We start from the raw sequence: 48,880 nt of genomic DNA on the forward strand, positions 1-48,880 counted from the left end.
AAGGATTCGGTGAACGAGCCGCGACCCAGGATGACCTCGGCGCGTCCGCTCGAAAGTGCATCGAGCGTCGCAAAGCGCTGGAACACGCGGATGGGATCGTCCGAGCTCAGCACCGTCACCGCCGAGCCGAGATGAATGCGCCTGGTGCGCGAGGCGATCGCGGCCAGCACGGTCTCGGGCGATGAGATCGCAAAGTCAGACCGGTGGTGCTCGCCGAGCCCGATGAAGTCGAGGCCGAGCTCGTCGGCCAGCACCGCCTCGTCGACGACATTGCGGATCACCTGCGCGTGGGGAAGCATTGCGCCGGAGGCATCCTTGGTGACGTCGCCAAAGGTATCCAGTCCGAATTTGAGCGGTGTGGTCATCGATCAGGTCTCTGGGGGAATGCCGCACACTTAAGCGTTGGGCGTCGTACCACAAGCGCGCTTTCGGAAATGCTCGGTTTCCGTTTGGTCGGCCTACCGCCACATGCCCCGCATCCGTGCGCCGATGTCGATCTTCGGTCCTTGCGGTGCAGCGCGCGGGCCGGCCGCGGCGGCCTTCGGCCAGGCGGCGCGCTCGAACAGATAGACCAGCTGCTCCGGGATGAAGCGGGTGCGCGAGGCATAGACGTGGCGGTCGCCCTTGGCGGCCTGGCCGTGCACGAAGAAGCGCTGCGGCACCACGAGATGCAGATCGTCCTTGGCGCGCGTCATCGCGACATAGAGCAGGCGGCGCTCCTCCTCCAGCTCGGCCGAGGTGCCGGCGCCGAGATCGGAGGGCATGCAGCCGTCGACGACGTTGAGCACGAACACGGACTTCCACTCCTGGCCCTTCGCCGAGTGGATCGTGGAGAGGATCAGATAATCCTCATCGCGCAGGGGCGGCCCGGATTTGTCGCTGGTCGCATCCGGCGGATCGAGCGTGAGCTCGGTCAGAAACTTCTCGCGCGAGGAATAGCCGCTCGCGATCTGCTCGAGCTGCATCAGATCGGCGCGGCGCGTCTCGGAATCCTCATGGATGCGATCGAGATGCGGCTCGTACCAGAGACGCACGCGCTCGAGATCCACAGGCCATTCCGAGTAGCGCAAATTCTCGACCGTGCGGACGAAGCTGGTCCAGTCATCGCCGGTGCGCGCCGGCACCGGGAGATGGGCGAGCGCGTGCAGCGGGTCCATACTCTCTGCCATCTGGTCGAGCACGCGCTGCGCGGTAGCGGGGCCGATTCCAGGCAATAGATGCAGGATGCGGAAACCCGCGACGCGATCGCGCGGGTTCTCGGCAAAGCGCAGCAAGGCCAGCACGTCCTTGACATGCGCGGCGTCGAGGAATTTCAGCCCGCCGAACTTCACAAACGGAATGTTGCGGCGGGTCAGCTCGATCTCCAGCGGACCCGAATGGGAGGAGGTGCGGAACAGCACCGCCTGGTGCTTGAGCAGCGCGCCTTGCTCGCGGTTCGCCAGCACCTGCTCGACGATGTAGCGCGCCTGGTCGGCCTCGTCATGCACGGTGACGAGCTGCGGCTTCCGTGTGGAGGTGCGATCGGTCCAGAGGTTCTTGGTGAAGCGCTCGCGGGCGAGGCCAATGACGCCGTTGGCCGCCGCCAGCACCGCTTGCGTCGAGCGGTAATTGCGGTCGAGCGTGATCGTCTCGGCGCGCGGCGAGAAGCTCTGCGGAAAATCCAGGATATTGCGCACGGTGGCGGCGCGGAATGAATAGATCGACTGCGCATCGTCGCCGACGACGGTGAGCCCGCGTCCATCAGGCTTCAGGGCCAAAAGGATCGAGGACTGCAGGCGATTGGTGTCCTGATATTCGTCGACCAGCACATGATCGAAGCGGCCGCCGATCTCTTCCGCAATGAGCGCATCGCTCATCATCTGCGACCAGTAGAGCAGGAGGTCGTCGTAATCGAGCACGTGCTGGGCCTGCTTGGCCTCGACGTAAGCCGCAAACAGCCCCTTCAGCTCGGCGGCCCAGCCCGTGCACCAGGGATAGTGCTGACCGAGCACCTTCTCGATCTCCATCTCGGCATTGACGCAGCGCGAGTAGATCGACAGGCAGGTGCCCTTGGCCGGAAAGCGGCTCTCGGTCTTCGACAGCCCCCGCTCGTGCCGGACCAGGTTCATCAGGTCGGCGGAATCCTCGCGGTCGTGGATGGTGAAGGCGGGATCGACGCCGATGCGCTCGGCATATTCGCGCAGGAGACGCGCGCCGATGCCGTGGAAGGTGCCGGCCCAGGTCAGCGCATCGCGCATGATCGCGGCATTGTTCTCACCCAGAACCTTGCGCGCGATGCGCTCGACGCGGCCGGCCATCTCGGCGGCGGCGCGGCGGGAGAACGTCATCAGCAGGATGCGGCGCGGATCGGCGCCGGCGACGATCAGATGCGCGACGCGGTGGGCGAGCGTATTGGTCTTGCCGGAACCGGCGCCGGCAATGACGAGCAGCGGCGCGCCCACGGTCGTGCCGTCGGCCACGCCATGCTCCACGGCGCGGCGCTGCTCCGCATTGAGCGTGTCCAGATATGACGTCACGAATCGCCCCGATGAAGCGGTCAGAATCAACGATCCCCGCGCGAATCGCAATGCGGCTGGACGTGAGTGTCGTGAGGATTTAGGGGAGAGGGCAGCTCAAGTTCCAATCCGAGGGATTGCAGACATGGCCGAATCCCGGCCCCGCATGGATACGCCGACGGCCGGCAAGTCGTGACGGCGCTCCTGTCCATCATCCCCCAGTTGCTGTCGCGCCGAACCCATCGGCCGGCACGTAAAGCTTGACAGGCCGGATCTCGTAAACCGCACTCGGATTGACCTCACGCAGCTTCCGTGCAGCCGCGATCGCCTCTTCATCCGTGTCGTAGTTGACGAGGTGGAAGCCCAGAAGCTGCTCCTTGGTCTCGGCAAACGGGCCGTCCAGCACGATGCCGGCACCGGGGCCGCGCAAGGTGCGGGCCTTTTTGGTGTCATCGAGACGAGCGGCCGGCCCGAGATGTCCGCTGGCCCGCAAGGGCGCCTGAACCTCGATGACCTTGGCCACGACGGCGGCGTCCTGCTGCGGCGTCCAGGACAACATCTCATCTTCCACGTGATAGGCCAGGATCGCGTAAAGCATTGTTACCTCGCTCGTTCTTGGGGGCGCCGCCGGAAGGATGTAGCACCGCCGCCGATGCCGGCAATAGCGGTGCGCCAATATTGCGTCGCGGCGATGCTGACGAAACCATTCTGAAACCCGATTGCCGGCCGGTGGCGTGAACGCCGGCCAAAGGCGGGGCGACTGATGGCCACCAAGAGCAATCGAAGGGCTATCGGAGGCGGCAATGTCGGGTCAGACCATCAAGATCATCTGCGACGCGCGGCGGGCGGGGAAGTCGGAGCCGGCTGATCTGCACGACCAGGCAGGCCATCACCGCTATTACGGAAGCTCGGTCGAGAATGGCGGCGAGCGCATCGTCGAGAGCCGCCGCGGCAAACGCCCGTCCGTGCTCGCCATCTTCGGCTTCTGAATCGCGCTTTCAGCCGGCATTGTCAGGGAGCGCTCAGCACCTGCTTGACGAGGGCTTCGCGCAGCGCCGCCAACTCGCCGCTCGCCTCCATCTGCGCAATCACCTGTCCAACCTTCGGCACGAGGTCGCGGTGGCGTTCGTGCAGGTAATGGAAGATGCGGACACGCTCGAGCGGCGGCGAGAGCGGATAGATTCTTGCTTGCAGGTTGAGCTTGCGGACCGCGGCCAGCCCGCTGAAGAGGTCGGTGACCACCACGTCGAAACGATCGGCATCGAGCATCGTGATCATGTTCTCGAGGCCAGCTGTTGCCGTGACACGGTCCATGCCGCGCGTGCCGGCTTCCGACGAGCCGACGCCGCGGACGATGCCGATGCGGTAGTCCCGGATCGAATTCCAACCGTCCACGACGAAATGGAGTTTGGTCGTGAACACGGACGGCTCGATGTAGTTGATCGCGGGCGTCACCTGCAGCAGCGTCGGATAGTCGCGCGACAGCGTTCCGATGCGCTGGATTTCGCCGTCGACCTCGCCGGCGCTCGACAGCGCGAGCGCCCGCTTGCCGGGGACGTCGACGAATTCGAGCTTGATGTTCAGCTTGGCGTAGACGGAGCGAAGCATTTCGCCGCCGACATATTGATCCGGGATGTCGGCGATCCGGGCCAGCCGGATCACCGACTGCGCCTGGGCCGAGCCGGCTGCAAACAGCGACAGGCAGACGAAGATGATCCGCCACATGAGTGCCTCTCGGCCGTTTCTTGCTACCCTTGAGTTCTGATACGAGCGTGATCTACCGGAGATGGCGGTTGCGCGAAGGCATAACGCTCACCGCTCGCCCGCCATGGGCGCGAATCCGGGATATCACCGATGACATTCTAGCACGCGAAGTGGTAGTTTGCGCTGGCATCCTGCTGCTGGGCGCAAGATATGACCCCGCCGACCTCAGATCGCCCAAGGGCCGACAGGATTGCTGCGCGCACCGCGTGCTGAGGCACCGCGTGCTGAGGGAGATCAAAATCGTAAAATCGCGTGCGGCTGCGATCGGCAGGCCGAAGAGGAGTGTCGCCATTTTCCGGGACGGGGTGCATGGGCAACGCAGGTAAAGAGAGTCCGGATCGCAGCCGCGCTGTCGCGCCGGCGGCGGCGAAGCAGGATTTGAGCGGCATCGGAGCTGCGTTCGCGTCCCCAATGCTCGCGACCTTGTCGTCGCGGGCATTCAACTGGTCGCGCAGCGGTATCGGGCCACGCCTGCTTGCGGCCGTGCTGCTGTTCTCATCGCTCGTGACGCTGACCCTGACTGCGCTCCAGCTCTATCTGGACTACGATCGCGAAGTCGGCATGATCGAGACAAGGCTCGGGGAGATCGGTCGCAGCACCACCGGCAGCCTCGGTGAGAGTCTGTGGAGTCTCGACCAGAACCAGCTCAAGCTTCAGCTCGAAGGAATCCTGCGGCTGCCTGGTCTGCGCGCCGCCGAGGTCCGCGAGATCGCCGATCGGCCCAATCCTATCAGTGTCGCCGTCGGCGAACGAGGTCGCCGTTCGGTCGTCACGCGCGACTATCCTCTGACTTACATGGTTCAAGGGACCGCGCGCCCGATCGGCGTGCTCCATGTCGAGGCGACGCTCAGTGACGTCTATCAGCAATTGCTGAACCGGGCCCTCGTCATCCTGGCAAGTCAGGCGGCAAAGACGTTCCTCGTCTCGCTGTTCATCATCTATATGTTCCACATTCTGGTGACGCGGCACCTGGTCGCCATCGCCGAGTTCGTCAGCAAATACAATCTGGCGCGGCCGCCTCCGCCGTTGCATCTGGAGCGCCGGCCGCCTTCCGACCCCGACGAGCTGGACAAGGTGGTCGACGCATTCAATGCCATGTGCAGCAACCTCGGGCATGCCTATGACGAGCTGCGCGAGGCCAATGCGAATCTCGATCGTGACCTGAAGATCCGCCAGCGCGCCGAAGAGGATGCGCGCGCGAGCGAGCAGCGCTTTCGCGACTATGCCGAGACCGCCTCCGACTGGTTCTGGGAAACCGGACCGGATCACGTCTTCACCTACATCTCGGACCGGGCCGGTGCTTTCGGAATGGATCGCCAGGCCGTGATCGGCAAGCGACGTCCGGATGCCGCCTTCGAGCAGAGCGCCGACGTGCAGAAATGGCGCGACCACATGGCGACGCTGGATCGTCACGAGCCGTTCCGGAAATTCGAATATCGCGGCCGCGATGCGGCCGGGCGTCCGCACTATTTCAGCGTCAACGGCCAGCCTGTGTTTGGCGACGACGGACGTTTCATGGGCTATCGCGGCTCGGCCACCGATCTCACCGCACAGCGCGAGGCCGAGGAGCGGCTTCGCCAGTCCCAGAAGATGGATGCGATCGGTCAGCTGACGGGCGGCGTCGCGCACGACTTCAACAACGTGCTGACGGTCATCACCGGGACCATCGAGATCATCCAGGAAGGGCTGGCGGACAAGCCCGAGCTCGCTGCGGTCGCCCAGCTCATCGACGACGCGGCCGCGCGCGGTGCCGAGATCACCTCGCAGCTCCTGACCTTCGCGCGGCGCCAGCCGCTGGAGCCGCGAGAGATCGATATCAACGCTCTCGTCGCCGAGACGGCGAAGCTGCTGCGGCCGACCCTCGGCGAGCATGTCGAGATCGTGATGCGTCTCGACGACGATGCGTGGCCGGCCATGGCCGATCCGTCGCAGCTTTCGTCGGCGATCGTCAATCTCGCCGTCAACGCGCGCGATGCGATGCCGGATGGCGGCAGGCTCACGCTCGAGACCGCAAACCGGGAATTCAACGGCACCGACAATGATGACGGTGAAGCCGGCGCTTACGTCATGATCGCGGTGGCCGACACCGGGCACGGCATTCCTGCCGAGATTCGCGAGCGCGTGTTCGAGCCGTTCTTCACCACCAAGGGCGTCGGTCGCGGCACCGGACTTGGGCTGAGCATGGTCTACGGCTTCGCCAAGCAGACCGGTGGCACCGTCACGATCGAGAGCGAGGAGGGGCGCGGCACGGTGATCAGGCTGTTCCTGCCGCGATCGGCGGGCGATGCAACGGCGAGGACGGGGCCGGCGCCGATGCCGGCGCCGACGCGTGGACACGAGACCATTCTCGTGGTCGAGGATGATCCGCTGGTGCAAGGCTACGTCATCGCCCAGCTCGGCAGCCTCGGCTATCGCACGCTGACGGCCAACGATGGCGCAACCGCGCTGGCGTTGATCGACCGCGGCGCGAGCTTCGATCTTCTGTTTACGGACATCATCATGCCCGGCGGCATGAACGGGCGGGAATTGGCAGATGCCATCCAGCTCCGCCGCCCGAACGTGCGGGTGCTCTACACCTCCGGCTATACCGACAACGCGATCGTCCACGGGGGGCAGCTCGATGCCGGCGTGGCGCTGCTGCGCAAGCCGTATCGAAAGGCCGACCTGTCGCGGAAGATCCGGGAGGTGCTCGGGGGCGAGCGCTCTGAGAAGGGCGCGGCATCCGCGAAAATGGCCTGAGCCAAGACCTGACCCAAGAAAAGGCGCGGCGGGGAGATCCCCGTCGCGCCCGATTCTTGCTCGCTGGTCCAGGGCTGAGAGCGCCCCGATGCCAAGCCCAACCTAGAACTTAGCGGGCGATCCCAGCGAGGTGACAGCGCTCGGTAAAAGACACTGGATCACCTCCTTTCGTTGATTGCGGGAGCCCTCAATATAGGCTGGACGACCGTACCTGTTAAGGGGCGGCCGCGGTTGCGGAACCGGCCCCCGTGCGCAAGGGCGGAAAGCCGCCGAAAGCGATCCCGGGGCAGTTGAGACCGCCGCCCGGCCGTGTTAGGGAGCGACTTACGCGGGTGTAGCTCAATGGTAGAGCAGCAGCCTTCCAAGCTGAATACGAGGGTTCGATTCCCTTCACCCGCTCCAACGCTTAGCCGGATTATGGCCTAGAGTTTTACAGCCGGTTTTACAGTTTTTGTTCCGGCCTCGTTCATTTGCTCAATCAGCGCCTTGGTCAAGGCCGTGCGGTTGACGTACCGCCGAATGATTTTTTCAACGCTCTCTTCGTCCCAAGCCATGATCTCGGCGATCGATCGAATTGGGATGCCGGCGACATCAAGCAGGCCACGCATGATTCGGATGACCATCCCCTGAAGATCGGAGACATCGAAAGCCGAGCGGAGGCGAGCTATTCTACTTTTCTGATTTTCTTTTCGAGGTGCCCGTTTTTTTGGTCGTGAACCAGCTGGCTTAGCGATGTCTCATTGAGATGATGGAGCACTTCAGCCAACTTTGCTGTCTCCGGGTGGCCGGCGGCAAAGGTGTTGCCGTAAATCTTGCGCAGTGTGCGAATGAGGGTGTTGCCGTGCTTCTTGCTGATCTCACCGTTCTTGTCACGGTGGCGGTCGTCGATGGACATCGCGCCCTCCCTTATATTTTGTGCTTGCTCGGGCAGCCTAACGTCATTAGGTCGGCGGCATCAACCCTAATGGTCCCGCAGACGAGTCGCAGAGTTACGGCAAAGAAATTGCCGTAGTCTCGCTCCTCTCAACCAAGGGTCGAGCGTTAGGGCGTTCAGTTCCTCGGTGCGGCGTGCCAGCCGTATTCCTGATGCGGAATCGTGGAGGTAATGTCAGCGTCTCTGCTAGCCGACAGGCGCCAGGCTGCCACCCCGAAGCACAAAGTCAGGGTCAGGGCGACGGCAAGCAGAAGCATCGAGACGAACTGGCTCACGCGCGTGAGGCCCGCAAATTTGAGCTACTGGGAGCGAGCACGGCGGATCGATTCGAACAACACAGACAAGCTGACCTAATCGCGGGATTTCCCCAGCGCAATGAGGCGGCGCGTCCGTTAGGTCTAGGATAAGGAGGCCCGGCCCGCGGCAGTAATGCTGTACTCGACTTCACCTGAAGCTAGCGGGTTGGCCTCGACGAGACCAAGCTCCACCAGTCGAGCGACGATCTCATGATCGAACAGCGGAGTGCTGATCCACGGCTCAGCGGACAATTGCTTCAGGAAAGCGCGCTCGACCTCAGTCAGATCCATAGTTGCCTTTCTGGAGACAACTCGCGGCATCTCGCTGTCATTCCGCTCCCGAAGTAGCCCGAGCCCTGTCAGGAAGGACCGAAAGCGCTTATCAGCCCAATCGCGATGGGGACCAGGCCAACGACAGTCCACAGGGCAGGCGAACTGGAGCCGACGCCAACAACTAAAATCCAGACGCCGAAGCCTACGATGACTGCCGAAATGACGTAGGCGAGAGCTTTTTCCATTGTTCGATCCACAAGCAACAACGGACCGATTGCACTTCTAGGACTCGGCGCGAGCCGAAACGTTCCAACGCGCGCCGAGGGACAAGTCTGAGGGTTGGCGCCAAAACTACTTCACCCGCCGGCTTCGCTTGGCGAGCCTCACCCCGGCACCCCCACCGTTCTCTGGGCTGAACTAACCGGCTGCACAAGGAACGGTAGAGGCTGAACTGAGCGGCCGTTGATGGGGCGCGGCCCGCCGGTTCACGCTCGCGGATATGTGCACTCATTTGTGAACTGCTTCACAGCATCCCAGCGTTGGAGGGATTGCAGTGCTCCTTTCGGTCTGCGGAGCCGAGGTCTCGATCTACACGGGAGGAGTTATGAAGCTCATTCTTTCAATCTTCATCATCCTTCCGACGAGCGCTTTCGCCAACGATTGTCCCGGATTTTTGAACTACCTGAAGGCCAATTCGCAGCTGAAGCAAGTCAGTAACAGCCAGATTCAGTGCTTTGTGACCAAGCCGCCCAAGCAGCACATTAAGGTATTCACTTTTACATCCGGCAACGTGACCGTCGCTTGCACAAGGTCGGGATCTTATCCTTACCGACAATTGTCCTGCTCCGACGGCGGCCGAACCTTCGGAAGGTTCCTCAACAACTGAGAATGGCAATCGGTCAACCGCGCCGACGTGTCCGAATTATCGAACCCTAAGGCGCCAGGAACGCGCGCGAGGTACTGCGCGTCGTGGGATGTAATTCGGCGTCAGACAGCTCGCCGCTCCCTTTAGTCCAACTGGCGCTTCAGGATTGCGATCGTCGCCAGAAGGTTGTCCCGCCGATTCCGCAGGTTTCGGGCAAGGATAGAGTATGTCGGCTCAGCGACGTCATGGACCCGGGTCCGCGCTTCTTCATGGGCGATGTCGGTTTCCAGCAGTTCGATCCGCCTTTGAAGGTCGGCAACCAACACTTTCATTTTGAGAGCGGTCTTGTCGGTGTGAGTCTCGAAACGGGATGACATCTCCATCTGTCTGCTCCGGTTTGGCACGGACTGACGATCGCCGCGCGGCCCTGAGCCGTAACTGGCAACATGCGGGCCAACGGCTTCCCATCAAGACGCGAAGATCGTCCTAACTAACCCTTGACGAGCGCGCGGCGGCGGGAGTCCTGGGCGGCATCAGCACGACGTCGAAAGGTCGCGCGCAAAGTAGCGCATCTAGGACGGATCGAAGGAGCTCACTGCGGCCCTTCGCAGCCACTCAGTGCAGCGTAGTTTGAACTGGTGCGTTAGGAAGCCGCAACCGCGCCTTGCAGGAGGAAGCGCAGCGACGTTATCCAGCGCCTCGATCAATTCCGGCAACCAAGCAGCGCTCGTGACGGCGGTGCTCGAAGGTGCGCTGCTGGTCGGTCCCTGGGCCTTCATGCCGGTAACCGAGGCTGAAATGACCTCGCCGTAGATCGCGTCCAAAAGCATGCTCAACATTGAACACCGTACCCGTTATTGATTGGCAATCCGCCGAATCCTTGCGAAACCTGCCATCTTCGCGAAGCGCCACCAGAAGGTGAGCGCCTGTGGTATTCATTATCGCTGGGTGCAGCGCTGCCCGCTGAGAAAAACGGCAAAGTTGAGGCCGTCAAGGATACATCGGATTAGAAAGCCGATTATCCCCGTTATACACTGAATCCCGTTTGGGGTTCTGGGTGCTTATTTGGAGGGTCAATCATGGCGAGTGTTCAACCATTGCACAGACGGGAAGGTGTCAATCTAGTTCAACTTGAGGCGGACATTAGTTCGATACGCTCGGGAAGCTCTGTCGCTTCCATCGCTCTGCCTGATTATGTCGAGCACACCGCGGGGGTGACGCGCGTTGGCGCGCTCAGCGCGGAGGCGGTCATTCGCGACTATGAGTCCGCCGCAAAGGAGATCGAGGCTATGGGCACCGAGTTGATCGACGCCGCACAAAAATGCGAGGCGCTGACGGCGCAGGTCCATGATGCGATAGCCTTCATGCGCGAAACGGCGGCCGGGTATCGTGAAGAAGGACGGAAGATCTTCAAGCGCATCGAAGAATGCGCGTTGTTCACCGAAGACGTTCGCAAGACATGCGAACAGGTCAAGCGCAGAATGGCAGAAGTCTCCGTCGGCGAGTCTCCGAGGCCGGAGCTTGCGGAGCTGGAGCCCGAGACGGAAGGCGCATAGCGCGCAGAGGCGTAGGGCGGGTTACGCCGCGCGGATTCCTCTTCGCGCAATCCGCAGGGCTAACCCGCCCAGGCTCGCGACGACGGCTCGCCGCGGACCGGCGGATTACGGACAGCGAGCATTAGGTTTCCAAGGTTACGTGGCGAAGGTCTTTTCTTCCTCAGTCGGCTAGAACTGATCCTCGTTGCGTCCCGTCCGAGTGATAGATGTGCGTCCCCCGCGCAACGAGGTGCCCATAGGCAGCGCGAGCCGCTCGCGCCATGCGCGACCGGCGCGGGCCCCGAAGTCCTCAAGCACCAGATAGATGTCGCGGTCCAGTCTATCGAGCGGCACGATCGAGGGCGAGGCACGCATACGCGTACTCCAACTGACTGCGGAGAGACGGCCCCGGCTGGCAGGGGCAGGGGGTAAGGCCGGGGCCGCCTTGCCAGCCCGGCGGCGGGCTGGCAAGGCTCAGAAGCGCACACCGCGGCCGTCGTTTTTTCGTGCCGCCGTTGGGGTCATGTTTGCCCCAGCAGGGTTCCCAAGTTCAATATTGAACCAAGCGGTCTGTGGTAGTTTACGACCATCACTTGGCCGAGGCTCTGCCCGTAGGCGTCGGTGGCTGAGAGACCGAGAGCGCTCCCGCCTGCATAACAGGGAGCGCCGCCATGCCGGTCTTTCGACCCATTCCCATTGACGCCGATCAGGCAGAGCATATGCGCCAGGTCGCGCAGAAGTCGCGCGAACTTCTGAGCGAGCCCGCTCCGGACACATTCTTGGGCCGCAAGGCGCAGGAGCCGTTTCCGGATGAAGATCCAATGGAACGCGCCGATGTTCAGAACCTGATCCACAGCGAATTACAGCCGCCGCAAGAGTAAGGCCGCCTCAGTTGACGGCCAAAGCCAACAAATGTTGGGTCTCGTAGGTTCGCCTGCATCATCGCCCGGATCGTGGCTTTTATCGGTGACTGAGAGACCAATAGCGCTCCCGCTCTACTCTAACAGGGAGCGCGGTCATGCCCTTAGACCGTTTCCTTTCAGATATTGACGTCACGCCAGAGCAGCGCCACGTTATCGAACTGGCGTTCAAAAGCACGCTACGCAACCTCAACCTGATTGATCGTAGCGATCCCGTTTGCGAGATCGTGGCGCGCAAGGTGATTGAGATCGGCACGAACGGCGTCAGCAACGCAGTCGCGATTAGCGAGATCGCCTACAAGCAACTTAATCCGCGCGAGTAAGGCCGCCTCGGTTGGCGGCCTCTTCGGCCCACCGGTTCACGTTGGGGGCCTATCTCTTCGATCACGTCGTATTCGAAAGCGACGCCTTCCGGATCGTTCTGCTCGAACCACATTTCCGCGGCATTCACAGTAGCGAAAACCTTGATGTGATCCTTGTCGCCGACCTGCTTGGCGGTGTTGACGTATATGAAGACGGTCATTGGTCCCTCTGCAGATTGGTCGCCAGAGATCTCGGTCGCACAGTCTGGCATCACAGCGTTATCCCACTGAATTGAACGATGGTGAAACCACCAGCACTTGGGGATGATTGACGTCCGAACCACATGTCTGGCTCGGAACGCTCGATTGGAAACAGCGATGATGCGGTCGGTTTTGGTCCTGGGCCTATTGCTTAATTTGAGTGTTGCGGGGAATGCTGCCACGGTGCATCGCTCAACACCACCATTGCGCGCGCGCCCGCGAGTGTTCGTTCCCCACAGTCAACTCGTCCCTCCCGGTCAAGGCGTGGCGACCCCCGGCTTCGCCGTCCCCGGTTGGACCGACGAGGCCACCCGGCGATGGCTGGACAGCCCCACGGCCTGCTTAGGCTGTGGCGGATAGCCCGCCACGCTGTGGCCTCTTGTCTGCCGAGTAGTCGGCGGCGAAGGATAGAACGAGGCGGAGGCCGCTCGCGCTGGGACGGCATATCCAAACGCAACTACCCTGCTGTGGCGCTAGTTTTAAAACGCACGAGCGCAGTTCTTTCTTAACCGCCTCAGCCGGGGTAGTTTATTCTGCCTTGAAGGGGTCTGTTGGCGACGCTGATTGCCGCCAGCATCGAGCCGAGATCTATTGTCGTTCCTCGAATTTGCTGCAGCGAGGATCGCCTCGCTTCACCCGGCGAAGCTCCTGGAACGACAGCCCGTCACACTGGAGCAGTGTGTATTCTTTGTATGATGGGGGCGGCACGCGCCAGCAAAGCGCCTCACCAGCGGGCACTGTGTACGTATCCCCCACGCCGGTAATATAGTTGCAGGCCGACACAGGCCTTTTGACCTTCTCTTGATCTTGTGCGTGAGCCTGAGCTAGCGAAGCCACTGCGAAGAACGCTACCGACAAAACGCGCATTATTCTCTCCTCTCGCGACAGCAAACATTCAGGGGTCCGAAGCATCGATTGGCTTGGGCGCAGGGAAGAGATCAGTCGGGGACGTAAGAAATTCCCGGATTCGGCGGCGGTCTCAAAGCGGAGCGAGAATCTGCCAGATGACCAGAAGCACCACGATCATCAGCATGGCATAAACCCGATCCGCGCGAACATCGTCGGGCCGCGCTCCAGCGGGGGCCGCATCGCCTAACGGTTATCAACGGCATGTGGGCGGACTGGATTCCTGTCTAGCTTGGTTGGGTTTTGAGAGGCTATCGGCGTTGCATGCACGCATGCACGTAATCCTTCATGCCGGAATCCAGCGCGCTCCGGCTGAGGCCCATGGACATGGCCTCCTCTTTGCACCTTTCTCTCTTTGCTTCGAGCTGCGGATGGATTGCTTCGGCGCACTGAAGGCGGAAGGGGCCGGGGGGATATTGTCGGCAGTTTTGCGCCTGAGCGCTGGTGCTGCTTAGAACCATTGAGAAGGCAATCAGCGTGCGGACCACGTCAAAAAGGACGTCTTTCGCCATTTCACTTCTCCTTTCCCCCGATCGAAGCCGTGGTCGATTTCTTGTTGCGAGCGCCCGAGACCATGAAGCACCGGCGCTGAGTCTCACCGCACGCGCGACCGGCAGCGGCTCATGACCCATCGCCGGCGGTTGAGGCGGTAAGCTACGACGCGACCCGCCGGCTGCCACGTCGGCGGGTCTCTAACCGATTATCCAAAAAACGTCATGGCCGTGAGAGCCAAATCGGCGCCGAAATCTGATGCAAACGTCAGAAGAAGCCCGAGGGCGATACAGGCAGCGAAAATTGCAACAGCAACCTTAGACATAGTCATTTTTGCAATCCCTCTAAAAACGTTGGGAAGTGCAATTCCGAACATTGACTTAGCAAGGGCTATGCCGGCGATGTGTGAGGCAGTTCACACTAGACTGTCGAACAAGCGAAAGTGACCCGCGCAGGGTGGCGCTGGGCAGCACCAATTTCTCGGAAAGCTTCCTGTCTCAGAGCTAGGGCCGAAAGAGCGGCAAGTTTTACACCACGCCGCTAACCCATTGATGCGACTTGATGCGGATAACAGCGGTTTTACAGCTAAGTCTCTCGCGCCAATGAATAAGCCACAGCCTTCCAAGCTGAATCGAGGGTTCGATTCCCTTCACCCGCTCCAGCTTTTTCAGAGACTCGGCAACAGACTTGGCGAGAGACTTGGCGAGCGGTCAGATTTCACCCTGACCGCTGGGCCGCTTGACGCGTTCCGACGCGTCTTTCCGATCGCTTTCCGCGGGCGATCAGCGTCCGGCCCAGTGGACGAAGCGGCGCTCGATGACGAGGAAGATCAGGTTGAGCGAATAGCCCAGCGCGCCTGCGGCGAAGATGGCGGCATACATCGCGGGCATGTCGAACAGCTGCTGGGCTTCGAACACCCGCTGGCCGAGGCCGTCGGTCGAGCCGATGAACATCTCGGCGACGACGATGATGACCAGCGCCAGCGACACGCCGTTGCGCAATCCGACGAAGGTCTGTGGCAGCGATTCCCTGAGCATGACGTCGAACAGGACGCGCGCACGCGACGCGCCCATCACCTTGGCCGCCAGAAGCCGCGTCTTGCGCGCATTCATGACGCCATAGGCGACGTTGAACAGGATCACCAGGGCCGCGCCGAACGCCGCCACCGAGATCTTGGTGCGGTCGCCGACGCCGAACAGCACCAGGAACAGCGGGAACATCGCCGAGGCCGGCGTCGAACGGAAGAAGTCGATCAGGAATTCGACCGAGCGGTAGACCTTTTCGGATGAGCCGAGCACGATGCCGAGCGGGATGGCGATGACGGCGGCAATCGCCGTCGAGGTGATGGTCCGCACCACCGTCCGGACGAAGTCGACTCCGAGCTTGCCGGACTGCATGCCCTCCCAGAGCGTGCGGAAAGTCGCAAGCGGCGAGGGCAACAGCACCGGATCGACCAGCTTGAGGAAGCTGACCAGCGACCAGATCGCCAGCAGGATGGCGATGCCGACGAGCGGCAGCAGGGCATTGGCGCGTTTCATCCGCGATGCACCTCGCGCTGGAATAGTTTCAGGCAATGCGCCTTGGTGGCGACAAAGCCGGGGTCGGACATGGTGCGATCGGTTCGCGGTCGGGGGGCGTCGAACGGAACGAATTCGACAACACGGGCCGGATGCCGCGACAGCAGCAGAACATGGTCGGACAGATAGACGGCCTCCTCGAGGTCGTGCGACACCAGCACCATGGTCGTCGCCGTCTCCATGAACACGCGCTGCAGCTGCTCGCGCATGAACAGCGTCATTTCATAGTCGAGCGCGGAGAACGGCTCGTCCAGGAACAGGATTTCCGGCTCGACGATCAGCGCGCGCATGATCGAGACCAGCTGCTGCTGGCCGCCGGACAAATGATAGGGATAGAGCGACAGATCGACCTTGACGCCGAGATGCGCGACCAGGCGCTCGACGCGCCGGTCGCGCTCGCGCTTGGCAATGCCCATCAGCTTGAGCGGGTAGGCGATGTTGTCGAAGGCGCGCAGCCAGGGGAACAGCGCTTCGCGATAGTTCTGGAAGACATAGCCGAACTTGACCTTGCTGACCGGCCGGCCGTCGAACAGCACTTCGCCCGCGTCCATCGGCACCAGGCCGGCGATCATGTTGATCAGCGTGCTCTTGCCGCATCCGTTCGGCCCGAACACTGAAATCAGCTTGCCGCGAGGAATGTCGAAATCGAAATTGTCGTAGATGACGGCATCGGTGTAACCCTTGCAAAGTCCGCGGATGGTGACGTGAGGCGCGGTCCTGTGCGACTCGTCGTGGGTGCCGGTCGGCCGGCTCGGGACGGCGCTGCTCACGCGGGGCTCAAAACTTCTGCAGGAACTTGGTGGCGTCGACCTTTTCGGGGATGACGCCGATCGACGCGCCGAAATCCGCCAGCGTTTGCAGGTCGGCGATCTGCTCCTTGCTCATGTCCGATGCCATCACGTAACCGAGCATCGGCACCATGTCGACGACGTTATCGGGCGTGAAGGTGTTCTTGGCGAGATGCTTGCGGGCCTCGTCCGGATTGGCGTTGATGAACGCGATCGCCTTGGCCCAGGCCGCGGCGAAGCGCTTGGCGACATCCGGCCGCTTCTGGACGAAGTCGCTGGTCACCGCGCAGCCGGCCGCGTAGGCATTGGCGCTTTCGCTGCCCAGGATGTATTTCGAGATCACGCCGGCCTCGAGCGAGCGGGCGACGCCGGCCTTGATCATCATGGATGCATTCGGCTCGAGCGTGTATCCGCCGTCGAAGCTGCCCGAGGTCATCGCATTGACGTGCTGGCCCATGTCGAGCTGATCGATGGTGTAGTCACCGTCCTTCAGTCCGTTCTTGGCAAGGATGGCCTTGGCGGTGTTCAGGTTGGCAGGTCCCGGCGCCGACATCAGCTTGGCGCCCTTGAGGTCGGCGATCGAGTTCGCGGGAAAGCCGTTGCGGACGACGAATTGCTCCATCTTCCAGGTCTTGGTCTGGCTGTTGAGCGCGATGTACATCGCAACGCCCGGCTTCTTGACGTTGGCGTTCAGCCCCTCGATCGTGACGAGGACGGCGGACACCTCGATCTGATTGGTCATGAGCGCCGCGACATTGGCCGGCCCGCCCATCAGCTTGGTCATCTCCGGCTCGATGTTTTGCTCCCTGAAGAACCCGCGCTCGAGCGCGACGAAATAGGGCAGGGACGAGCTGAGCGGGAAGACGCCGACCGAAACCTTGTCCTGCGCTCGCGCGGGATCTGCGAGCCCGGCCATGCTCGCAAGCAGGAGCAGTGCCGCGAGCGTCTTCGTCGTCCAGTTCATGGGGATGTCCGTCCGGAGGGTTCGATTGAATGAGCGGTCGCGAAATGAAGGGAGGACGGGACGCGGTGCGGCCGTCCTCCCCTTGGGTCACTTCTTCATCGCTTCGATGACGGCGAAGCTGTAGGCGCCTTCGGGCTTCTTGGTGATGACGGGATCGGAACCGCCCGACATCAGCGTCGCCACCGTGCGGTCATAGTCCTTGACCTCGAGCTTGCCGTCGGCATCGCCAAGCAGCTTGGCGATCTCGCCCATCATCCGCTTCTGATCCTTCTCGGTCTTGGCGCCGGTCGTGTCGGCGGCGAGGATGATCTTCACGGCCTCATCGGGATGCGCCTTGGCATATTCCCAGCCCTTCATCGAGGCCTTCACGAACTTCGCCATCTTGGCGACGAAGGCGGGGTCCTTCAGGTTCTTCTCCAGCACGTAGAGGCCGTCCTCCAGCGTTGCGACGCCTTCGTCCTCGTATTTGAAGACGACGAGCTGGCTCGGCTTGTAGCCGCCGTCGATCACCTGCCAATACTCGTTGTAGGTCATGGTCGAGACGCAGTCGGCCTGCTTCTGCAGGATCGGGTCGACGTTGAAGCCCTGCTTGATCACCTTGACGCCGCCCGGCGAGCCGTCGGTCTTGAAGCCGAGCTTCGACATCCAGGACAGGAACGGATATTCGTTGCCGCCGTACCAGACGCCGAGCGTCTTGCCCTTGAGGTCGGCCGGCTTCTTGATGCCGGTGTCGGCGCGGCAGGTCAGCTCCAGGCCGCTCTTCTTGAAAGTCTGCGAGATGTTGACGAGCGGGACGCCCTTCTCGCGCGAGGCGAGCGCGGACGGCATCCAGTCGACGGTCACGTCGGCGCCGCCGCCGGCAATCACCTGCGGGGGCGCCACATCAGGGCCGCCCGGCTTGATGGTGACGTCGAGGCCGGCTTCCTTGTAGAAGCCCTTGTCCCTGGCGACGAAGTAGCCGGCAAACTGCGCCTGGGCGACCCATTTGAGCTGGATGGTGACGGGTTCGGCTGCTTGTGCGTTCGAAAGCGTCAGGCCGAGCGAAAGACCTGCGGCCAGTGCCAATGCGTGCTTCATGCAAGACTCCAAATTCAACGTGGACCTCGCCGACCTAGGTCCGATAGGACGGATGCCAGAACGTTGTCGCGCGTTCGGCCAGCGTGACAAAGCCGTAGAAAGCCATTCCGGCGAGGGCGGCCAACGCGATCTCCGCCCAGACCATGTCGATGGCCATGCGGCCGGCCTCGGTGGAGATGCGAAATCCGATACCCTGTGTCGGAGTTCCGAAAAACTCTGCAACGATCGCGCCAATCAGGGCAAGCGTGGCGTTGATCTTGAGCGCGTTGAAGATGAAAGGCAGCGCGGCCGGCAGATGCAGCTTGGCCAGCGCCTGGGCATGGGTGGCGCCGTAGGAGCGCATCAGGTCGCGCTCGATATGGCCGGCCGCATTCAGCCCGGCGATGGCGTTGACCAGCATCGGGAAGAAAGTCACGAGCACGACCACGGCGGCTTTCGACGGCCAGTCGAAGCCGAACCACATCACCATGATCGGCGCGACGCCGACGAGCGGAAGCGCCGAAAAGAAGTTGCCGAGCGGCAGCAGCCCGCGGCCGAGGAAGGCGTAGCGGTGCGCCAGGATCGCAACCAGAAGGCCGGCGCCGCAGCCGATGATGTAGCCTGCCAGCACGCCGCGTATGAAGGTCTGGACGAAGTCGGCGCCGAGGATCGGCAGCGAATGGGCGAATTTCGTCGCCGCGGCGCTCGGTGACGGCAGCAGCACGGCCGGCACGCCGAAGCCGCGCACCGCGACCTCCCAGAGATAGAACACGGTGAGGCCGAACAGCAGCGGCACCAGCAGATCGAGCACGCGCCGCCGTCTGCCCCGGGGTTGATGCGTCCCGGCGAGATTGACCACACCGAGTGCCGCCGACAGCCAGCACGCCATCACGATCATCCAGAAGCCGGCACGAGCGGTCCCGGCCACGGCCGCATCGTCCAGCAGGACCAGCGACGCGGTGGCGGCGAGCGTCGCGCCGGCAAGACCGGGAATGGTCGCCCGCTGATCCGACAGCCAGGCGGCCAGCAGGAACAAGATGGCGGCTGCGCCGACAATGGACCGGACGACGGCATAAGCCGACAAAGGCGGTGATTGCGGCGCGAGCGGAAGCACGAAGGCGAGCGCCAGCGCGGCGGTCGCGGCGATGAATCCCAGCCTCAGCTTGCGCGGATCCATCAATGCACTCCCATGCGCCGGCCGACGGCGCGTTCGATCATTCCGATCAGCGCGATCAAGGCGGAGGAGAGGACGGCGGCGGCGACCAGCGCCGACCACAATTGCACAGTCTGGCCGTAATAGGAGCCGGAAAGCAGCCGTGCGCCGATGCCGGCTTCCGCGCCGGTCGGCAATTCCGCGACGATGGCGCCGATCAGCGAAATCGTCACGGCGACCTTGAGGCTCGCAAACAGATAAGGCACCGATGCCGGCCAGCGCAGCTTCCACAGCACCTGCCGCGGTGTCGCCGACCACGTTCGCATCAGTTCGAGCTGGAGCGGATCGGGTGAGGCAAAGCCTTTCACCATCCCGATGGTGACGGGAAAGAAGCAGAGATAGGCCGAGATGATCGACTTCGGCAGCAGCCCGTGCAGTCCGAGCGCCCCCAGCACCACGATGAAGATCGGCGCCAACGCCAGCACCGGCACCATCTGCGAGCAGATGATCCAGGGCAGCAGGCTGCGCTCCAGCACGCGGCTGTGCAGGATCAGCAGCGCCAGCACGATCCCGAACAGCGCGCCGAGCAGGAAGCCGAGCAGGGTCGCCGATATCGTCACCAGCGAATGGTAGACCAGGCTGCGCGGCGCCAGCGGCGGATAGCCGAAGACGGAATCGAGGAAGGCGGCCGCGATCTGGTGCGGGGCCGGCAACAAGGGCCGCTCGGCATCCATGGTGCCGGCGAGCACGTCGCTCATAGTATAGGGTGTCTCTTCGCGCTCGAAGCCGTCGCGGACCAGCGACCAGTTCATGGCGACGGCCGCGACATACCAGATCGCGACAAGCGCCAGCACCATGGCAAGCACAGGCGCGTAACGCGTGACCAGGGGATGATCCCGAAGCGTGCGCGCGGGACGCAAGGGCAGGGCGAGCGCGCTATTCGTCATAGGAGTGCCCCGCGCGCAGGCCATTGCGCACGCGCTGCGCCACCTTCAAAAATTCCGGCGTCTCGCGGATTTCCAGGGAACGGTCGGTCGGGAAATCGCAGTCGATGACGTCGATGATGCGGCCCGGGCGCGGCGACATCACGACAATCCTGGTCGACAGGAATACGGCTTCCGGAATCGAATGGGTCACGAACAGCACGGTCTTGCCGGTCGACTTCCAGAGCTGGAGGAGCTGCTCGTTGAGGTGATCGCGCACGATCTCGTCGAGCGCGCCGAACGGCTCGTCCATCAGCAGCAGCGCCGGATCGAACGACAAGGCGCGTGCGATCGAGACCCGCTGCTGCATGCCGCCGGAAAGCTGCCAGGGAAATTTGCGCTCGAAGCCGGTGAGGTTGACCATCGACAAATAGCGCTCGACGCGCTGCTGCTGCTCGATCTCGGAATAGCCCATGATCTCCAGCGGCAGCTTCAGGTTCTTCTCGATGGTTCGCCATGGGAACAGCGCCGGTGCCTGGAATACATAGCCATAGCTGCGGGCAAGCCGCGCCGCTTCCGCGCTCATGTCGTTCACCGTGAGCGTGCCGGACGAAGGCTGCTGCAGATCGGCGATCACCCGCAGCATCGTGGTCTTGCCGCAGCCGGACGGCCCGATGAAGGAGACGAACTCGCCCTCGGCGACTTGCAGATTGACGTTGGAGAGCGCCTCGACCCGGCCGTCGGCGGTGTCGAAGGTCAGCGAGATGTTTTGGGCGTCGACGACGAGCCGCCCCGGTCGGGGGTCCGCGATCGGTTCGTCTGATAGGGAGAGACTTGGCTTTGGCATGGCGATGCGAAATATTGTCGCAAAAGCGGTTTGTCGTGGCGCGCCCAATCTTTACGCAGGCGAAGTGCATAATAAGCAGGTTTTTGTCTGATTTCGAAGCAATTGACGCGCGGGTGACTTTTGACTTGCCTTGTTCACAGCAGATAGTTTCGTGTTCGCTTTCGCAACAAGCGCGCGAGCCCTCGATATGCGAGCCCTATGAAGCCTGCCCCATTCAAATATGTCCTGGCATCGTCGCTCGACCACGCGCTCGCGCTGAAGGCCGAACATGGCGACGAAGCACGCTTTCTCGCAGGCGGCCAAAGCCTTATCCCGGCGATGAATTTTCGCCTGGCGCGGCCTTCGGTGCTGATCGATATCAACGCGCTCACGAGCCTCTCCGGCATCGATCGTCCGGAGGCGGGGCAGGTCAGGGTCGGTGCCTTGACGCGCTACAGGGGGCTCGAGCGGGATGGCGAGTTCCTCAGGAGCTGTCCGCTGTTCGCTGACGCACTGCCGCATATCGCGCATCCGCAAGTTCGTAACCGCGGCACCATCGGCGGCAATCTCTCCCACGCCGATCCGGCATCGGAGCTGCCGGCGCTCGCAATCGCCATGCAGGCCAGGATGCGGATCAGGTCGGCAGCGGGCGAGCGAACGGTGGCGGCGTCCGACTTCTTTGCCGGCCTGCTCACCACCGACCTCGCCAGCGACGAGATGCTGGTCGATGTCACTTATCCGGTCCTGGCCCCGCGCAGCGGCGCCTGCTTCATGGAAATCGCGCGCCGCCGCGGCGATTTTGCCATTGCAGGCGTAGCGGCCGTCGTGTCCTTGGACGAGGAGCGCCGCTGCGCCAGCGTGCGGCTCGCGCTCTGCGGCGTCGGCGAGACGCCGGTGGATGCTGGTGCCGCAGCATTGCCGATGATCGGCAGCCGTGTGACGGGCGATGCGGTCGAAGGGGTCGCCGCAGGCGTGCGGGACCTCATCGCGCCGTCGGGCAACGTTCACGCCAGCCCGGACTACCAGCGGCATGTGGCCGGCGTGCTGGTCCAGCGCGCCATCCGCACTGCTCATCAACGGATCAGCCATGCAGCCTGACTACCACGAGATCGAGCTCACGGTGAACGGCACCTATTATCGGCGCACGGTGGAATCGCGCTTGCTGCTGTCCGATTTCCTGCGTCACGAGCTGGGGCTCGCCGGCACCCATGTCGGCTGCGAGCACGGCGTGTGCGGGGCCTGCACCATCCTTCTCGACGGTGATCCGGTTCGGTCCTGTCTGATGCTGGCGGTGCAGGCCAACGGCCACGCGCTTGCGACGGTCGAGGGGCTGGCGTCTGCGAGCGGCGAGCTGCATCCGGTGCAGCAGGCGATGCACGCCCATCACGGCCTGCAATGCGGCTATTGCACGCCCGGGATCCTGATGACCATGACGGCCTATCTGGACGAGCATCCATCGCCGTCGGAGGACGAGGTGCGAGAGGCGCTGTCAGGCAATCTCTGCCGCTGCACCGGCTATCAGAACATCGTCGATGCGATGATGGATGCGGCCGCGCGGATGCGGGAGGAGGCGCCATGAGCACCCGCTTCTTCGGCGCGCCGGTCAAGCGCAACGAGGACAGGAAGCTCCTGACCGGCCAGGCGCTGTTCATCGACGATGTCGAGCTGCCTGAAATGCTGCATGTCGCCTTCCTGCGCAGCCAGGTTGCGCATGCCCGCCTGAAGCACATCGACGTATCGCGCGCGAGAAAGCGGCCGGGCGTCGTCGCGGTCTATGTTGCGGAGGACTATGGCGACTATTGGCAGCCCGGTCCGCTTCTGGTGCAGCCCCCGCCGATTCCGGGAAGCACCTTCAATCCGCGCACTCAGGTGCCGCTCGCCAGGGACAAGGTGCGCTATGTCGGCGAGCCGCTCGCTGTTGTCGTCGCAGAGAGCCGCTACCTCGCCGAGGACGCGCTCGACGATATCGATGTAGAGCTGGAGACGCTGCCTGCGGTCGTCGACATCGAGCAGGCGTTGACGGCCTCGTCGACGCCGGTCCATGACGACCTCGGCTCGAATGTCGCGGCCCATGTCCACCAGGTCAAGGGCGACTATCGCAAGGCCGCCGCGAACGCGCAGATCATCCTCAAGCGCCGCTTTCGCTACGAGCACGGCATCTCCTCGCCGATCGAGACCCGCGGTGTGGTCGCGCATTGGAATGCGCGCGGCCAGCAGATGACGATCTGGGATACGACCCAGGCGCCGGTGTTCATCCGCAACGGCCTTGCCGCCATGCTCGGCCTCGGCGAGCGGCAGGTGCGCGTCATCGCGCCCTTCGTCGGCGGCGGCTTCGGGCCGAAGATCATGATGTTCTACCCGGAAGAGGTGGCGCTGCCGTGGATCTCCATGCGGCTCAACCGTCCGGTCAAATGGATCGAGGACCGGCTCGAGCATTTCGTCGCAACCACGCACGAGCGCGGCCAGATTCACGACGCCGAAATCGCGCTCGCGGCCGACGGCCGCATCCTCGGCGTCAAGGACGTCTTCCTGCACGACACCGGCGCCTACAATACGTACGGCCTGACGGTACCGATCAATAGCCAGTGCACGCTGCTCGGCCCCTACGTGATCCCGGCCTATGACAGCACGTTCACGGCCGTCTTCACCAATCTGCCGATCGTCACGCCCTATCGCGGCGCCGGCAGGCAGCACGGGGTTTTCGTGATCGAGCGGCTGCTCGATCTGGCCGCGCGGGAGCTCGGCATCGATCGCGCCGAGATCCGGCGGCGCAACCTGATTCCACCAGACGCCTTTCCATACAACAACGAGATCATCTTCCAGGACTTTGCGCCGCTCAGCTACGACAGCGGCAATTACGAGCCTGTTCTCGCCAAGGCGCTCGACGCGATCGGATATCAGCGCTTCCTGAAGGAGGAGCAGCCGAAGTTTCGCGAGGAGGGACGCTGCGTCGGCATCGGCGTCGCCTGCTACGTCGAGGGCACCGGCATCGGCCCCTATGAGGGCGCCAAGGTGCAGGTGCAAGCCAACGGCAAGGTGAACGTTGCGACCGGCATCGGCACCCAGGGGCAGGGGCATTTCACCAGCTTCGCACAGATCGTCGCCGACCAGCTCGGCGTCGATCCTTCCGATGTCGATATCGTCACCGGTGATACCGACCAGTTCTACTGGGGCGCCGGGACCTTTGCGAGCCGGGGTGCCGTGGTGGCCGGCAACGCCGTCAGCGAGGCGTCGGCCGCCGTCCGGCGGAAGGCCCTGAAGCTCGCGGCCGACGCCTTCGAATGCGCCGAGGAGGACCTCGTCCTTGCCGACGGAAAAGTGTCGATCGCGGGGATTCCAGGAAAGTTCATCCGCCTCGGCGAACTCGCGCAGCGCGCCAATCCGATGCGCGGTGCGGTGAGGCCGGGCACCGAACCGGGGCTCGAATCCACGCAATATTTCGGTCCGCCCTCCGGCGCGACCGCCAACGGCGTTCATGCCGCGATCGTCGAGATCGACCCGCTGACCTTCGAGCTGAAGGTGCTCAAGTATGTCGTGGTCCATGACTGCGGCACGGTGATCAATCCGATGATCCTCGAAGGCCAGATCCACGGCGGCGTAGCGCAGGGCATCGGCAATGCCTTCTTCGAGAAGCTTGCCTTCGACGATCAGGGCCAGCTCCTCAACGCTTCGCTCGCCGATTATCTGCTACCGACCGCGCTCGACGTGCCGCGCATGGAGCTCGACCATACGGTGACGCCGTCGCCGCTCAATCCGCTCGGCATCAAGGGCGCGGGCGAGGCGGGAGCCATCCCGGTGGGTGCGGTGTTCGCGCAGGCGATCGAGGATGCGCTGCAGCTCACCTCGCGCAAGGTCGAGCTGCTCGAAATTCCGCTGAGCCCGAGCCGGCTGTTCGAGCTGACACGACAGGAGGACGCATGAGAACAGCACGCGTGTTTCGCCTGTCGATGGCCCATCCCGGCGACCTCTCAGAACTCGATGATCTGATCGTGCGCGGCACGATCAAGGCGGCCGACGTCGCGGCCATCATCGGCAAGACCGAAGGCAATGGCGGCGTCAACGATTTTACCCGCGGCTACTTCACCCAGACGCTGATGGCGCTGCTGTCGAAGCATCTCGGCCGGCCGGCCGCCGAGCTGATCCGCGAGATCCCCTGCGTGCTCTCCGGTGGCACCGAGGGGGTGATGAGCCCGCATTACAGCGTCTTCTGTGTCAGCGAGAGCGAAGCCGCTAAGCACCATCCGTCCGCGCTGGCAATCGGGACTGCCTTCAGCGCTCCGGTGGCGGCCGAAGAGGTCGGCCGGCGCGCCCATGTCGAGAGCGTGGCGGCGACCGTGCGTGCCGCAATGAGTGACGCCGGAATCGAACGGATTGAGGACGTGCATTTCGTCCAGGTGAAATGCCCCTGCGTGACGGTGGCGCGGGCGACGGCGGCCATCGCCGCCGGCAAGACACCGCTCACCAGCGATCCCAACAAGTCGATGGCCTTTGCGCGCGCCGCCGGCGCCTTTGGCGTCGCGCTCGCCCTGTCCGAGATCGGGGCGGATGACTTCACCGATGCGTCGCTGCTCGCCGATTTCTCGATCCAGTCGCCGCGTGCCAGCATTTCCTCGGGCGTCGAGGTCGAAAGCAACGAGGTCGTGGTGCTCGGCAACAGCCCGAACTGGGCGGGCAATTTGCGCATCGCGCACCGGCCCATGAGCGATGCGCTCGATATCGGAGCGGTGGTCGACGTGCTCGCCGATCTCGGCATCGCGGCCAGCCCGCAGGTGTCCGCCGCGGACTGGGCGCGCATTGCCTCGGTGCTGGTCAAATGCGAGCCGGACCGGCGCGGCCGGATCCGCGGCCATCGCCACACCATGCTCGACGACACCGATATCAACGCGCAGCGGCACATAAGAGGTGCGGTTGCCGGCCTCGTGGCCGGCGTGATCGGCGATGGACGCATTTTCGTGTCTGGAGGCGCCGAGCATCAGGGGCCGGATGGCGGCGGCCTGATCGCCGTGATCGCATCGCAGGAAGGGGCTGGCTAGATGCGGATTGTCATCATCGGCGCTGGCGTCGCGGGATGCGTGATGGCGCGGCGGCTTGCAGCGCTCGACGGCGTCGAAGTCGTCTGCCTCGAGCGGGTCAGCCGCGACGACCACTCTGAAGCAGGCACCGGGCTCAATGTCGGGCCGAACGCGGTGAAGGCGCTGCGTGCGGTCGATCCGGAGCTTGCCGCGCGCATCACCGCGGCGAGCTTCGTCTGGGCCAATTGGCGGATATCGCTCACCGACGGCACCGTGCTGTTCGATCTGCCGCTCAAGGACGTTGCCGATGGGCCGGGCTGGCGTATCCGCTGGTCGGAGCTCTACCGCGTGTTGCGCGAGGCAGCCGGCGCGAGCGTCGCCTATGGCTGCGAGATCACGCATATCGCCCGCGATGCCGCCGATCCGCGCAAGACGAGACTTGCCTGGCGCCAGGATGGAAGCGAGCATCGGCTTGACGGCATCGATCTCCTGATTGCGGCGGACGGCCGTTACTCCGATGTGCGGCGGACCATCTCCGGCGAAGTGCCGGTGCGCCTCACGGGCGTTGCGATCTCGCGCCTCCTGGTGCCTGACACCTCGCGCGGCCTGATCGACGATTATGAGCAATGGTTCAATGGACCGAACCGGTTGCTGGCGTTCCGCGTGCCGCCGGATCACGTCTATCTGGCCGGCACGTTCCCGATCCAGGGGGAGATCCCCGAGGCCCGCAAGGCGCCTGATGCACTGCGCGCCGCCTATACCCCGGCCGAGGCGCCGCCGAGCGACCAGGCGCGCTGGCTGATCGATCAGCTCTGCAATGGCGTCGCCGACACCCATTGGGCGCGGATGCAGGAGCATGTTTTGCTCTACCGCGCCGCCGACTGCAACGTGCTCTATCTTGGCGACGCCGCCCATGGCATGGTGCCGACGCTCGGCCAGGGCGCGACCCAGGCGATCGAGGATGCCGCCTGTGCGGCCGCGCTGATCACGCAACGCCATCAGGGCGGTGTGCGTGACGTCGCGGCGTGGCTTGCGGAGATCGAGGCGCTGCGGTCTGATCGCATGCGCTTCGTGATGGAGCTGTCGCTGGCCGCGAGCGACACGATTCTCGCCGGCGGAGATCCGGTCGCGGGCACGCGCAAGAAGAGCGGCGAGCCGTTTCGCAACAATCTGAAGGCGCTGTATCGTCAAATCGGCCCGCCGATCGACGGCGGGCAAGCGTGAGGAGATATTGAGATGACCGATCTGCCGCTCGCGACTGTCCATGGTCTCTATCACATTGCGATCAAGACCGATGATCTCGCCGCGACCAAGACGTTCTGGACCGCAATCATCGGGCTGCGCGAATTTCCCCGGCCCGATTTCGGCTATCCCGGTGCCTGGCTCGGCTGCCCCCAGCCGGGCGGGCTCGGCATCATCCACGTCTATGCCGGCGGCCCCGCGCTCGGCCCCGAAGGCAAGGCGCCATCAGGCACGGCGGCGATCGATCACGTCTCGCTGTCCTGCTCGGGCTATCGCTCCTATGTGGCGCGCTTCAAGGCCGCGGGCCTCGACTGGCGCGAATTCATCGTGCCCGGCACCTCGCTGTGGCAGCTTTTCGTCTACGATCCCTCCGGCGTGCAGCTCGAGCTGACCTTCGAATCATCGGGCGAAGGCGAGGAGAAGCCGGACGTGTCGCCGGGCCGCAAATATGTCGCGGGCGCGAGCTTCTTCGACAAGGCGACCTACCCGAAACTCGGCTGATCCATGAACGATCGCGCTCCGCTCTGGGCCATGTCGGCGTGTGAGTTCGCGCGCGCCTTTGCGGATGGCCTTTCGCCACGCGCGGTGGTCGAGGCGACGCTCTCGCACATCGCCGCGACCAATCCGCGCCTCAATGCGGTCGTGACGCTGGATGCTTCAGGCGCGCTCGCCGCCGCAGATGCAAGCGCGCGGCGTTGGCGCGACGGCAAGCCCGCAAGCGCACTCGACGGCGTGCCTGTTACGGTCAAGGACAACATCCTCGTCGCGGGGCTGCGCGCAACCTGGGGGTCGAAGCTCTATTCCGACTTCGTGCCCGATGAGGACGAATTGCCGGTGCGCCGGCTGCGCGAGGCCGGCGCCATCATCCTCGGCAAGACCAACGTGCCCGAATTCACCGTGCACGGTTACACCGACAATGCGCTGTTCGGCACCACCGGCAATCCCTGGGATCCGGCCCTGACACCGGGTGGTTCGAGCGGCGGTGCGGTGGCGGCGGTTGCCACCGGCATGTGCGCGTTCGCGCTCTGCACCGACGGCGGCGGCTCGATCCGGCGCCCGGCCGCTCATACCGGCCTCGTCGGCTTCAAGCCCTCGCGCGACACCGTGGTGCGCGGCAAAGGTTTTCCGGCCATCCTGGGTGAGTTCGAGGTGATCGGCCCGATCGCACGCGGCGTCGAGGATGTTCTCGCAGCCATGGAGGTGATCGCTGCGCCGGCGTGGCCGCGCCTCCTGGCTGCGCCGTTGCCGCCACGGCCGCGCATCGCCTATGCGCCGACATTTGGCGGAGCGCCCGTCGACCCCTTCATTCGCGACGTGATCGAACGCACGATCGCGCAGGCTCGCTCGCTCGGCCTCGACGTTGAGACCCTCTCACCGTTCACGCTGGCCGATCCGCTTGATGCGGTGTGGCCCGTGATCAGCCAGACCGGGGTCGCCTGGCTCCTGGAACAGCATCCGGGTTGGCAGGGCCAGGTTAGTCCCGCCATCGCCGAGATGGAGGCGGCCGGGCGCCGCCTGTCGGCGCGCGACTATCTCAATGCACTTGACCAGGTCGCAGCCTTGCGCCGGTCTTTCGATGCGTTGTTCGCGCAGTACGATTTCCTGATCACGCCGTGCGCCGCCGCGATGCCGTGGCCGGCCGCCGAATCCCATCCCCCCGTCATCGACGGCCAGCCGGTCGGACCGCGCGGCCATGCCGTGTTCACGGCGATCGTGAACGCGCTCGGCCTGCCTGCCATGTCGCTTCCCTGTGTCATCCCCGACGGCGCGCTTCCTGTCGGACTTCAAGTGATCGCGGGCCGCGATCATGATGGCCCGCTGGTGAAATTTGCTCGAGAAACTGAAGGCCGGCTGTTCGTGCACCGATGGCCGAATTCGCTCTGACGGGCTGGTGCGTAACCACTCGGCAAACGGCGGACATCAGCAGTCACTGTGCCACGGCGACCGGCTTCGGAACTTCTTCCTCGTCATGCTCGTGCAGCAGGTCGAGCAGGCGCTTGCGCATCAACATCCCGGGACGGTCGGATGGCATGTGCTTCTCGATCTTGCGCCCCATGTCGACGATCGCGTCCGGGTCGGTCGATTCCAGGATGTCGCGATCTTCTGCGATGATCGCGGCATCCCAATCGATCAGCTCCTGCGTCGAGCAGTCCGCTTCGGTGTCGTTGCGGAACAGGAGCTGCACCACCTGGATCTTGCCGTCGGCGATCGGCGTTGCGCAGTTGAAGATGATATGGCGGATGCCGGAGGGATATTCCATGTCGAGCCGGCGGCAGAACGGCATGAACCATTTGTTGCGCATGTGCCGCTTGGTATAGGGTTCCGTTGTGCCGGAGATCTTCGCCGCGACCGGCGGGTTCTTGACGGTGACAAGAGTTTCCGCCTCGAAGCCGTAATCGGTCTCGACGATCTCGTATTTCTCCGGCCGCGGTTGGTCGATGTCACCGAACGTGTTCTTGTGCACGAAGGCGAAATGCGCGTTGTCGAACGAATTCTCCATCAGCCGTAATGCTGCGGTGTTCCACGTATCGTAGAACTGGAAGATGCGGCGATAGGCGGGATCGCCGTCCTCCGGAATGTCGGGAATATCGCGGAGCGGCTCGTCCAGCGCCACCCAGACGTAACCGTAGCGAGTCTTCGTGCGGAACGCGCGCGCCTTGGCGTCGGGGATCGGTTGCTCGAATGGAAATTGCGGGATCATGACCAGCCTGCCATCGCGATCGTATTCCCAGCCGTGATAGCCGCAGACGATGTTGCCGTTGCGGCACCAACCCTTGGAGAGCTTCGCGGTGCGATGGCAGCAGCGATCCTCCAGCGCCGCGGGTTCACCCTTGGCATCGAGAAAAAGCACGATCGGCTCACCGAGCAGCGTGAAGGGCTGCGGCCCGCCCTCGAGCTGTTCGATCCGCATGATCGCGTACCAGAAGCGGCGAAGCACCGGTTGTTTGGTGACCAGCATGAGGTGTCTCCCGAAAATTCAGGCGGCGATGCGCGTCACGACGCGCGCAGCGTCCGATCGAAGTCGAGCAAGGTCGACGCCGGGGATGGCACCGTCGTCAACGACGGTCCGCCCGCCAATCAGCAGATGACGCACGCGGGCGCCGCCGCACGTCACCGGTGCGACCAGGAGATCATGCATGCCGAAATGGCGCGGCTGGTCGAGATCAAACACGGCGATGTCCGCCTGCTGGCCGGGCGCAAGCGTGCCGATATGCGGCAGGCCCAGCACCCGGGCGCCGCCGGCGGTGGCCCAATGCACGACCTTTTCGGCGGTGACGGCATTCGCCCCCTTCACCGCGCGATGGGTGTGCCAGGCGCTGTGCATCTCGCAGACCATGTCGGCGGCCTCGTTTGAGGCGGCACCGTCGACGCCCAGCGACACCGCGCCGCCGAGCGCGGCGAGGGCGTCGGCCGGCGCGACACCGGACCCGAGCCGGCAGTTCGACTGCGGGCAATGCGCCATGCCGGTGCCGGTGTCGGCGAGAATCTTCACCTCGTCATGGTCGAGATGCACCATATGCGCGTACCAGATATCGGGGCCGAGCCAGTCGTGGTCGGCGAGCCAGTGCACCGGGCGTTTGCCGTGCACCGACATGCAGAAGTCGACATAGTCCGACGTCTCCGACAGGTGGCTGTGCAGCCGCAGCTTCATGCGCCGCGAGGCGGCGACCACTTCGCGAAGCTCACCCGGGTCCAGTGACCAGGTCGGCGTGGTCGGTGCCATCGCAACCTTGGTGAGACCGGCAGGAGAGGGGTCATGAAAACGCTGGGCGCAGGCTTCGACCGAGGCCAGCATGCGCTCGAGCGGTTCGATCGGCGTCGGTGCTCCGTCGCCGCCGCCGACATGGCTTGTCCTGGTGCCGCCGCCGCGGCAAAGCACCAGCCGCAGCCCGAGGCTGCGGGCGACTTCAAAGATCACCGCCGCCGGATCGAAACGATAGGTATCGCTGAACAGGTAGTGGTGATCGGCCACGGTCGTGGTGCCGGACAGCAGCAGCTCGGTAAGGCCGATGCGGGCCGCGACCGCCAACGCCTCCTCGTCGATCTTCGACCAATAGGCATAGGGCACCGACCGCAGCCAGCCGGCTAGCGGCTGATTGATGCCGGCTTGAACCCCCTTCAACACGCTTTGGAACAGGTGGTGGTGGGTTGAGATCAACCCGGGATAGATCACGCAACCGGAAGCATCCAGCGTTCGTTCGCCGCTCTCCGGCGCGAGCGCGCCGATCGCCGTGATGACGCCGTCGCGGATCCGGATCGATCCCCGGGTGCGCATCGCGTCGCCGGCGAGGCCGGTGAAAATCCCCTCGGCGTTCTCGATCAGCAATGCGCTCATGCTTCGGCTCCGATCTCGCTCTCGTGCCAGTTCGACAGCGCGAGCCTGGACAGTCCCACCATCGCGCCGAACAGCACTACTCCGGTTACGGTGATCAGGAACAGTGCGGCGAACATCCTGGGAATGTCCAGCTGGAATCCAGCGTCGAGAATTTCGTAGGCGAGTCCCGATGAGCGGCCGCCGGTGCCGGCGACGAACTCGGCGACCACTGCGCCGATCAACGCGAGCCCGGAGGAAATGCGCAGGCCGCCGAAGAAGTACGGCAAAGCGCCGGGAATCCGCAGCCGCACCAGGGTTTTCAAGCGGGTGGCTCGGTTCATGCGGAAGTAGCTCGCGAGCCCCGGATCGACGCTGCGCAGGCCCAACGTGGTGTTGGAAATGATGGGAAACAGCGCCACCAGCGTCGCGCACACCGTCAGCGAGAGTTGCGTGTTCTTCACCAGGATGATGATCAGCGGCGCGATCGCCACGATCGGCGTCACCTGCAGCAGCACCGCATAGGGAAACAGGCTGATCTCGATGGCGCGGCTTTGCACGAACATGAACGCGATCAGCGTTCCCAGCACGACCGCGGCGGCGAACGCCTGTAGCGTGATGCGCAAGGTGATCAGCAGTGCGCGCAGCAGCGACGGACCGTTCTTGATCAGGCTCGCGAGGATGTCGCTCGGTTTCGGAAACAGATAGACCGGGATCGAGCCGAGGCGGCAGCCGATTTCCCAGACCGCTAGCAGCACCACGCCGACCGCGAGCGGTGCTGCGATTCGCACGAAAGTCTCCGATTGCAGCAGCGGCCTCATGGCGCAGCTCCCGTTGCCGACGGCAACGACGCTTCGGCGAGCCAGGTCGACAATTCGCGGCAATAGGCGGCGAACCGGGCGCTGTCGCGGAACTCCTGGCTGCGGGGTTGCGGTTCATCGATGGTCATGGTGCGGAAGATGCGGCCCGGGTTGGCGGCGAGCACCACGATGCGGGTCGACAGGAACACGGCTTCATAGATCGAGTGGGTGACGAACACCGTGGTCAGCTTGCGTTCCCACCACAATTTGATCAGATCGTCATCGAGCTTGTTGCGGGTGAATTCATCGAGCGCGCCGAATGGCTCGTCCATCAACAGCAGGTTCGGCTCGGTGGCGAGCGCGCGTGCGATCGACACCCGCATCTTCATGCCGCCGGAGAGCTGGCGCGGGTAATGCCGCGCAAAGGCGGAGAGGCCAACCCTGGCGATGGCGTCGCTGACTCGCGGATCGGCCTTGCCGCGTGGCACGTCTGCGAGATCCAGCGGCAGCCGCACATTGGTGTCGACCCGCGCCCAAGGCATCAGGGTCGGCTCCTGAAAGACGAAGGCGAAGCCGCGACCGCTCTGGCCGACCTGGCCGAAATCGCCGCGCCACCACAAGATCCGTCCGTCCGATGGCTGGAGCAAATTGGCGATCAGCTTGAGCAATGTGCTTTTGCCGCACCCGGACGGGCCGATCAAAGTGAGGAATTCCCCCTCGGCGATCGTGAGGTCGACCGGCGCCAGGGCACGGGTACCGTTGGCGAAGACCTTCTCCGCGGACAGCACTTCGACCGCCGGCGGACGATCGCCGGCGTGACGCGCGGTGTGGGCGTCCAGGGGGTCGCTGGGCAAGGGAGCGTTCATGCGAGGCGTCTTCGTTGGGGCATCGTCACGGGGTCGCTGCACTAGAAGCCGATCTTCAGATCCTTGACGAAGCGATCGGTGAACGCCTTTTGCCATTCGGTCTTTGGATCGAGCAGGTTTGCGGCGACCAGGAAGTCATAGGTCTGCTTCCATCGCGCTGTCGTCATGATGCCGATTCCGCCGATGGCGGCATCTCCGCCATCGAGTGCCTTGGTCTGTTTCAGCTTGTCGATCGCGAATGCGATCTGGGTGTCGGTCATTTTCGGGTTGTCGGCCTTGATCAGGCCGTTGCCCGGCTCGGGGTTCTTGAGATAGTCGCGCCAGCCCTCGAGCGAGGCCTTGACGAAGCGCGCCACCACATCGGGCTTCTCGGCGAGCATCTTCTCAGTGGTCACGATCGTCGAGCCGTAGGGCGGGTAGCCGCCGTCGGCGAACAGGAAGTATTTTACCTTGACGCCCTGCTGCTGCGCCTGGAACGGTTCGGACGAGAGATAGGCTTGCTGCGACACCGTGGGGTCGGCGAAGAACGGTTGCAGGTTGAACGTGTAAGCGCGGATCTGGTCGTCGGTGTAGCCATACTTGGCCTTGAGCCACGGCCAGAACGTGGTCCGCGCCGACCCAGAAATCAGGATCGGCTTGCCTTTCAGGGCAGCGAGATCTGCCACGTCGTCATGGGCCATGATGCCTTGCAGATCGAACTGGAACGAGGACGCCACCGTCACCAGCGGCAGCCCCTGTTCGCGGCCCTTCAGCACCTGGATGTCGTAGCCCATCATGAAGTCGGTCTCGCCGGCCAGGAGGAGCTGCGATCCATTCACCTGCGGTCCACCCATCTTGATGGTGACGTCGAGCCCGGCTTTCTCATACAGCCCTGTCGCCTTGGCCTGGTAGAAGCCGCCATGCTCGGCCTGCGCGAACCAGCTGGTCAGGAATGTCACCTTGTCGGCGGCGGTCGACGGGGCGACGAAGGCCGCGCAAGCCGCGGCAACGAGCAGGGCTCGGGACACGATGGTCATGAAGGCGTTCATGGCAACCTCGGTGTGATTTCGATCGGGTGGAATTCCGATGGCGGGCGGAATCCCGGTGCAGCGTTCCCGGCAATGCAAAAGATGCACGCGCCGTGTGTCATCCGGAAGCATTTTGATTCGAGGCATACGTTGCCTTTTAGGCAACGCACAAAAGCCCGGGGAACGCGGCTTCGCACACCATTGTCAACGGCTCTGTGATGCCATAGTCGACATCATGGTCGTGCGCACCGCAACGGCGCGGTGCGGCGTGAAAGGAGCCGAACATGGACAAGCCACGCCGCCGGGTCTGGTGGGACGAATACGCCTCGCGTGAATTCGAAAGCCTCGATCCGGAAAGCACCATCGCCGTGCTGCCGATCGCTGCCATCGAACAGCACGGGCCGCATCTTCCGGTCGGCGTCGACGCTGCGATCAATCGTGGTATGCTCGAGACACTGATCGAGCGATTGCCCGATGACCTCAATATCCGGATCCTGCCGATCCAGCAGGTCGGAAAATCCAACGAGCATCTGCGCAGGCCCGGCACCCTGACCCTGCCGGCGGCCACGCTGATCGAGGCCTGGACCGAGCTCGGACTATCGGTCGCGCGCGCCGGCCTGCGCAAGCTCGTGATCGTCAACTCGCACGGCGGCAATGACGAGGTGATGGGCATTGTCGCGCGCGAATTGCGGGTGCGCGCCGACATGCTGGTGGTCAAATCTGCCTGGTCGCGGCTCGGCAAGCCGGCCGGCCTCTACAGCGAACGCGAGCTGAAATTCGGCATTCACGGCGGTGACGTCGAGACCTCGCTGATGCTGCATTTCCGCCCCGAACTGGTCGACATGGCGCGCGCACAGGACTTCCGGTCTGTTGCCGAGGACGACGAAGCGGCGTTCGACCATCTCAGGCCGACTGGATTCATCGCTTATGCCTGGATCGCCGGCGACCTCAATCCCGACGGCGCGGTCGGCGAAGCGCACAAGGCCACCGCCGAGAAGGGTCGTCTGACCGCCGAGCACGCCGCGCGAGAATTCATCAAACTCCTGTACGACGTGAAGGCGGCGAACCTGCCGCGCTGATCAACCGCGCTCGAACAGCTGCCGGATCAGGGTCGTGATCCGGCCGGTCGGCGAGCCGAGCGTGAGCATGATCGAGAAGTGGTCGGCGCCGGGAATTTCCTCATAGCTCACCGGCAATCCATTGATGGCGCGGTGGGCAGCCATGTCGGCGGTCTGCTGGCGCAACATCGGCAGTTCAGCCGCGCCGACGACCAGCGCCAGCGGCACCGAAGGGCCTGCCGCGTGGAGCAGCGGTGAATTGCGCCGCGACATCGCCTCGTCGAGTTTCAGCTTGATGTTGAGAAAGCTGTGGCGGATCGGTTCGAGGTCGAAGATCCCGCTGATCGCTATCCCCGCCTTGACGCTCGGATGCGACAGCGCCATCGTCGCCAAATGTCCGCCGGCCGACCAGCCGGACACGACGATACGGTCAGGGTCGCCACCGAGCGCCGGAAGTCGTTCAACCAGCGCGTCGAGAGCCCGATGGATCTCGGCAACAATCTCGTCCAGGGTCGCCTCCGGCGCCAGGGTGTAGCCGATCAGCGCGACATTGATGCCGTGAGCCATCGGTCCTTCGGCAAACCAGGTGACGGTTTCCTTCGAGCGCATCTGCCAGTAGCCGCCGTGGATCAGCACCAGCGTCGGTCCGCCATCGGCCGCCTTCAGGAAGTCAATTCGATTGCGGTCGCGTGGACCGTATCTCAAGTCGAGATGCGCGGGATGCTTGTCCCGCACGGCGGCCGAGCGCTGCTCCCAGCTCGCGACAAGCTCGGCGCTGCCAGGGACGGCGGCGCTGTTGTTGAGCCCGAGGTCGCGCTGCTCCTGGCTCATCGAGCGCCAGTTCGTCTCGCCGAAGATCGTCGCCATGAGATGTCCTTGAATGCCGTTGGTTGCGAATCCGCAGCGAGCAACTCAGAGCCGCTCCATCGCTCGGCGGACCTCCGCGAGAAAGCGGCGGCGCCTGACTGCGGTCGCAATGTTCATATGGTACAGCGCATGATAGCGCACCTTGGCCTTGAAGCCAGTGAACCAGGGCAGGTAGCGCGTCACGATCTTGCGCGGCGGATCGGCCATGGCGATGGCTTTCCAGCGTGGGCGGCCGTAGGTCGAAATGCCGTTGATGCGCCTGATGTGCTGGAGCTGGGGTTTCACATGTGCCGGGTCGGACAGGTCCATCGCGATGCCGGGGCCGAACATCCGGTCGAACCAGCCCTTCAGCATGGCCGGCGGACCGAACGACCAGGTCGGAAACTGCACCACCAACGCCTCTGCCGCCATCAGCCGGTCGACATGGGCCTGATTGTTGGCACGGTTGCGCGCGGGATCGTGATAGTCGCGCCGCCGCTCGGCTGTCAGCACGGGATCGAACCCCTCCGCATAGAGGTCGAGCAGGTCGACCGCATGCCCGGCCTGCGTGAGTACGGCGAGTGCCTCGCGACGGATCGCGCCATGGAAACTGTCGTCCAGCGGATGGCAATAGACGTACAGCACGCGCACGTCACGGCTCCGCCACGAAGCTGCGCATCTTGCCTGGATTGAGCAGGCCGTAGGGATCGACCTCGCGCTTGAAGCCGAGCTGATCGACATCGACGCGCTTGTAGCGGCTGCCGTCCTCGACCGTGTACACGTGCGGATTGGCGATATGGACATCGTGCGCCTCGTGCAGGCGGATGATCTCGTTCAGCCGATCCGCGTCGCGGAACCGCACCACCGGCAGCCCGCTACAGGTCAGCTGGCCGTTGAAACGGATGAATTCGAGATGCTGCAGCACCTCGTCCGGAAACATCGTGCGCATCTCCTCGACCTTCTGAAGCAGCTGGTCATGGGGGTACAGGCATTGCAGATAGGTCACGGTGCGATCGCTCTTGAGCACCTGCAGGGTGGTATGGTTCCAGGTGTATTCGTACAGCGGCACCTTGCCGGGGCCATCGTCGGTCGGCATCTCCAGGGTGATGGTGCCGCGGCCGCCGAGCAAATTCCTGAAGTCTTGCATCGAGCGCTCGGCGATCATCGCGATCAGGATGCTCTTGCCCTCGGGACAGCAGGATCTCAGCGCGCCAAAATAGGACGGCAGCGGCCATGTGATGGGCGACAGCAGCTTCTTGACGATCCCGTCGGAAAGGGCCGCCGTGTGGCCGAATTCGACCGCGTCCGTGAAATGGTCGAAAGCGACCACCACGTCGATCCATGGCCATGCCGGCGCAAGCGGCATCTCGAGCGCGGTGATGATACCCGTGGTGCCGTAAGCACGGTTGATCTTCTGCGCTGCATCGCCGCGGAGTTCGATGACGCGGGGCTCCGGCTCCACGGTGACGATGCGCGCGGCGAGGATGTTGCCGGGCTCGCGCAGGCCGCCATGGGTGATCGAGCCGACGCCACCGGATCCGCCGGCGACGAAGCCGCCGATGGTGGCGGTGCGCTTGGTGGAGGGATGCATGCGCAGCTCATAGCCCGAAGGCTGTGTCGCGGCGTCGATCGCATTCATTTTGGCGCCGGCGCCGACACGGATCTGCTCCGGTCTGATCCATTCGATTGTGTCGAGCGCGGTGATGTCGAGTAGCACGCCGCCGGCGAGCGGCACGGCCTGGCCATAATTGCCGGTGCCGCCGGCCCGCACCGTCAGTGGCACGCGGTGACGTGCGCAGGCGGCGGCAACGCGCACGACATCGGCCTCGTCGCGCGGCGCGACGATCAGATCGGCAGACTTGCCGTTGAGCTGATCGTTGAGGACCGGGCTGTACCAGAAGAAATCGCGCGAGCGCCGGCGCACGATGGTGGGATCAGTCACGACAGGGATATCGCCGAGAGCGGCGAGCAGCGATGCCAGTCTGTCCGTCGAGGGATGCCGGTTGGAGGCGATGTCAAAGGGCGTGAGATCGTTCATGGCGCGCTTGACCTCGGCGATCGCGGCCCACGGCCGGCGAGGGCAGCGGCAAGGAGGGGCGACTCCAGCACGAAGCCGAAGCATTGGTTCACGTTGTAGATGGTCGCAGCCATGCAGTAGTCCGGCGAAGTGGTGGCCGCACAGTCGCGCAGCAGCATGCAATCGTAGCCACGGAAGTTGGCGTCCTGCAGCGTGCACAGCACGCATTGGTCGGCATTGACTCCCGCAAACAAGAGCGTCGTGACATTGAGGTTGCGCAGGATGCTGTCGAGTTCGGTGTCCTGGAACCCCGACATGCGATATTTGGCGACATGGATGTCGGTGGATTCGACGGTCAGCTCTTCGACAATCGAAGCCGACCAGCTGCCGCGCTCCAGCACCCGCGCGCCGGAGCCCGGCAACCGGTCGCCGAGGCCGACGCCCGTGCCGGACGGCTTGTAGACATGCAGCAGAGCCGGGCTGAGGTTGAGCCGATCGGGCCGGTTGCCCCAGTTGAGCCAGATCACGGGCACGTCGACATCGCGCAGCACCGGCAACAGCCGCTGCAGCGGCGCGATCGGCGCGCGTGCCGGCGTCACGTCGACACCGATGTGGCCAAGCCAGCCGTCGGGATGGCAGAAGTCGTTCTGCATGTCGATGACGATGATGGCGGTGCGCGCGAGATCGAAGGTCACGAGCTTGGCGCCGGCGTCGATCGTGACTGGCTGCGGCACGACCGGCGGCCTGACGAGATTTGCCTGGGTCGCGGAAACGGACCAGCGATTGCGCGCGCTGGCGCCGAGTGGCGTGAGATCGTCGACCTGATGGAGGCGGGTGTTTGTCATCGTTGAACCGCCAGATCGCGCCCCTGCAGCACAGCAATGTCATCGGGCTCGACCTCGACCGGTTCGCCACCGCGGATCAGTTCGGCAAAGCCTTCGTTCGGTGTCATCACCGTCAGGCAATACAGCTTGCCGGCCCCGGTGTTCTCGATCACATGCTCGGAGCCGGGATGCAGCAGCAGCGAGTCGCCCTTTCTGATCGGCACTGTCCTGCCGTCGCAGCGCGCGATGCCTTCGCCGTGCAGCACATGGAAGAATTCGTGCGCGGCCGCATGTTCATTGGGCGGCGTCGCACCGCCAGGCCGGAAGATTTCGATGACGAAGATGTTGTCGATCCGGTCGCTCTCATGATCGAACAGCATCACGAAATAGTTGGTGTCAGTCGGCGAGATGCGGAAGGCCTTGGACTGGGCGAGGTTTGCGACGCTGAACGCCATGAAGGAGGACTCCTGATTGCGGTCGGCTCGACCGTGCGGGGCCTGCACGTGACGAGCCGTGCCGGATTCAGCACGCCGGAAGGCTTGCATAAAAGCGCTTTATTTCGCAAACACCGTTGCCTTTGAGGCAACGTCACAGCATGCTCCGGGACCACGCTGTTTTCCGAGCAGGAGCAAGGGGATGCTGCACAGCCGCCTGTTGACCTATGTGGACGAGGTGGCGCGCACCGGATCGATCCGAAAGGCTGCGAGCCATCTCAACGTCGCGGCCTCCGCGATCAGTCGCCAGATTCTTGCGCTCGAGACCGAGCTCGGGACGCCGATTTTCCAGCGGCTGCCGCGCAAGCTCATCCTGACTGCGGCGGGTGAAGTCCTGGTCGGCCACATTCGCCAGACCTTGAAGGAATTGACCCGCGCACAAGGCAAGATCGAGGAGCTGAAGGGTTTGCGCCGGGGCGAGATCACGGTGGCGATGATGAGCGGTCTTGCCTCGAACCTCGTGCCTGGCACCGTCAAGCAGTTTCGCGTCTCCAATCCCCGGGTGCGGCTCTGCCTCACGCTGCTGACCACGGGCGAGGACATTCAATCCGCGGTCGCCAGCGGCGAAGCCGACCTCGGCATCGGCTTCGATTTCACCCGCGGCAATCATCTGAAGGTGCTGGCCCGCGCCGCCGGCAAGCTCGGCGCGGTGATGGCGCCGAGCCATCCGCTTGCCAAGCGTAACCAGATCCGGCTCAGCGACTGCGTCGACTATCCCTTGGTGATCGCCGACGGGTCGACCGTGATCCGGCCTTACCTCGATTCGGCATTTGCGAAAGCTTCGCTGGAGCCGCTGCCGATCATCGAAACCAACGCCATCGAGATCATGCGCCACGCTGCCATTCTCGACAATGGCATCACCTTTCTCACGCCGTTCGACATCGAGTTCGAGCGGCGCCTCGGCCGCCTCGTCTATGTGCCGGTACGCGAGTTGGCGCACGAGACGCAGACACTCATGCTGATCGGCCACGAGCGCGGGACGAGCGCGATCGCCAGCGTGCTCGCGGAAATGCTGAAGGCGATGATGCGCGAGGCCGCGGCGTGAGCGACCGGGCATCACCGGCAGCCATCGCCGGCCGGATCGCAGCTTCACACGCCCCAGGCGCGCCTCGGATAACGATGCCGCAGCGGGTCAATCCTTCAACGTATAGGCGATGACGTAGTCGCCGCGCTTGGTGCCGAACGAGCCGTGACCGCCGGCCGCGGTGACGACATATTGCTTGCCGCCGGCCTCGTAGCTCATCGGTGTCGATTGGGCGCCGGCGGGCAGGCGGTCTTCCCAGAGAACCTTGCCGTCGCGCACGTCGTAGGCCCGGATCGTGTATTCGTAGGTGCCGGTGTAGAACGCAACCCCGCCGGCGGTCGTGATCGGCCCGCCCAGCATCGGCACGCCCATCCGGAAAGGCAAAGGCAGCGGCGTGGTGTCGCGGATCGTGCCGTTGGGATGCTGCCAGACGATCTTCATCGTCTTCAGATCGATCGCCGCCATCGAGCCCCATGGCGGCCGGTAGCACGGCACGGAGAGGGGCGAGAGGAAGCTCTGGATGTCCACCCCGAACGGCGTGCCATACATCGGCTGCGTGCCGACCTCGCTGCCGACAGGCTTCTCGGCCGTCGGCGCGGGAGGATTGCCGGGACCTCGCGGAATGAGCTTCGAGACGAACGGCAGCGACATCGGGTTGGCGATGGCGACCTGTCTAACCGGATCGATCGCGATGCCGCCCCATTCGAACATGCCGAGATTGCCGGGAAAGACGAGCGTACCCTGCAACGAGGGCGGCGTGAACGTGCCCTCGTAACGCAGCCGGTGGAACATGATCCGGCACAAGAGCTGATCGAAGATCGTGCCGCCCCACATGTCCGCGCCGGTCAGCTTCGCCTCGGGGCGGAACGTCAGCTCGGAGAACGGTTGCGTCGGCGCGCTGCGATCGCCAGGCGTGGCGCCTTGCGGCACCGGGCGTTCCGGTGCCGGCACGATCAGCTCGCCGGTCCGCCGATCGAGCACGAAGATGTTGCCCACTTTGGTCGGCTGGATGATCGCGGGAACGACGCCCTTGGCCGTGGTGATATCGACCAGGCTCGGCTGCGAGGGAACGTCCATGTCCCAGAGGTCGTGATGCACCGTCTGGTACGACCAGACGCGCTTGCCGGAGTTGACGTCGAGCGCAACGATCGAGCTGGAATAGCGCTCGACCAGGGCATTGCGATTGCCGCCCCAGATGTCGGGTCCGTTATTGCCCGTCGGGATGTAGACGAGGTTCAATTTCGGATCGAACGAGGCTGATATCCACGAATTCGGCGAGCCGTTGGTGTAGTGACGCGTCGGCGTCGGCAACTCATTTTCGTCCGCTGCGCCGGAGTCCCAGGCCCAAACCAGCCTGCCGGTGTAGACGTCGAAGCCGCGGATGACACCGGAGGGCACGTCGACCCCATAATTGTCGATCACTGCCGCGGCGACGACCAATATCTTGTCGCTGACCACAGGCGGCGACGTCGGCTCGAAGAAGCCCAGCGTCTTGATCCCCATGCCTTGCTGGAGATCGAGGCTGCCGTGATCGCCAAAGCTCTCGCACGGCCTGCCGCTGTCGGCATCGAGCGCGATCATACGGCCGTCATTGACCGGCAGGAAAATCCGGCGGGGGCATTCGCCGGGCGCGGGAGCGCCGCTGCTGTCGACGGCACCATCAGCGGTTTCATGATAGGAGACGCCGCGGCAGGTCATGTGCTGGAACGTCTTGTTGAACACCAGCCTGGGATCGTATCGCCAGCGTTCCTTGCCGGTGCTGGCGTCGAGCGCGAACAGCACCTGGTGCTGTGAGCAAAGATAAAGCGTGTCGCGGACCTTGATCGGGGTGACCTCGAAGGTGGTCTCGCCGGAATCCTCCGGTGTCGGCATGTCGCCGGTGCGGAAGGTCCAGGCGACCTTGAGCTTGCCGACATTGTCGGGCGTGATCTGCTGCAGCGGCGAATAGCGCTGTCCGAATTGCGTGCGTCCATACGCCCGCCAATCGCCATCCGGCTGAGGGTCGGCTTCGCTTTGCGGCACGCTCGATGCTTGCTCGGCGATCGTGCCGTTGCTGTCGTGATAGCTGGACAGAAGCGAGATGACGAGGACGACCGAAGAGGCGGCTACGCCGATCCACAATGGCAGCGTCGCGCTTCGGTACGACACCGGCTGGTCTCGCAGCAGCCCGCGAACGATCACGGGCGTGAGCAGCCAGAGCGCCATGGGGAAGACGATGTCGCCCCGCGATGCCAGCGGCCACCAGTCGAACCGCACCTCCGAGATGGCCCACGCCACCGTGGCGACCACCACGATCGCGAACAGCCAGAGCGCCTGATGGCGCTGTGCCAGCAACAACGCGGCCGTCACGACAATCCCGGCACCGAGAACAAGGTAGAAGATGGATCCGCCGAGCGTGGCGAGCCAGAGGCCGCCGCCCGCGAGCACCAGACCGATCAGGGCATAGACGAGACCTGTGACAAAGACGGCCCTGGATCGCTGCATGGTTGCTCCGGCGGGGCAAAAAGATCGAGCACTGTCCGGTGCAAACGCAGCAGACTGCGCCGAGTTGCAGTTACTGTGGTCAAGTCAACCACAGCTGGCAACCTTCGACTGCTGCGTCGATGCAACATCCGCGGGCAAAAACTTGCGATCCGATGTGATAAGTCTTTGTTCGGAATTGCGCGCTCGTTGAATACGATCATTGTCGTGTCTTAAGGACTCGCAATAGTCGGGAACCACATCCGTCATGTATCTGGGCATCGATCTCGGCACCTCCGCAGTCAAGACCGTTCTGGTGGACAGCGCGCAGCGCGTGATCGCGAGCGAGAGTCGAGCGCTGACGATCGCCTCGCCGCAGCAAGGCTATTTCGAGCAGGATCCAGCGCAGTGGATCGAGGCGACCTTTGCCACGCTGGACGCCCTGAAGGCCTCGCATGGAGAAGAGCTGGCGAGGGTCGAAGGCATCGGGCTGTCGGGCCAGATGCACGGCCCGACGCTGCTCGATGCGAACGACAGACCATTGCGGCCCTGCATCCTCTGGAACGACGGACGCTCGGCCGTGGAGTGTCGCATTCTGGAGCAGCGCTGGGCCGCCTTGCGCGCGATCACGGGCAACAAGGCGATGCCCGGCTTTGCGGCGCCAAAGCTGCTCTGGATCGCAAAGCACGAGCCCGAGGTTTTTGCGGCGATGCGGCGCGTGCTGTTGCCGAAAGCCTATCTGCGCCTCGTTCTATCGGGCGAGGCCGTCGAGGACGTCTCCGACGCATCGGGATCCCTATGGCTTGACGCGGCGCGCCGGGACTGGTCGGATGCGGCATTGGCCGCGACCGGCCTGTCGCGCGCGCACATGCCGCGCCTGGTGGAGGGGTGCGCGCCGGCGGGTTCATTGCGCAGCGAGCTTGCAGAGCGTTGGGGCATGGTTCGCCGGCCGGTGATCGCGGGCGGCGCCGGCGACAACCCCGCCGGTGCCATCGGCATCGGCGCGATCCGTCCCGGAACTGCATTCATCTCGCTGGGAACCTCAGGCGCCTTGCTGGCGCCATCAGACCATATTGCGACAAACCCGGACCGGGTGGTCCACACCTTCTGCCACGCAATCCCTGGCATGTGGATTCAGGCCGGCGCCATTCTCTCGGCGGCGTCGTGCCTTGCCTGGGCTGCGCGCCTGTTCGGCGTCCCTGAAAGCGAACTGCTGGCGCCGCTGGGCCCGCGGGCGCAGGCGCCGTCGCCCGTGAGCTTCCTGCCATATCTTGCGGGCGAGCGGACACCGCACGATGATCCCGTCGTGCGCGGCATGCTCGATGGGTTGAGCCACGGCACCGACCGCACGGCGATCGTGCAGGCCGTGCTGGAGGGCGTAGCCTTCGCGCTGGCCGATTGCAGGGACGCGCTTGGCGATGCCGGCATTGCAGTGACCGAGGCCGACGTCATCGGCGGCGGTTCGCGGTCCCGGTTCTGGCTGTCGGTGCTTGCAAACGTCTTGAATGTTCCGATCTATCGCTTCGCCGAAGGCGAAACCGGCGCGGCGTTCGGTGCGGCGAGATTGGGGCGACTTGCTGTCACCGGCGAGGCCGTCGCAGACGTCTGCACGCCACCGCAACGCGTCGAGACTTTCGAACCTGACCCCGTGCTGGCTCGGGCCTATGCCGAGCGGCTTCCCGCCTGGCGCCAGCTGTATCGGCCACGCCACTAGCTTCGCTTTGGTTGCGCATTTTGACCTGTTCGCTGTTGCCCTGTGCGGCGGCCTTTTGTTTAATGCGCAAAACCGCGCCCGACGAGGCGCGAACAGGAAACGCATTGTGCGCCGGGAGGCACGATGAACGAGCCGATCCTCGAGATGCGAGGAGTTTCAAAATCCTTTTTCGGCATCAAGGCGCTGCGTGCGGTTGACCTCACGGTCTATGCCGGCGAGGTCCATGCCTTGATGGGCGAGAATGGCGCCGGCAAATCGACCCTGATGAAAATCCTGTCGGGGGCCTACCGGCCCGATCCTGGCGGCGAGATCCGCATCGAAGGCAAGCCGGTGCATATCCACGGCCCGCTCGGCGGTCGCGCCGCGGGTATCTCGATCATCTATCAGGAACTGTCTCTGGCCCCCAATCTGAGCGTTGCGGAGAATATTTATCTCGGCCGCGAGATGTCGCGTTCAGGTCTGCTGGCGCGCGGTGCCATGCGCGAAGGTGTTGGCCCGATCCTGGAGCGGCTGGGCGCGGATTTCACACCGTCGACATTGGTGGCGCATCTTTCCATGGGGCAGCGCCAGCTCGTCGAGATTGCGCGTGCGCTGCACGCGCGCTCGAAAATCCTGATCATGGACGAGCCGACCACGGCGCTGTCCGCCGGCGAGAGCGAGCGGCTGTTTGCGCTGATCCGGCAACTTCGCGCCGAAGGGCTTGCCATCATCTATATCTCGCACCGCATGGACGAGGTCTATGCGCTCGGTGACCGCGTCACCGTGCTGCGCGACGGCCGGCTGGTCGGTTCGCTCGGCAAGCAGGATATCCGCGCCGATGCCATCGTCCGCATGATGGTCGGGCGCGACGTCTCCTCCTTCTACAAGAAGGATCATGATCCCGAGGCCGGGAAGGGGCATCCCGTGCTGACGGCCACCGACATGGCGGATGGGCAGCGTGTCAAGGGCTGCTCGCTCACCGTCCATGCCGGCGAGGTGGTCGGGCTTGCCGGACTGATCGGCGCCGGCCGCACCGAGCTTGCGCATCTGATCGTTGGTGCCGCACCGAAGATTTCGGGTCGTCTCGAACTCGAAGGCCAGCCGATCGACATCCGCACGCCCGGCGAGGCGCTCGAGGCCGGCATCGCCTATCTGACCGAAGACCGGAAGGCGCTCGGCCTGTTCCTCGACATGTCGTGCCTGGACAACATCAATCTCGCCGTGATCGGACGCGATGCCAAGCTCGGTTGGTTCCTGGACCGGGACAAGGCACGCGAGCGCGCCGACAGGGCGTTTGCTGGACTCAGTATCCGCGCCGCCAATCCCGGCGTGCCGGCAGGAGGCCTGTCCGGCGGCAATCAGCAAAAGGTGTTGCTATCGCGGCTGCTCGCCATTGCGCCGAAGGTGCTGATCCTCGACGAGCCGACGCGCGGCGTTGACGTCGGCGCCAAGTCGGAGATCTATACCATCATCGACAATCTCGCCAAGGCCGGCACCGCCATCCTCGTCATTTCGTCCGATCTGCCAGAAATCATCGGTATCTGTGACCGCGTCCTGGTGATGCGGTCCGGGCATATCGCAGGCGAGGTCAGGCGAACCGAGACGGCGCCTTTAACGCAGGAAGACATCATGGCCCTCGCCACGGGGACGGAGCATCTCGATGCCTGACAATGGATCGACGCAGGCGAAGGCCGCGACCGTAAACGGCACCGCCGCTGCCGAGGCAACGAAGCGCCAACGCATCAGGCTCCTGATCCGCGCCGCCGGCATGCTGCCGGTGCTGCTACTGCTGTGCATCGGTTTCCACTATCTGTCGGATGGCCGCTTCTTCACCGGACAGAATCTCGGGATCGTGCTGCAGCAGGCTGCCGTCAACACCGTGCTCGCCGCGGGCATGACCTTCGTCATCCTCACCGGCGGCATCGATCTCTCGGTCGGCTCGATCCTGGCAGCCTCGGCGATGGCGGGCCTGACGGTCTCCAAACTGCCCGAGATGGGGGCGCTTTGGCTGCCGGTCGCTGTGCTCACCGGCCTTGGCTTCGGCATCGTCAATGGCGCGCTGATCGCGCTGATGCGCCTGCCGCCCTTCATCGTCACGCTGGGCTCGCTCACCGCCGTGCGCGGACTGGCGCGTCTGCTCGGCGCCGACACCACGGTGTTCAATCCGTCGATTCCCTATGCCTTCATCGGCAACGGCTCGCTGACGCTGATTCCGGGCGTCGCCTCGATTCCCTGGCTGTCGGTCATTGCACTGCTCGTCATTCTCGTGTCGTGGGTGGTGCTGCGCCGGACCGTGCTGGGCGTGCACATCTATGCGGTCGGCGGCAATGAGAGCGCCGCGCGGCTTGCCGGCATCAAGGTCTGGGCCGTGCTGACCTTCGTCTATGGCGTATCAGGGCTTTTCGCAGGCCTTGGCGGCGCCATGCAGGCGGCGCGGCTCTATGCCGCCAACGGTTTGCAGCTCGGACAAAGTTACGAGCTCGATGCCATCACCGCGGTCATCCTCGGCGGCACGTCTTTCGTCGGCGGCATCGGCTCGATCTGGGGGACGCTGGTCGGCGCACTGATCATCGCAGTGCTCTCGAACGGCCTGATCCTCGTCGGCGTCTCCGACATCTGGCAATATGTGATCAAGGGCCTGGTGATCATCGGCGCCGTGGCGCTGGATCGCTACCGGTTGCAAGGCTCCGCCAGGACTTGAACGGTTTTACGCGCATCTGAGCGCATGGTGTGAAATTCGGTTGCGGCAACTGGTCTGCCGCGCCCGGGGATGAAGACAGACCAGGGAGGAAGACAATGTTGAAGATGACCATGCTCGCCGGCGCCGCGATGGCGCTTGCCCTGACCACCGCGCCGGCCTCTGCCAAGGAGCTCAAATCGATCGGCGTCTCGCTGGGCTCGATGGGCAACCCGTTCTTCGTCGCGCTGTCAAAGGGCGCCGAGTTCGAGGCCAAGAAGACCAATCCCAATGTGAAGATCACCACCGTCGGCTTCGAATATGATCTCGGCAAGCAGGTCACCCAGATCGACAATTTCATCGCCGCCGGCGTCGATCTGATCCTGCTCAACCCCGGCGATCCCAAGGCGATCGGCCCGGCGATCAAGAAGGCGCAGGCTGCGGGCATCGTCGTGGTCGCGGTCGACACCGCGGCCGAAGGCGCCGATGCCACCGTGACGACCAACAACGTCCAGGCCGGCGAGATCGCGTGCCAGTACATTGTCGACAAGCTGGGCGGCAAGGGCGACGTCATCATCGAGAACGGACCGCAGGTCTCTGCGGTGATCGACCGCGTCACCGGCTGCAAGAACGTCTTCGGCAAGAATTCCGGCATCAAGGTGCTGTCCAGCGACCAGGACGGCAAGGGCTCGCGCGAAGGTGGCCTCACCGTTGCGCAAGGCTATCTGACCCGCTTCCCCAAGATCGACGCCATCTTCGCCATCAACGACCCGCAGGCGATCGGCACCGATCTCGCGGCCAAACAGCAAAACCGCAGCGGCATCATCATCACCGCGGTCGACGGCGCGCCTGACATCGAGGCCTCGCTGAAGGATCCCGGCTCGCCGCAGATCCAGGCGTCGGCCTCGCAGGACCCGTTCTTCATGGCGCGGCGCGCGGTGCAGGTCGGCGTCGGCATCCTCAATGGGCAGAAGCCGGCCTCGACCGTCGAGCTGCTGCCCTCGAAGCTCGTGACCCGAGATAACATCGGGGATTACAAGGGCTGGACCTCGGACCGTTCGCAGTAGAACGGCTGCATTGGGCGGCGACCTCTTGCGGGGTCGCCGCCTTCGCACGGCGGCGCGTTTTGGCATCGTCAGCCCCATTGGCACAGCGACTGCGTGAGCGGCGCAAGGCGCTCCCGTCAACGGCCGACCATGGCCTTGTGGCTGGAATCCTCGGAAAAAGAACGGTTTAGCGCCATAGTGGGTTGACCCCGGCGAGCGATATGTCAGAGAAGGACGGGTTTTCGGCGGGAGCTGGAAGCAAGTCCGGTCGGGCATTTTGGGACATCGCGAATGGCAAGCGTACCGTTTGAGCTGAAGGGCAAGAGCGTCTACGTCGCCGGCCATCGCGGCATGGTCGGCAGCGCGCTGCTGCGCCGGCTGGCGCGGGAGGACGTCAAGCTCGTGACCGTGGACCGGCGCGAGGTCGATCTCT

The 48,880-nt window shown here is 64.0% G+C and carries 51 protein-coding genes and 1 tRNA gene (1 of these 52 cut by a window edge); 22 read left to right on the plus strand and 30 right to left on the minus strand.

Annotated features, from left to right (window positions below; all coding sequences use genetic code 11):
* From XH98_RS20235 to XH98_RS20245, 3 genes are all read right to left on the minus strand, one after another.
* A protein-coding gene (locus tag XH98_RS20235; protein WP_271599291.1) for an LLM class flavin-dependent oxidoreductase crosses the window boundary here: on the minus strand, positions 1-365 show its start. 667 nt of this gene lie to the left of the window's left edge; 365 of the gene's 1,032 nt are visible here — the first part of the coding sequence; the start codon lies at positions 363-365; its stop codon lies beyond the left edge, outside the window.
* 93 nt (positions 366-458) lie between these two features.
* Positions 459-2,516 (minus strand): ATP-dependent helicase, encoded by a 2,058-nt coding sequence (locus XH98_RS20240; protein WP_271619682.1) that lies wholly within the window; start codon positions 2,514-2,516, stop codon positions 459-461.
* Positions 2,517-2,706: 190 nt separating this feature from the next.
* Positions 2,707-3,093, minus strand: coding sequence for a YciI family protein (locus XH98_RS20245; protein WP_057745801.1), 387 nt, complete (start codon positions 3,091-3,093; stop codon positions 2,707-2,709).
* A gap of 205 nt (positions 3,094-3,298) precedes the next feature.
* Here XH98_RS20245 and XH98_RS20250 point away from each other — a divergent pair, with 205 nt between their 5' ends.
* Entirely contained in the window at positions 3,299-3,484 is a 186-nt protein-coding gene (locus XH98_RS20250) for a hypothetical protein (protein ID WP_057745799.1), read from the plus strand.
* Positions 3,485-3,506: 22 nt separating this feature from the next.
* Here XH98_RS20250 and XH98_RS20255 read toward each other — a convergent pair whose 3' ends face one another.
* Positions 3,507-4,220: a substrate-binding periplasmic protein gene (locus XH98_RS20255; RefSeq protein ID WP_271619683.1), complete on the minus strand. Its 714-nt coding sequence runs from the start codon at positions 4,218-4,220 to the stop codon at positions 3,507-3,509.
* Between the two features lie 348 nt (positions 4,221-4,568).
* Between XH98_RS20255 and XH98_RS20260 the strand changes: the two genes are divergently transcribed.
* Both XH98_RS20260 and XH98_RS20265 read left to right on the plus strand, forming a co-directional pair.
* Positions 4,569-6,998, plus strand: a complete 2,430-nt coding sequence (locus tag XH98_RS20260; protein ID WP_271619684.1) for an ATP-binding protein — start codon at positions 4,569-4,571, stop codon at positions 6,996-6,998.
* Positions 6,999-7,326: 328 nt separating this feature from the next.
* Positions 7,327-7,400 (plus strand) — tRNA-Gly (locus XH98_RS20265).
* A gap of 20 nt (positions 7,401-7,420) precedes the next feature.
* On the opposite strand, the gene XH98_RS20270 is transcribed toward XH98_RS20265, so the two are convergent.
* The 4 genes from XH98_RS20270 to XH98_RS20285 all read right to left on the minus strand — a co-directional run bounded on the left by XH98_RS20270 (position 7,421) and on the right by XH98_RS20285 (position 8,746).
* Positions 7,421-7,606 (minus strand): hypothetical protein, encoded by a 186-nt coding sequence (locus XH98_RS20270; RefSeq protein WP_157083481.1) that lies wholly within the window; start codon positions 7,604-7,606, stop codon positions 7,421-7,423.
* A gap of 56 nt (positions 7,607-7,662) precedes the next feature.
* Positions 7,663-7,893 (minus strand): hypothetical protein, encoded by a 231-nt coding sequence (locus tag XH98_RS20275; RefSeq protein ID WP_220002524.1) that lies wholly within the window; start codon positions 7,891-7,893, stop codon positions 7,663-7,665.
* 437 nt (positions 7,894-8,330) lie between these two features.
* A complete protein-coding gene (locus XH98_RS20280; RefSeq protein WP_057745930.1) occupies positions 8,331-8,519 on the minus strand; it encodes a hypothetical protein in 189 nt (62 codons plus the stop codon).
* Between the two features lie 68 nt (positions 8,520-8,587).
* A complete protein-coding gene (locus tag XH98_RS20285; protein WP_167353972.1) occupies positions 8,588-8,746 on the minus strand; it encodes a hypothetical protein in 159 nt (52 codons plus the stop codon).
* 359 nt (positions 8,747-9,105) lie between these two features.
* Between XH98_RS20285 and XH98_RS20290 the strand changes: the two genes are divergently transcribed.
* Positions 9,106-9,387 carry a hypothetical protein gene (locus XH98_RS20290; protein WP_271599295.1) on the plus strand — a complete coding sequence of 94 codons (282 nt, stop codon included), beginning with the start codon at positions 9,106-9,108 and terminating at the stop codon, positions 9,385-9,387.
* Between the two features lie 122 nt (positions 9,388-9,509).
* Here the strand turns inward: XH98_RS20290 and XH98_RS20295 are convergent, their stop codons facing one another.
* Entirely contained in the window at positions 9,510-9,749 is a 240-nt protein-coding gene (locus XH98_RS20295) for a hypothetical protein (RefSeq protein ID WP_271599296.1), read from the minus strand.
* Positions 9,750-9,984: 235 nt separating this feature from the next.
* Here XH98_RS20295 and XH98_RS20300 point away from each other — a divergent pair, with 235 nt between their 5' ends.
* Together XH98_RS20300 and XH98_RS20305 are read left to right on the plus strand one after the other, a co-directional pair.
* Positions 9,985-10,179 (plus strand): hypothetical protein, encoded by a 195-nt coding sequence (locus tag XH98_RS20300; RefSeq protein ID WP_271619685.1) that lies wholly within the window; start codon positions 9,985-9,987, stop codon positions 10,177-10,179.
* A gap of 266 nt (positions 10,180-10,445) precedes the next feature.
* The gene (locus XH98_RS20305; RefSeq protein ID WP_057745774.1) at positions 10,446-10,922 is read left to right on the plus strand and encodes a hypothetical protein; all 477 of its coding nucleotides are present in this window, start codon (positions 10,446-10,448) and stop codon (positions 10,920-10,922) included.
* Positions 10,923-11,090: 168 nt separating this feature from the next.
* Here the strand turns inward: XH98_RS20305 and XH98_RS20310 are convergent, their stop codons facing one another.
* The gene (locus tag XH98_RS20310) at positions 11,091-11,276 is read right to left on the minus strand and encodes a hypothetical protein (protein ID WP_271619705.1); all 186 of its coding nucleotides are present in this window, start codon (positions 11,274-11,276) and stop codon (positions 11,091-11,093) included.
* Positions 11,277-11,572: 296 nt separating this feature from the next.
* On the opposite strand from XH98_RS20310, the gene XH98_RS20315 reads away from it, so the two are divergent.
* On the plus strand, positions 11,573-11,782 hold the full coding sequence (locus tag XH98_RS20315; RefSeq protein ID WP_271599298.1) for a hypothetical protein: 210 nt from the start codon (positions 11,573-11,575) through the stop codon (positions 11,780-11,782).
* 137 nt (positions 11,783-11,919) lie between these two features.
* On the plus strand, positions 11,920-12,144 hold the full coding sequence (locus tag XH98_RS20320; protein ID WP_271619686.1) for a hypothetical protein: 225 nt from the start codon (positions 11,920-11,922) through the stop codon (positions 12,142-12,144).
* Here the strand turns inward: XH98_RS20320 and XH98_RS20325 are convergent.
* The 9 genes from XH98_RS20325 to XH98_RS20365 form a co-directional block, all read right to left on the minus strand.
* Entirely contained in the window at positions 12,117-12,344 is a 228-nt protein-coding gene (locus XH98_RS20325; protein ID WP_271619687.1) for a hypothetical protein, read from the minus strand. The genes XH98_RS20320 and XH98_RS20325 overlap by 28 nt on opposite strands.
* Positions 12,345-13,541: 1,197 nt before the next feature.
* Positions 13,542-13,802, minus strand: a complete 261-nt coding sequence (locus tag XH98_RS20330; protein ID WP_057745766.1) for a hypothetical protein — start codon at positions 13,800-13,802, stop codon at positions 13,542-13,544.
* 762 nt (positions 13,803-14,564) lie between these two features.
* Positions 14,565-15,320, minus strand: a complete 756-nt coding sequence (locus XH98_RS20335; protein ID WP_057745763.1) for an ABC transporter permease — start codon at positions 15,318-15,320, stop codon at positions 14,565-14,567.
* Positions 15,317-16,129 carry an ABC transporter ATP-binding protein gene (locus XH98_RS20340; RefSeq protein ID WP_057745759.1) on the minus strand — a complete coding sequence of 271 codons (813 nt, stop codon included), beginning with the start codon at positions 16,127-16,129 and terminating at the stop codon, positions 15,317-15,319. The genes XH98_RS20335 and XH98_RS20340 overlap by 4 nt, the downstream gene beginning before the upstream one ends.
* Before the next feature lie 7 nt (positions 16,130-16,136).
* The gene (locus XH98_RS20345) at positions 16,137-17,111 is read right to left on the minus strand and encodes an ABC transporter substrate-binding protein (RefSeq protein ID WP_271599303.1); all 975 of its coding nucleotides are present in this window, start codon (positions 17,109-17,111) and stop codon (positions 16,137-16,139) included.
* A gap of 87 nt (positions 17,112-17,198) precedes the next feature.
* The gene (locus tag XH98_RS20350) at positions 17,199-18,188 is read right to left on the minus strand and encodes an ABC transporter substrate-binding protein (protein ID WP_271619688.1); all 990 of its coding nucleotides are present in this window, start codon (positions 18,186-18,188) and stop codon (positions 17,199-17,201) included.
* Between the two features lie 34 nt (positions 18,189-18,222).
* Positions 18,223-19,344: an ABC transporter permease gene (locus tag XH98_RS20355; RefSeq protein WP_271599305.1), complete on the minus strand. Its 1,122-nt coding sequence runs from the start codon at positions 19,342-19,344 to the stop codon at positions 18,223-18,225.
* Entirely contained in the window at positions 19,344-20,267 is a 924-nt protein-coding gene (locus tag XH98_RS20360) for an ABC transporter permease (protein WP_333932405.1), read from the minus strand. The genes XH98_RS20355 and XH98_RS20360 overlap by 1 nt, the downstream gene beginning before the upstream one ends.
* Positions 20,257-21,090 carry an ABC transporter ATP-binding protein gene (locus XH98_RS20365; RefSeq protein WP_271599306.1) on the minus strand — a complete coding sequence of 278 codons (834 nt, stop codon included), beginning with the start codon at positions 21,088-21,090 and terminating at the stop codon, positions 20,257-20,259. Before XH98_RS20365 ends, XH98_RS20360 begins: the two co-directional genes overlap by 11 nt.
* Positions 21,091-21,288: 198 nt before the next feature.
* On the opposite strand from XH98_RS20365, the gene XH98_RS20370 reads away from it, so the two are divergent.
* From XH98_RS20370 to XH98_RS20400, 7 genes are read left to right on the plus strand one after another with little or no spacing between them, the layout of a single operon-like run.
* Positions 21,289-22,167, plus strand: coding sequence for an FAD binding domain-containing protein (locus tag XH98_RS20370; RefSeq protein ID WP_271599307.1), 879 nt, complete (start codon positions 21,289-21,291; stop codon positions 22,165-22,167).
* On the plus strand, positions 22,157-22,648 hold the full coding sequence (locus tag XH98_RS20375; protein WP_271599308.1) for a (2Fe-2S)-binding protein: 492 nt from the start codon (positions 22,157-22,159) through the stop codon (positions 22,646-22,648). Before XH98_RS20370 ends, XH98_RS20375 begins: the two co-directional genes overlap by 11 nt.
* Complete coding sequence (locus tag XH98_RS20380) at positions 22,645-24,990, plus strand: xanthine dehydrogenase family protein molybdopterin-binding subunit (RefSeq protein WP_271619689.1); 2,346 nt, start codon at positions 22,645-22,647, stop codon at positions 24,988-24,990. The genes XH98_RS20375 and XH98_RS20380 overlap by 4 nt, the downstream gene beginning before the upstream one ends.
* On the plus strand, positions 24,987-26,102 hold the full coding sequence (locus XH98_RS20385; protein WP_271599310.1) for a ring-opening amidohydrolase: 1,116 nt from the start codon (positions 24,987-24,989) through the stop codon (positions 26,100-26,102). Before XH98_RS20380 ends, XH98_RS20385 begins: the two co-directional genes overlap by 4 nt.
* Positions 26,103-27,305 (plus strand): FAD-dependent oxidoreductase, encoded by a 1,203-nt coding sequence (locus XH98_RS20390; protein WP_271599311.1) that lies wholly within the window; start codon positions 26,103-26,105, stop codon positions 27,303-27,305.
* 12 nt (positions 27,306-27,317) lie between these two features.
* Positions 27,318-27,824 carry a VOC family protein gene (locus tag XH98_RS20395; RefSeq protein WP_271599312.1) on the plus strand — a complete coding sequence of 169 codons (507 nt, stop codon included), beginning with the start codon at positions 27,318-27,320 and terminating at the stop codon, positions 27,822-27,824.
* A gap of 3 nt (positions 27,825-27,827) precedes the next feature.
* A complete protein-coding gene (locus XH98_RS20400) occupies positions 27,828-29,207 on the plus strand; it encodes an amidase (protein WP_271599313.1) in 1,380 nt (459 codons plus the stop codon).
* Between the two features lie 43 nt (positions 29,208-29,250).
* Here the strand turns inward: XH98_RS20400 and XH98_RS20405 are convergent, their stop codons facing one another.
* The 5 genes from XH98_RS20405 to XH98_RS20425 are packed head-to-tail and all read right to left on the minus strand — an operon-like array spanning position 29,251 to position 34,329.
* Positions 29,251-30,282 (minus strand): aromatic ring-hydroxylating dioxygenase subunit alpha, encoded by a 1,032-nt coding sequence (locus XH98_RS20405; protein WP_271599314.1) that lies wholly within the window; start codon positions 30,280-30,282, stop codon positions 29,251-29,253.
* A gap of 18 nt (positions 30,283-30,300) precedes the next feature.
* Entirely contained in the window at positions 30,301-31,659 is a 1,359-nt protein-coding gene (locus XH98_RS20410) for an amidohydrolase family protein (protein ID WP_271619690.1), read from the minus strand.
* The gene (locus XH98_RS20415; protein WP_271619691.1) at positions 31,656-32,456 is read right to left on the minus strand and encodes an ABC transporter permease; all 801 of its coding nucleotides are present in this window, start codon (positions 32,454-32,456) and stop codon (positions 31,656-31,658) included. The genes XH98_RS20410 and XH98_RS20415 overlap by 4 nt, the downstream gene beginning before the upstream one ends.
* Complete coding sequence (locus XH98_RS20420; protein WP_271619692.1) at positions 32,453-33,301, minus strand: ABC transporter ATP-binding protein; 849 nt, start codon at positions 33,299-33,301, stop codon at positions 32,453-32,455. The genes XH98_RS20415 and XH98_RS20420 overlap by 4 nt, the downstream gene beginning before the upstream one ends.
* 41 nt (positions 33,302-33,342) lie before the next feature.
* Entirely contained in the window at positions 33,343-34,329 is a 987-nt protein-coding gene (locus XH98_RS20425) for an ABC transporter substrate-binding protein (protein WP_271619693.1), read from the minus strand.
* A gap of 263 nt (positions 34,330-34,592) precedes the next feature.
* Between XH98_RS20425 and XH98_RS20430 the strand changes: the two genes are divergently transcribed.
* The gene (locus XH98_RS20430; RefSeq protein WP_271619694.1) at positions 34,593-35,387 is read left to right on the plus strand and encodes a creatininase family protein; all 795 of its coding nucleotides are present in this window, start codon (positions 34,593-34,595) and stop codon (positions 35,385-35,387) included.
* Here the strand turns inward: XH98_RS20430 and XH98_RS20435 are convergent, their stop codons facing one another.
* From XH98_RS20435 to XH98_RS20455, 5 genes are read right to left on the minus strand one after another with little or no spacing between them, the layout of a single operon-like run.
* On the minus strand, positions 35,388-36,233 hold the full coding sequence (locus XH98_RS20435; RefSeq protein ID WP_271599320.1) for an alpha/beta hydrolase: 846 nt from the start codon (positions 36,231-36,233) through the stop codon (positions 35,388-35,390).
* Between the two features lie 45 nt (positions 36,234-36,278).
* A complete protein-coding gene (locus XH98_RS20440) occupies positions 36,279-36,863 on the minus strand; it encodes an NAD(P)H-dependent oxidoreductase (RefSeq protein WP_271619695.1) in 585 nt (194 codons plus the stop codon).
* Between the two features lies 1 nt (position 36,864).
* Entirely contained in the window at positions 36,865-38,250 is a 1,386-nt protein-coding gene (locus tag XH98_RS20445) for an FAD-binding oxidoreductase (RefSeq protein WP_271619696.1), read from the minus strand.
* Entirely contained in the window at positions 38,247-39,074 is an 828-nt protein-coding gene (locus XH98_RS20450) for a cysteine hydrolase family protein (RefSeq protein ID WP_271619697.1), read from the minus strand. Before XH98_RS20450 ends, XH98_RS20445 begins: the two co-directional genes overlap by 4 nt.
* Positions 39,071-39,508, minus strand: coding sequence for a cupin domain-containing protein (locus tag XH98_RS20455; protein WP_271599324.1), 438 nt, complete (start codon positions 39,506-39,508; stop codon positions 39,071-39,073). The genes XH98_RS20450 and XH98_RS20455 overlap by 4 nt, the downstream gene beginning before the upstream one ends.
* A 181-nt stretch (positions 39,509-39,689) precedes the next feature.
* Between XH98_RS20455 and XH98_RS20460 the strand changes: the two genes are divergently transcribed.
* Positions 39,690-40,592, plus strand: a complete 903-nt coding sequence (locus XH98_RS20460; protein WP_271619698.1) for a LysR family transcriptional regulator — start codon at positions 39,690-39,692, stop codon at positions 40,590-40,592.
* Between the two features lie 87 nt (positions 40,593-40,679).
* Here XH98_RS20460 and XH98_RS20465 read toward each other — a convergent pair whose 3' ends face one another.
* Positions 40,680-43,055 (minus strand): glucose/quinate/shikimate family membrane-bound PQQ-dependent dehydrogenase, encoded by a 2,376-nt coding sequence (locus XH98_RS20465; RefSeq protein WP_271619699.1) that lies wholly within the window; start codon positions 43,053-43,055, stop codon positions 40,680-40,682.
* A 244-nt stretch (positions 43,056-43,299) separates the two neighbouring features.
* Here XH98_RS20465 and xylB point away from each other — a divergent pair, with 244 nt between their 5' ends.
* The 5 genes from xylB to XH98_RS20490 all read left to right on the plus strand — a co-directional run.
* The gene (xylB, locus tag XH98_RS20470; protein ID WP_271619700.1) at positions 43,300-44,745 is read left to right on the plus strand and encodes a xylulokinase; all 1,446 of its coding nucleotides are present in this window, start codon (positions 43,300-43,302) and stop codon (positions 44,743-44,745) included.
* Positions 44,746-44,868: 123 nt separating this feature from the next.
* Complete coding sequence (locus tag XH98_RS20475; RefSeq protein ID WP_271619701.1) at positions 44,869-46,392, plus strand: sugar ABC transporter ATP-binding protein; 1,524 nt, start codon at positions 44,869-44,871, stop codon at positions 46,390-46,392.
* The gene (locus XH98_RS20480; RefSeq protein ID WP_271599329.1) at positions 46,385-47,425 is read left to right on the plus strand and encodes an ABC transporter permease subunit; all 1,041 of its coding nucleotides are present in this window, start codon (positions 46,385-46,387) and stop codon (positions 47,423-47,425) included. Before XH98_RS20475 ends, XH98_RS20480 begins: the two co-directional genes overlap by 8 nt.
* Positions 47,426-47,520: 95 nt before the next feature.
* The gene (locus tag XH98_RS20485; protein WP_271599330.1) at positions 47,521-48,468 is read left to right on the plus strand and encodes an ABC transporter substrate-binding protein; all 948 of its coding nucleotides are present in this window, start codon (positions 47,521-47,523) and stop codon (positions 48,466-48,468) included.
* 270 nt (positions 48,469-48,738) lie between these two features.
* Positions 48,739-48,880 (plus strand): NAD-dependent epimerase/dehydratase family protein (locus tag XH98_RS20490; RefSeq protein ID WP_271619704.1); only part of this gene is annotated, 142 nt, incomplete at its 3' end.

Origin of the sequence: Bradyrhizobium sp. CCBAU 51745 (assembly GCF_028128715.1) — a bacterium.
GTDB classification, from domain to species: domain Bacteria; phylum Pseudomonadota; class Alphaproteobacteria; order Rhizobiales; family Xanthobacteraceae; genus Bradyrhizobium; species Bradyrhizobium manausense.

What these genes read in the sequence shown, in the direction of transcription:
- XH98_RS20255 (WP_271619683.1), bottom strand. Translation starts at nt 4,220, where the DNA reads ATGTGGCGGATCATCTTCGTCTGCCTGTCGCTGTTTGCAGCCGGCTCG.
- XH98_RS20405 (WP_271599314.1), bottom strand. Translation starts at nt 30,282, where the DNA reads ATGCTGGTCACCAAACAACCGGTGCTTCGCCGCTTCTGGTACGCGATC.
- XH98_RS20350 (WP_271619688.1), bottom strand. Translation starts at nt 18,188, where the DNA reads ATGAAGCACGCATTGGCACTGGCCGCAGGTCTTTCGCTCGGCCTGACG.
- XH98_RS20365 (WP_271599306.1), bottom strand. Translation starts at nt 21,090, where the DNA reads ATGCCAAAGCCAAGTCTCTCCCTATCAGACGAACCGATCGCGGACCCC.
- XH98_RS20355 (WP_271599305.1), bottom strand. Translation starts at nt 19,344, where the DNA reads ATGGATCCGCGCAAGCTGAGGCTGGGATTCATCGCCGCGACCGCCGCG.
- XH98_RS20250 (WP_057745799.1), top strand. Translation starts at nt 3,299, where the DNA reads ATGTCGGGTCAGACCATCAAGATCATCTGCGACGCGCGGCGGGCGGGG.
- XH98_RS20455 (WP_271599324.1), bottom strand. Translation starts at nt 39,508, where the DNA reads ATGGCGTTCAGCGTCGCAAACCTCGCCCAGTCCAAGGCCTTCCGCATC.
- XH98_RS20305 (WP_057745774.1), top strand. Translation starts at nt 10,446, where the DNA reads ATGGCGAGTGTTCAACCATTGCACAGACGGGAAGGTGTCAATCTAGTT.
- XH98_RS20330 (WP_057745766.1), bottom strand. Translation starts at nt 13,802, where the DNA reads ATGGCGAAAGACGTCCTTTTTGACGTGGTCCGCACGCTGATTGCCTTC.
- XH98_RS20420 (WP_271619692.1), bottom strand. Translation starts at nt 33,301, where the DNA reads ATGAACGCTCCCTTGCCCAGCGACCCCCTGGACGCCCACACCGCGCGT.
- XH98_RS20380 (WP_271619689.1), top strand. Translation starts at nt 22,645, where the DNA reads ATGAGCACCCGCTTCTTCGGCGCGCCGGTCAAGCGCAACGAGGACAGG.
- xylB (WP_271619700.1), top strand. Translation starts at nt 43,300, where the DNA reads ATGTATCTGGGCATCGATCTCGGCACCTCCGCAGTCAAGACCGTTCTG.
- XH98_RS20445 (WP_271619696.1), bottom strand. Translation starts at nt 38,250, where the DNA reads ATGAACGATCTCACGCCCTTTGACATCGCCTCCAACCGGCATCCCTCG.
- XH98_RS20425 (WP_271619693.1), bottom strand. Translation starts at nt 34,329, where the DNA reads ATGAACGCCTTCATGACCATCGTGTCCCGAGCCCTGCTCGTTGCCGCG.
- XH98_RS20295 (WP_271599296.1), bottom strand. Translation starts at nt 9,749, where the DNA reads ATGGAGATGTCATCCCGTTTCGAGACTCACACCGACAAGACCGCTCTC.
- XH98_RS20310 (WP_271619705.1), bottom strand. Translation starts at nt 11,276, where the DNA reads ATGCGTGCCTCGCCCTCGATCGTGCCGCTCGATAGACTGGACCGCGAC.
- XH98_RS20345 (WP_271599303.1), bottom strand. Translation starts at nt 17,111, where the DNA reads ATGAACTGGACGACGAAGACGCTCGCGGCACTGCTCCTGCTTGCGAGC.
- XH98_RS20480 (WP_271599329.1), top strand. Translation starts at nt 46,385, where the DNA reads ATGCCTGACAATGGATCGACGCAGGCGAAGGCCGCGACCGTAAACGGC.
- XH98_RS20465 (WP_271619699.1), bottom strand. Translation starts at nt 43,055, where the DNA reads ATGCAGCGATCCAGGGCCGTCTTTGTCACAGGTCTCGTCTATGCCCTG.
- XH98_RS20385 (WP_271599310.1), top strand. Translation starts at nt 24,987, where the DNA reads ATGAGAACAGCACGCGTGTTTCGCCTGTCGATGGCCCATCCCGGCGAC.
- XH98_RS20475 (WP_271619701.1), top strand. Translation starts at nt 44,869, where the DNA reads ATGAACGAGCCGATCCTCGAGATGCGAGGAGTTTCAAAATCCTTTTTC.
- XH98_RS20320 (WP_271619686.1), top strand. Translation starts at nt 11,920, where the DNA reads ATGCCCTTAGACCGTTTCCTTTCAGATATTGACGTCACGCCAGAGCAG.
- XH98_RS20400 (WP_271599313.1), top strand. Translation starts at nt 27,828, where the DNA reads ATGAACGATCGCGCTCCGCTCTGGGCCATGTCGGCGTGTGAGTTCGCG.
- XH98_RS20370 (WP_271599307.1), top strand. Translation starts at nt 21,289, where the DNA reads ATGAAGCCTGCCCCATTCAAATATGTCCTGGCATCGTCGCTCGACCAC.
- XH98_RS20260 (WP_271619684.1), top strand. Translation starts at nt 4,569, where the DNA reads ATGGGCAACGCAGGTAAAGAGAGTCCGGATCGCAGCCGCGCTGTCGCG.
- XH98_RS20450 (WP_271619697.1), bottom strand. Translation starts at nt 39,074, where the DNA reads ATGACAAACACCCGCCTCCATCAGGTCGACGATCTCACGCCACTCGGC.
- XH98_RS20275 (WP_220002524.1), bottom strand. Translation starts at nt 7,893, where the DNA reads ATGTCCATCGACGACCGCCACCGTGACAAGAACGGTGAGATCAGCAAG.
- XH98_RS20245 (WP_057745801.1), bottom strand. Translation starts at nt 3,093, where the DNA reads ATGCTTTACGCGATCCTGGCCTATCACGTGGAAGATGAGATGTTGTCC.
- XH98_RS20360 (WP_333932405.1), bottom strand. Translation starts at nt 20,267, where the DNA reads ATGACGAATAGCGCGCTCGCCCTGCCCTTGCGTCCCGCGCGCACGCTT.
- XH98_RS20375 (WP_271599308.1), top strand. Translation starts at nt 22,157, where the DNA reads ATGCAGCCTGACTACCACGAGATCGAGCTCACGGTGAACGGCACCTAT.
- XH98_RS20485 (WP_271599330.1), top strand. Translation starts at nt 47,521, where the DNA reads ATGTTGAAGATGACCATGCTCGCCGGCGCCGCGATGGCGCTTGCCCTG.
- XH98_RS20430 (WP_271619694.1), top strand. Translation starts at nt 34,593, where the DNA reads ATGGACAAGCCACGCCGCCGGGTCTGGTGGGACGAATACGCCTCGCGT.
- XH98_RS20415 (WP_271619691.1), bottom strand. Translation starts at nt 32,456, where the DNA reads ATGAGGCCGCTGCTGCAATCGGAGACTTTCGTGCGAATCGCAGCACCG.
- XH98_RS20290 (WP_271599295.1), top strand. Translation starts at nt 9,106, where the DNA reads ATGAAGCTCATTCTTTCAATCTTCATCATCCTTCCGACGAGCGCTTTC.
- XH98_RS20270 (WP_157083481.1), bottom strand. Translation starts at nt 7,606, where the DNA reads ATGCGTGGCCTGCTTGATGTCGCCGGCATCCCAATTCGATCGATCGCC.
- XH98_RS20285 (WP_167353972.1), bottom strand. Translation starts at nt 8,746, where the DNA reads ATGGAAAAAGCTCTCGCCTACGTCATTTCGGCAGTCATCGTAGGCTTC.
- XH98_RS20390 (WP_271599311.1), top strand. Translation starts at nt 26,103, where the DNA reads ATGCGGATTGTCATCATCGGCGCTGGCGTCGCGGGATGCGTGATGGCG.
- XH98_RS20315 (WP_271599298.1), top strand. Translation starts at nt 11,573, where the DNA reads ATGCCGGTCTTTCGACCCATTCCCATTGACGCCGATCAGGCAGAGCAT.
- XH98_RS20335 (WP_057745763.1), bottom strand. Translation starts at nt 15,320, where the DNA reads ATGAAACGCGCCAATGCCCTGCTGCCGCTCGTCGGCATCGCCATCCTG.
- XH98_RS20410 (WP_271619690.1), bottom strand. Translation starts at nt 31,659, where the DNA reads ATGAGCGCATTGCTGATCGAGAACGCCGAGGGGATTTTCACCGGCCTC.
- XH98_RS20435 (WP_271599320.1), bottom strand. Translation starts at nt 36,233, where the DNA reads ATGGCGACGATCTTCGGCGAGACGAACTGGCGCTCGATGAGCCAGGAG.
- XH98_RS20325 (WP_271619687.1), bottom strand. Translation starts at nt 12,344, where the DNA reads ATGACCGTCTTCATATACGTCAACACCGCCAAGCAGGTCGGCGACAAG.
- XH98_RS20395 (WP_271599312.1), top strand. Translation starts at nt 27,318, where the DNA reads ATGACCGATCTGCCGCTCGCGACTGTCCATGGTCTCTATCACATTGCG.
- XH98_RS20280 (WP_057745930.1), bottom strand. Translation starts at nt 8,519, where the DNA reads ATGGATCTGACTGAGGTCGAGCGCGCTTTCCTGAAGCAATTGTCCGCT.
- XH98_RS20460 (WP_271619698.1), top strand. Translation starts at nt 39,690, where the DNA reads ATGCTGCACAGCCGCCTGTTGACCTATGTGGACGAGGTGGCGCGCACC.